The organism is Anaeromyxobacter oryzisoli (assembly GCF_022690765.1).
Lineage (GTDB): Bacteria > Myxococcota > Myxococcia > Myxococcales > Anaeromyxobacteraceae > Anaeromyxobacter > Anaeromyxobacter oryzisoli.
In genome coordinates this window covers 1-57671 of record NZ_JALCZA010000018.1, presented here as the reverse complement: position 1 = coordinate 57671, position 57671 = coordinate 1, and the positions used below count along the sequence as shown (strand labels likewise).

At 74.0% G+C, this 57671-nt stretch carries 39 protein-coding genes and 1 pseudogene (1 of these 40 running past the window's edge); 16 read left to right on the top strand and 24 right to left on the bottom strand.

The genetic code is table 11. The features are described from left to right. Positions 1-91: the end of an exodeoxyribonuclease III gene (locus tag MNZ27_RS08490; protein ID WP_242393613.1), read on the top strand. Its footprint begins 668 nt before the window's first position; 91 of the gene's 759 nt are visible here — the last part of the coding sequence; the start codon falls outside the window, past its left edge; its stop codon occupies positions 89-91. 221 nt (positions 92-312) lie between these two features. Here MNZ27_RS08490 and MNZ27_RS08485 read toward each other — a convergent pair whose 3' ends face one another. Continuing rightward, positions 313-1197 (bottom strand): DUF72 domain-containing protein, encoded by an 885-nt coding sequence (locus MNZ27_RS08485; RefSeq protein WP_242393612.1) that lies wholly within the window; start codon positions 1195-1197, stop codon positions 313-315. A gap of 445 nt (positions 1198-1642) precedes the next feature. Here MNZ27_RS08485 and MNZ27_RS08480 point away from each other — a divergent pair, with 445 nt between their 5' ends. Further along, a complete protein-coding gene (locus MNZ27_RS08480; RefSeq protein WP_242393611.1) occupies positions 1643-2932 on the top strand; it encodes a GAF domain-containing protein in 1290 nt (429 codons plus the stop codon). On the opposite strand, the gene MNZ27_RS08475 is transcribed toward MNZ27_RS08480, so the two are convergent. Both MNZ27_RS08475 and MNZ27_RS08470 read right to left on the bottom strand, forming a co-directional pair. Next, positions 2929-4311 (bottom strand): TolC family protein, encoded by a 1383-nt coding sequence (locus tag MNZ27_RS08475; RefSeq protein ID WP_242393610.1) that lies wholly within the window; start codon positions 4309-4311, stop codon positions 2929-2931. The genes MNZ27_RS08480 and MNZ27_RS08475 overlap by 4 nt on opposite strands. A gap of 104 nt (positions 4312-4415) precedes the next feature. Next, positions 4416-7901, bottom strand: a complete 3486-nt coding sequence (locus MNZ27_RS08470; protein ID WP_242393609.1) for a tetratricopeptide repeat protein — start codon at positions 7899-7901, stop codon at positions 4416-4418. A 184-nt stretch (positions 7902-8085) separates the two neighbouring features. Here MNZ27_RS08470 and MNZ27_RS08465 point away from each other — a divergent pair, with 184 nt between their 5' ends. The 9 genes from MNZ27_RS08465 to MNZ27_RS08425 all read left to right on the top strand — a co-directional run bounded on the left by MNZ27_RS08465 (position 8086) and on the right by MNZ27_RS08425 (position 20623). Beyond that, on the top strand, positions 8086-8940 hold the full coding sequence (locus MNZ27_RS08465; protein ID WP_242393608.1) for a lysophospholipid acyltransferase family protein: 855 nt from the start codon (positions 8086-8088) through the stop codon (positions 8938-8940). A gap of 47 nt (positions 8941-8987) precedes the next feature. Beyond that, positions 8988-9905: an SDR family oxidoreductase gene (locus MNZ27_RS08460; protein ID WP_242393620.1), complete on the top strand. Its 918-nt coding sequence runs from the start codon at positions 8988-8990 to the stop codon at positions 9903-9905. An 88-nt stretch (positions 9906-9993) separates the two neighbouring features. Next, positions 9994-10959: an Hsp33 family molecular chaperone HslO gene (locus MNZ27_RS08455; RefSeq protein ID WP_242393607.1), complete on the top strand. Its 966-nt coding sequence runs from the start codon at positions 9994-9996 to the stop codon at positions 10957-10959. 223 nt (positions 10960-11182) lie between these two features. Beyond that, positions 11183-11725, top strand: a complete 543-nt coding sequence (locus tag MNZ27_RS08450) for a phosphoribosyltransferase (protein ID WP_242393606.1) — start codon at positions 11183-11185, stop codon at positions 11723-11725. A 42-nt stretch (positions 11726-11767) separates the two neighbouring features. After that, entirely contained in the window at positions 11768-13747 is a 1980-nt protein-coding gene (selB, locus tag MNZ27_RS08445; RefSeq protein WP_242393605.1) for a selenocysteine-specific translation elongation factor, read from the top strand. After that, complete coding sequence (locus tag MNZ27_RS08440) at positions 13744-17055, top strand: GAF domain-containing protein (RefSeq protein ID WP_242393604.1); 3312 nt, start codon at positions 13744-13746, stop codon at positions 17053-17055. The genes selB and MNZ27_RS08440 overlap by 4 nt, the downstream gene beginning before the upstream one ends. After that, on the top strand, positions 17048-18487 hold the full coding sequence (locus MNZ27_RS08435; protein ID WP_242393603.1) for a sigma-54-dependent transcriptional regulator: 1440 nt from the start codon (positions 17048-17050) through the stop codon (positions 18485-18487). The genes MNZ27_RS08440 and MNZ27_RS08435 overlap by 8 nt, the downstream gene beginning before the upstream one ends. Before the next feature lie 385 nt (positions 18488-18872). Then, the gene (locus MNZ27_RS08430) at positions 18873-19574 is read left to right on the top strand and encodes an HNH endonuclease (protein ID WP_242393602.1); all 702 of its coding nucleotides are present in this window, start codon (positions 18873-18875) and stop codon (positions 19572-19574) included. Between the two features lie 668 nt (positions 19575-20242). Beyond that, entirely contained in the window at positions 20243-20623 is a 381-nt protein-coding gene (locus tag MNZ27_RS08425) for a response regulator (protein ID WP_242393601.1), read from the top strand. Positions 20624-20721: 98 nt separating this feature from the next. On the opposite strand, the gene MNZ27_RS08420 is transcribed toward MNZ27_RS08425, so the two are convergent. Genes MNZ27_RS08420 through nuoL form a run of 3 tightly spaced genes read right to left on the bottom strand, consistent with a single transcriptional unit; the run spans position 20722 to position 25861 of the window. After that, on the bottom strand, positions 20722-22194 hold the full coding sequence (locus tag MNZ27_RS08420) for an NADH-quinone oxidoreductase subunit N (protein ID WP_242393600.1): 1473 nt from the start codon (positions 22192-22194) through the stop codon (positions 20722-20724). Positions 22195-22198: 4 nt separating this feature from the next. Continuing rightward, entirely contained in the window at positions 22199-23830 is a 1632-nt protein-coding gene (locus MNZ27_RS08415) for a complex I subunit 4 family protein (protein WP_242393599.1), read from the bottom strand. Between the two features lie 3 nt (positions 23831-23833). Next, positions 23834-25861, bottom strand: coding sequence for an NADH-quinone oxidoreductase subunit L (gene nuoL / locus MNZ27_RS08410; protein ID WP_242393598.1), 2028 nt, complete (start codon positions 25859-25861; stop codon positions 23834-23836). An 80-nt stretch (positions 25862-25941) separates the two neighbouring features. Here nuoL and MNZ27_RS24250 point away from each other — a divergent pair. Both MNZ27_RS24250 and selA read left to right on the top strand, forming a co-directional pair. Beyond that, positions 25942-26082, top strand: a pseudogene (locus MNZ27_RS24250) (hypothetical protein); the annotation flags it as partial. Further along, positions 26068-27411 carry an L-seryl-tRNA(Sec) selenium transferase gene (gene selA, locus MNZ27_RS08405; RefSeq protein ID WP_408629686.1) on the top strand — a complete coding sequence of 448 codons (1344 nt, stop codon included), beginning with the start codon at positions 26068-26070 and terminating at the stop codon, positions 27409-27411. The pseudogene MNZ27_RS24250 and the gene selA, both read left to right, overlap by 15 nt. A 124-nt stretch (positions 27412-27535) precedes the next feature. Here the strand turns inward: selA and MNZ27_RS08400 are convergent, their stop codons facing one another. The 3 genes from MNZ27_RS08400 to MNZ27_RS08390 form a co-directional block, all read right to left on the bottom strand. Further along, positions 27536-28225 carry a response regulator transcription factor gene (locus MNZ27_RS08400; RefSeq protein ID WP_242393596.1) on the bottom strand — a complete coding sequence of 230 codons (690 nt, stop codon included), beginning with the start codon at positions 28223-28225 and terminating at the stop codon, positions 27536-27538. A 5-nt stretch (positions 28226-28230) separates the two neighbouring features. Next, positions 28231-29169, bottom strand: a complete 939-nt coding sequence (locus tag MNZ27_RS08395) for a sensor histidine kinase (protein WP_242393595.1) — start codon at positions 29167-29169, stop codon at positions 28231-28233. Positions 29170-29385: 216 nt separating this feature from the next. Then, positions 29386-31623: an OmcA/MtrC family decaheme c-type cytochrome gene (locus tag MNZ27_RS08390; RefSeq protein ID WP_242393594.1), complete on the bottom strand. Its 2238-nt coding sequence runs from the start codon at positions 31621-31623 to the stop codon at positions 29386-29388. A gap of 1263 nt (positions 31624-32886) precedes the next feature. Here MNZ27_RS08390 and MNZ27_RS08385 point away from each other — a divergent pair. Further along, a complete protein-coding gene (locus MNZ27_RS08385) occupies positions 32887-35337 on the top strand; it encodes a multiheme c-type cytochrome (protein ID WP_242393593.1) in 2451 nt (816 codons plus the stop codon). A gap of 196 nt (positions 35338-35533) precedes the next feature. Here MNZ27_RS08385 and fadJ read toward each other — a convergent pair whose 3' ends face one another. Together fadJ and fadI are read right to left on the bottom strand one after the other, a co-directional pair. Next, on the bottom strand, positions 35534-37705 hold the full coding sequence (fadJ, locus tag MNZ27_RS08380) for a fatty acid oxidation complex subunit alpha FadJ (RefSeq protein WP_242393592.1): 2172 nt from the start codon (positions 37703-37705) through the stop codon (positions 35534-35536). Between the two features lie 69 nt (positions 37706-37774). After that, complete coding sequence (gene fadI / locus MNZ27_RS08375) at positions 37775-39082, bottom strand: acetyl-CoA C-acyltransferase FadI (protein WP_242393591.1); 1308 nt, start codon at positions 39080-39082, stop codon at positions 37775-37777. A 316-nt stretch (positions 39083-39398) separates the two neighbouring features. Here fadI and MNZ27_RS08370 point away from each other — a divergent pair, with 316 nt between their 5' ends. Further along, entirely contained in the window at positions 39399-39875 is a 477-nt protein-coding gene (locus tag MNZ27_RS08370; RefSeq protein ID WP_242393590.1) for a hemerythrin domain-containing protein, read from the top strand. Between the two features lie 14 nt (positions 39876-39889). Here the strand turns inward: MNZ27_RS08370 and MNZ27_RS08365 are convergent, their stop codons facing one another. Further along, positions 39890-40864: a ParB N-terminal domain-containing protein gene (locus MNZ27_RS08365; protein ID WP_242393589.1), complete on the bottom strand. Its 975-nt coding sequence runs from the start codon at positions 40862-40864 to the stop codon at positions 39890-39892. 75 nt (positions 40865-40939) lie between these two features. On the opposite strand from MNZ27_RS08365, the gene MNZ27_RS08360 reads away from it, so the two are divergent. Next, entirely contained in the window at positions 40940-41938 is a 999-nt protein-coding gene (locus tag MNZ27_RS08360; protein ID WP_242393588.1) for an ABC transporter ATP-binding protein, read from the top strand. Between the two features lie 440 nt (positions 41939-42378). On the opposite strand, the gene MNZ27_RS08355 is transcribed toward MNZ27_RS08360, so the two are convergent. The 12 genes from MNZ27_RS08355 to MNZ27_RS08300 form a co-directional block, all read right to left on the bottom strand. Next, positions 42379-43593, bottom strand: a complete 1215-nt coding sequence (locus MNZ27_RS08355; protein WP_242393587.1) for a small ribosomal subunit Rsm22 family protein — start codon at positions 43591-43593, stop codon at positions 42379-42381. A 107-nt stretch (positions 43594-43700) separates the two neighbouring features. Beyond that, complete coding sequence (locus MNZ27_RS08350; protein WP_242393586.1) at positions 43701-44870, bottom strand: NAD(P)/FAD-dependent oxidoreductase; 1170 nt, start codon at positions 44868-44870, stop codon at positions 43701-43703. Between the two features lie 123 nt (positions 44871-44993). After that, positions 44994-45962, bottom strand: coding sequence for a ribonuclease Z (rnz, locus tag MNZ27_RS08345; RefSeq protein ID WP_242393585.1), 969 nt, complete (start codon positions 45960-45962; stop codon positions 44994-44996). A gap of 61 nt (positions 45963-46023) precedes the next feature. Beyond that, on the bottom strand, positions 46024-46812 hold the full coding sequence (locus MNZ27_RS08340; protein ID WP_242393584.1) for an ABC transporter permease: 789 nt from the start codon (positions 46810-46812) through the stop codon (positions 46024-46026). A gap of 2 nt (positions 46813-46814) precedes the next feature. Continuing rightward, positions 46815-47612, bottom strand: coding sequence for an ABC transporter permease (locus tag MNZ27_RS08335; protein WP_242393583.1), 798 nt, complete (start codon positions 47610-47612; stop codon positions 46815-46817). 283 nt (positions 47613-47895) lie between these two features. After that, positions 47896-48837, bottom strand: coding sequence for a ferredoxin reductase domain-containing protein (locus MNZ27_RS08330; RefSeq protein ID WP_242393582.1), 942 nt, complete (start codon positions 48835-48837; stop codon positions 47896-47898). A gap of 372 nt (positions 48838-49209) precedes the next feature. Further along, complete coding sequence (locus MNZ27_RS08325; protein WP_242393581.1) at positions 49210-51156, bottom strand: M3 family metallopeptidase; 1947 nt, start codon at positions 51154-51156, stop codon at positions 49210-49212. A gap of 109 nt (positions 51157-51265) precedes the next feature. After that, the gene (locus MNZ27_RS08320; RefSeq protein ID WP_242393580.1) at positions 51266-52264 is read right to left on the bottom strand and encodes an NAD(P)H-dependent glycerol-3-phosphate dehydrogenase; all 999 of its coding nucleotides are present in this window, start codon (positions 52262-52264) and stop codon (positions 51266-51268) included. A 193-nt stretch (positions 52265-52457) separates the two neighbouring features. Continuing rightward, complete coding sequence (locus tag MNZ27_RS08315; protein WP_242393579.1) at positions 52458-54341, bottom strand: tetratricopeptide repeat protein; 1884 nt, start codon at positions 54339-54341, stop codon at positions 52458-52460. Between the two features lie 408 nt (positions 54342-54749). Continuing rightward, on the bottom strand, positions 54750-55901 hold the full coding sequence (locus MNZ27_RS08310; RefSeq protein WP_242393578.1) for an HNH endonuclease signature motif containing protein: 1152 nt from the start codon (positions 55899-55901) through the stop codon (positions 54750-54752). 561 nt (positions 55902-56462) lie between these two features. Next, positions 56463-57257, bottom strand: a complete 795-nt coding sequence (locus MNZ27_RS08305; RefSeq protein WP_242393577.1) for a tetratricopeptide repeat protein — start codon at positions 57255-57257, stop codon at positions 56463-56465. Between the two features lie 97 nt (positions 57258-57354). After that, on the bottom strand, positions 57355-57671 hold a 317-nt coding region (locus tag MNZ27_RS08300; RefSeq protein WP_408629685.1), incomplete at its 5' end, for an NAD(P)/FAD-dependent oxidoreductase.

Genomic DNA, 57671 nt, shown 5'->3' with positions numbered 1-57671 from the left:
CCGGTCCGCCACGCGCTGCGCCGTCCTCGCCGACTTCGGCACGAGCGATCACGCGCCGGTCGTGGCGGAGCTGTCGCTTGACGGTGGGTGATGCGACATCGGCACGGCAGTGCCGAACCCGAACCCGTACCCGAACCCCCGAACCCCGTGCCCTGCCTCCCGTGTCCCCTGGACCGTGATCCGACGGCGCCGTCGGCCCACGGGAACCGGGCCACGGGCCACGGGACCCGGCTCACGGTTCACGGAGAAGCCGGTGACGGTGACGGGCACGGCCACGGACACCTACCGGCGCGCCCGAGAGGACCGGACCGGTCATGCCGGCGCACCGGCCGCGCCCTCGGCGGCCACGAACGGCCCGAGCACCTCGCCGTAGGCCGCGACCAGCTCCGGCGGGGCGGTGACCCGGTGCCCCTCCACCATGGCCTCGAGCATCTTCGCGTTCGCGGGCGCCTGGCCACGGAAGTGGTTGTTGGCGACCACGTACACGTCGGGCGCCCGGGACGCCTCCGCCATCTCGCGGATCCGGTCCGCCCAGGGGCGGAGCTCCTCCGCGGAGTAGAGGTAGTCGTACCGTGCGTCCCGCCCGGCGCCCGCGCGGAACCAGTCCCGGAAGTTCCGCCCGTGCACGCGCACGTAGGCGACGTCGGACGTGACGCGAGCCCTCGGCCCGAGGGAGTGCCGGAACCGCGGCTGGTCCACGTTCACCATCCCGACGCCCGCCTCGGCGAGCGCCTCGACGACCTCCGGGTGATCCCACGACGCGTGGCGCACCTCGACCACCCGCGGCAGCCCCTCGAACGCGCGGAGGACCCCGCGCAGCCACTCCTCCGACGCCTCGGTCCGCTTGAAGGACCACGGGAACTGGAGGAGCGCGGCCCCGAGCCGCCCGGCGGCGTGCAGCCGATCGAGCGCGGCGCGCGCGTCCCGCACCTCCTGCGTCCCGTACGCCTCGCGCTCGTGGGTGAAGCGGCGCCAGACCTTCGCCCCGAACTTGAAGGCGGGCGCGGCGGCGACCCGCTCGCACCAGCGCGCCGCGACGTCGGCGCCGAACGGCCGGTAGAACGTGGCGTTCACCTCGACCGTGGAGAACCAGCGCGCGAGGTAGGCGAGCCGGTCGAACCCCCTCCCCTCGGACCGCGGATAGACGATCCCCGCCCAGTCCGCGTACTCCCACCCGGCCGGTCCGTACCGGATCACGCCCGATCGCTAAGCGGCGACGGCCGGCGGCGCCCGCGCCGGCGTGAACGGCGAGGTGGGTCGTGCGGGGTGCGCCTGACAGCGCCGCTCAGTTGGGCTGATCCCTGCTGCGGCGCACGCTGCCTGCCTGCGCCGGGCAGACTCCTCCGTCCGCTGCTCGACGTGCCTTGCAGGCACGCCTCCGCTGCTCCGTCGTCGTGTGCCCCGGCTCGGCGACGGCATCGTGTGCCTCGCGACGGGCTCGACCCAACCGAGAGGCGCTATGGCAGGGGAGGGACGCCCTGCTCGCCGTCCCGACTCGCCCGGGCCGGCGGACCGCCGCGCCTTGACGCTGCGCGACACCGCTGCGATCCTAGAAAGAGATCCCCGTCGGCGGCGAGCCCGGACCCGCGCCCTCCGGCACCGGATCCGAGGGCTGTCGGGCGGGGGCGGAGGCGTCCCTGCCATGCCGTCTCGGCCCCACAAGCCGGCTTTGCGCGAAGGCACGGGCCGCGGCGGCGGCGTCGTGAACGTCCCCGCGGCGCAGGGCGGGTCGGTGCCGACGCCCGCGGAGCGTGCGAACCTGTCGCAGGCGGAGCGGGCCGCGCTGGCGCTCGCCGAGGGCCGCCCGGGGCAGGAGATCAGCCTCGAGCAGGCCTTCCTCGTGGCGGCCCTCGACTTCCGCCAGACGCTCCGGGTCCTCGTCGCCGCGGTCGTCCCCCGCTTCGCCGACTGGTGCTTCGTCGATCTCCTCGACGGCGACGGCATCCCCCGGCGCGTGGAGGTCGCGCACGCCGATCCCGCGAAGGCCTCGCTCGCCCAGGAGATGCGGTCGATCTCGTTCGGCCCGGGCTGGGCGACCCCCGCCGCGCAGGCGATCCGCGACCACGCCCCGCGCCTCTTCCGGGAGCTCTCCAACCAGCGCGAGCTCTCGAACGAGCTGATGCTCTGGGCGACCCACGACGAGCGCCACCTCGGCGTGCTGCGCGCGATCCACCCGAACTCGCTCCTCGCGGTGCCGCTCATCGCCCGCGACCGCGCCATCGGCGCCCTGACGCTGATCCGCTCGACGACGCTGCCGCCGTTCGCCGAGGGCGATCTCGCCTTCGCCGAGGCCGTCGGGGTCCCCGCGGCGCTCGCGCTCGACAACGCGCGCTGGTTCCAGGCGGAGAAGGCGGCGCGCAACGCCGCCGAGGAGCAGGCCGACCGCGAGCGCCACGGACGCATCGAGGCCGAGCGCGAGGCGCTGCACCTGCGCCGGCTCGAGTCGGTGGCGTCGAGCCTCTCCTCCATCCTCCCGCCGCACGGCATCGCCCGGGTCGCCGTGGAGAACGGCCTCTCCGCGCTCCAGCCCTCGAGCGCGACGGTGGTGTCCGTCACGCCCGGCGGCGACTACCTCGAGCTCCTCCACCAGGAGGGCTGGCCGGACGACCTCGTCCTCGAGCAGCGCCGGATGCGCTCCGACGCGCCCGCGCTGGTGGCGGAGGCCTGGCGGATCCAGACCGCGATCTGGCTCTCCCGCCCCGAGGCGCTCGCGCAGACCTACCCGAACGCCGTCGAGCACGCGCGGCGCGTCGGCGATCAGGCCTGGGCGGCGGTGCCGCTCCGGGTGGACGGCCGCACCGTCGGCGCCCTCGAGCTCGGGTTCCCGCACCCGCGCGAGCTCGACGCGGGCGAGCGGCGGTTCCTGCTCGCGGTCGCGCAGCAGATCGCCCAGGCGCTCGAGCGGGCGCGGCTGCGCGGCCAGGTTTCCTAGGGGGCCGGGTTGAAGGCGCCCGCGGCCTCGAGCACGCGCAGCGCGGCGAGCTGCGCGTTCAGCGCCTCGGTGATCGCGCCGATCTCCGCCGTCCGGAGCTGGGCGGTCGCGTCGGCCTGCTCGACCGCGGTGGCGGTGCCGGCCCGGAACGCGACGTCCACGAGGCGCTGGTTCTCCGCGGCGAGGTCCCGCTGCTCCTGCGCCTTGGCCGCGTTCGCGCGGGCGCTGTCGAGGTCGAGCCAGGCCTGACGCACCTCGAGGCGGGTCTTGAGCTCGACCGAGGAGACGGTCGCGGCGGCCTCGTCGATCCGGGCGTTCGCCTCGCGGATGTCCGACTCGCGACGGCCGCCGTCGAAGAGGTTCCACGAGAGGCCGAGGCCGACGGCCCACGCGTCCTTCTTGCCGGTGAAGCCCACCTGGTTCGAGTCCTGGTACAGGGCGAAGAAGCCGACGTCCGGGAGGTAGCCGGCCACGGCCATGTCGCGGCTGCCGCGCTGCACGTCCACGTTCAGCCGGTTCGCCCGCACCTCCGGGCGATCCTGCATCGCCCGCTCCTCGAGCGTCGAGACGTCGCCCCCGAGCTGCACCTCCGGCGGGTCGGTCACGTCGAAGTCCGGGCGGCGCACGAGGAGGGTCGCGAGGCCGAGGCGCGCGGACTCGAGCGCGTTCTGCGAGCGCTTCAGGTCCTGCTCGGCCCGCGCGCGGTCGATCTCCGCGCGGAGCAGCGCGACCTTCGCGACCGCCCCGGCCTGGTAGCGGACGCGCGCGTCCTTCTCCTGCCGCTGCGCGATCTCGAGGAGGCGCTGCGAGACCTCGAGCGCGCGCTTCAGCGCGGCGGTGCCGTAGTAGGTCTGCGCGACGCCGAAGAGGATCTGGCGCCGCACGGCGTCCGCGTTCAGGCGCGCGAGCTCCTCGGCGCGGTACGCGTTCGGGATCGCGAACAGGAGCCGGGGCGCGAAGACGGCCTGGTCGAGGCGCACCTGCCCCGCGAGCTGGTTCCGGGCCTGGACGGTGATCTCGGGCGAGCCCGGCCCGAAGAAGCCCGCCGGCAGCACGGCCTCGTCGCGGTTGTGCGTGAACTGACCCGACGCCGTGATCTGCGGCAGGTAGCCCGACCACGCCTTCCAGTGCAGCTCCTCCGCCTGGCGGAGCCGGGCCTGCAGCGCGCGCAGGTCGTGGTTCCGGGCGATCGCGATCCGGAGCGCGTCGTCCAGGGTGAGGACCTCCGCGGCGGGCGTGGCGGGCGACGGCGCCTGCGGCGCGGTCGCCGGCGCCTGCGCCTGCGGCGCGGGCGGGGGCGCGGGGACGGGTCCGGGAGCGGGTTGCCCGCGCGCCTGCGACAGGGCCAGCGCGAGGACCAGGTGCGTGAGTGAGGTCATGTGTTCGGCCCGGGGACGGCGAGGGCGGCGCGGCGAGTGCGGCTCCTGGGACGGGCGGAACCCTTCAACGAGCGCCCGCGACGGTCAAGCAGTTTCGAGGGCGTCTATCCCCCGAGGTCCTCGATCTCCGCCTCGATGTCCTTCTTCTCGGCCGCGTCCGGCTTGAGCGCGAGGAACGCCCGGAACTCCCGGATCGCCCGGCGCCGGTCGCCGCGCTCCTTGTAGGCGAAGCCCAGGTAATAGTGCGGCATGGCGTTCCCCTCGTCCGCGCGGGCCGCCCGCTCGTACCAGGGGAGCGCCGCCCTGGATCCCTGGAGCTCGCTCACCGCGCGCGCGAGCGGGTAGAGCACCTTCACCGCCCCCGGGTCGGTCTTCAGGACCTCGCGGTAGATCTTCACCGCGTCCTCGTTGCGACCGCGGCGCGCCTGGCACTCCCCGAGCGCGATCCGCAGCGCGGTGGGGCGGGCCGCGAGGGGGATCGCGCGCTGGTACTCGGCGGCGGCCTCCTCGAGGCGGCCCACCGAGGCGAGGAGCGCCGCGGCGCGCTCGTGCGGCTCGGCGCGCTTCGGGTCCGCGCCCGCGGCTGCGCCGTAGGCGGCGAGCGCCTCGGACACGTCGCCGGCGCGCTCGCGGGCGACGCCGAGCTGGAGGTGGTTCTCGGGGTCGGCCGGCGCGAGCTCGACCGCCTTCTGGAGCTGGGTCAGCGCGCCCGGGACCTCGCCCTTCGCGAGGAGGGCCTTCCCGAGCCAGAGCCGGGCCTCGGCGAGCCGCTCGTCCTCGTTCGAGGCGGCGCCGAGGAGCCGCAGCGCGCCGTCCACGTCGCCGCGCTCGAGCTTCACCGCGCCGAGCCGGACCAGCGCGACCGGGTTCTTCGGCTGCACGTCCACCGCCGCCTGGAACGCCTTCTCGGCGGCGGGCAGATCCCCCACCGACCGGTGGAGCGTCCCGAGCGCCACGTCGGCGTCCACGCTGCGCGGCGCGAGGGCGAGGGCGCGCTCGAGGCCGGCCTTCGCCGCCGCGACGTCGCCGCGGGCGAGCGCGAGCCGGGCGAGGCCGATCTCGGCGGGCGCGCAGTCCGGATCCGCCGCGAGCGCGCGCCGGTACTCGGCCGCGGCGCCGGACGCGTCGCCCCGCGCCTCGGCGAGGTCGCCGAGCACGGCGTGGGCCGACGGCTCCTCCGGGGCCTTCTCGAGCGCGGCCGAGAGGAGCTTCGCCGCGGCGTCGAGGTCCCGCCCCGCGAGGGCGATTCGCGCGAGGGCGACCCGGGGCTCGACCGCGTCCGGGGCGCGCTCGAGCGCGCTCGCGTAGATCTCCTTCGCCCGCCCGTCGTTCCCCGCCGCCACGAGGGCGGCCCCCTGCGCGAGGAGGAGGGCGGTGTCCCCGGGGTGGGCCGCGAGCGCGCGATCGGCGAGCTGGGACGCGTCGAGCGCGCGCCCCGCGAGCGCGAGGGCGCGGATCCGGACGGCGCCGAGCGCGGGATCCTGGGCCGCCTTCGCCGCGACGGGATCGGTCGCCTCGACGGCCCGGACCGGATCGCCCGCGCGCAGCCGATGCTCGGCGAGGGCCGCGCGCGCCGCGAGCAGGTCCGGGTCCGCGGCGACGGCCGCCTGGAACGCGCGATCCGCCTCGGCCGCGCTGGCGTGGCGTCGCCCGAGGAGGGCCCCCTCCACGAGCCGGACCCGCGCACGCTCGAGCGGCGCGAGGCGCGGCTGCATCGCCTCGTCGAGCAGGGGCGCGAGCCGCGCCCTCGCCGCCTCGGCGTCGCCGCCCACCTCGGCGAGGACGGCGAGCTCGAGCTGGGCCGGCAGGCACCCCGCGTCCCGGGCGAGCGCCGCCTCGAACGCCGTGCGCGCCTCGGCCCCCTTCCCCGCCGCGACCGCCGTCCGGCCGCGGCCGAGGTCGCCGCGAGGTCCCCGCTCCGCGGCCGACAGCTTCGCGAACCGCGCCGCCGCCCGCGCCACGTCGCCGCGGGCGAGCGCGGCCTCGCCGAGGAGCGCGAGCACGTCGGGATCCGGCCTCGCCTTCGCGCTCGCCGTCTCGAGCGCGGCCTCCGCCGCGGCGGTCCCGCCCGGCTCGTCCGCCAGACCCACCGCGAGCCGCGCCGCGAGCGTGGTGACCTCGCCCGGCTCGTCCTTCTCGAGCCGCGCCGCGCCGCTGCGCGCCTGGGCGAGGGCCGCGGGCGGCGCGCCGTGCCGGCGGGCGAGCGCCGCCGTCGCCATGGCGTGCAGCGCGACCGCCTGCGGCGCGTCCCGATCGGCCGCGACCGCCCGGGCGGCGAGCTCGAGCGCGGCCAGCTCGGACGGGTAATCCGCCCGCGCCAGCGCGGCGCGGGCCTGGGCGACGAGCTGCGACGACCGGCTGGCGTCGGCTCGCCGGAACGTCCGGGAGAAGAAGAACCCGTACCGAGTGAAGCCCGCGCCGACGCCCGCGCCGGCGAGCAGCAGGACCAGCACGGCCGGCACCGCGATCCTCCAGACCCACGCCGGGAGCGCGCTGCCCCTGCCCCTGCGCTCGCCGCTCACGATCTTCCCCGAGGCCATCCGATCACCGAACGGGGACGCGCCGGCGCCGGCCGGCCGGTCCGGGGCGAACGTGGCCGCAGGGGCCTGCTGGAGCGCGCGCGCGAACGCCGCGACCTCGGCGATCGGCGCGAACCCGGCGCCCTCTTGGGAGACGTCGGAGACGTCCTCGTTCCCGAGCAGCTCCCCCTTCGACAGCATCTCGACGATCTGCTCCTCGCCGAACGGGCCGAACACCTTCCCGGACCGGCGGCGGATCCGGTAGCCGCCCGCCGCGGGCGCGGCGGTCCGCGGCGCGGGCCTCGCCGGCGGCTCGCCCTCGTCGAAGAGCATCTCGAGCTCCTCGCCGCCGCCGCCCGCCCGGGGCGCGAACGGATCGGGAGCGGCGGGAGGCGCGGGCGGCGCCACCGCGAACGGATCGGCCGGCGGCGCGGCCGGGAGGGGATCGGCCGCGAAGGGCGCGCCGGGCTCGTCGTCGAACTCGATCCCGTCGTCGATCGGCGTCGGGAGCGGGTCCGGCTCCGCCGCCGGCTCCGCTCCGCCGAGATCCACCTCGCCGAAGCCGAGGGTCTCCACCGCGCCCGGCCCGGTGTCCGCGCCGGGCGGCGGCACCGCGAACGGGGAGTCGTCACCGGCCGGGAACGGGTCCGCGGCGAAGGGCGAGGAGACGTCCGCGGAGGGCGGGGGATCCCCGCCGGGCGGCGCGGCGTCCACGCCGAAGGGCGCGTCCGGCGCCGGGAGCGGGACGCCTCCGGAGGGCGCGAGGGGCGGCGGCAGCGAGAGGCTCGGCGCGGCCTTCGCCGACGGGGACGGCGGCGGGAGCGGCACGCCCGCCGCGGCGGGCGGCGCGAGCGGCGGCGGCAAGGGGACGCCCGCGGCGACGGCGCGTGGTGGGAGCGGCACGCCGCGACCCGGCGCTGCGCCCCCCAGCGTCACGGCGTCGCCGTCCGAGGCGCGGTGAACGGGGAACGTGCTCCCGCACCTCGGGCACTTCACCTTGATCCCCGCGGCCGGGATCTTGCGGTCGTCGATGCCGTACGCCGCGCTGCAATCCGGGCAGGCCACCCTCATCGTGCGTTCCTGGAGATCGCGGAGAAAACGCGAGACGTCCCGGCAGGCTACCATCCGGCCGGGAGGGCGACAACCGGCGCGCCGGGCGGGCGGTCCGACTCGCTTTCACACGCGCGGTGACGCGACGCGCGCCCTCCCCGCCTAGCACCGCTCGCGCCCCGGACCCGCGTGCTACCTTCCGGCCATGGCCGAGCTGTCGGACGCGGTGAAGGAGCGCCTGCGCGAGTGGACGTACGCGCTCGGCGGCCCCGGCACCCGCGCCCGCCTCGAGAAGCTCACCCCGCCCCGGAACGAGTACGGCGTCGATCCCTACGGCTTCGACGCCGAGTACGCGGTCGCCGCCATCGCGCCGCTGCTCTGGCTGTACCGGAAGTACTTCCGCGTCCAGCTCACCGGGATCGACCACGTGCCGTCCGAGGGGCGGGTGGTGCTCGTCTCGAACCACTCCGGCCAGCTCCCGTTCGACGCGGCGATGATCGAGGTCGCCTGCCTGATCGAGAAGGATCCTCCGCGGGCGCTCCGCGCGCTGGTGGAGCGGTGGGTGCCGACGCTCCCGTTCGTCTCCACCTTCATGGCCCGCTGCGGGCAGATCGTCGGGACGCCCGAGAACTGCCGCCGCCTCCTCGCCGCCGACGAGGCGATCCTCGTGTTCCCCGAGGGGGTCCGCGGCCTCAACAAGCCGTTCCGGGAGCGCTACCGCCTCCGGCCGTTCGGGCCGGGGTTCCTCCGGCTCGCGCTCGAGTCCTCCGCGCCGATCGTCCCGGTCGGCGTCGTCGGCGCCGAGGAGCAGGCGCCGGCGCTCTTCGACCTCAAGCCCCTCGCGCGGCTGCTCGCGTTCCCGGCCTTCCCCATCACCCCCACGATCCTCCCGTTCCCCCTCCCATCCCGCTACCACGTCCTCTTCGGCGAGCCGATCCGGCTGCAGGGCTCGCCGGACGAGGACGACCAGGAGCTCGAGCAGAAGGTCGCCGTGGTCCAGGGGGCGGTGAGGGAGCTCCTCGCCCGCGGCCTGGCCGAGCGCGAGCACGTGTTCTGGTGACCGGCGCCCCGCCCCGCATGCCCTCCGCCCCCATCACCTTCCCCGGAATGCCGGGCACCGTCATCGTGACCGGGATCTCCGGCAACCTCGGGCGCGCGCTCGCCAAGGAGCTCCACACGGAGACCCACGTCGTCGGGATCGACCGCCGGCCCTTCCCCGAGAAGCCGCGCGACGTCGATCACGTCCAGGTGGACCTGCGCAAGAACCGGGTCGAGGAGGCCTTCCGGCACCGCCGCGTGGACGCGCTCATCCACCTGGGGATCATGCACGATCCGCGGATGCCGTTCTCCGAGACGCACAGCTTCAACGTCCTCGGCACGAGCAAGATCCTCGACCTGTGCGTCCGCCACGGGGTGCGGAAGGTGGTCGTCCTCTCGTCGGCCAACGTCTACGGCCCGCGCCCGGAGAACTCGAGCTTCCTCCCGGAGGAGACGCCGCTCATGGCGGCGGACCGCTTCAGCGACGTGCGCGACCTCATCGAGGTCGACATGTACGCGCAGTCGTTCCTGTGGAGGCACCCCGAGATCGAGACGGTGATCCTCCGCCCGGTGAACATCGTCGGCCCGACGGTGCGGAACGCGCCCTCGAACTACCTCCGCCTCGAGTCGCCGCTCACGGTCCTGGGCTTCGACCCGATGCTCCAGCTCATCCACGAGGAGGACGTGGCGCGCGCCCTGGCGCTCGCCCTGAAGCCCGGCCTCCGCGGCGTCTTCAACGTGACCGGCCCCGGCGAGGTGCCGCTCTCCGCGGTGCTCCGCGAGCTCGGCCGCCACCCCGTCCCGGTCCCGCACCTCCTCGTCCGCGGCCTCGTCCGGCGCGCCTTCGAGGCGCGGCTCACCAGCTTCCCCCCGGAGGAGGTCGATCACATCCAGTACCTGTGCATCGTGGACGGCTCCCGGTTCGCGCGGGAGGCGGGCTGGAGCCCGAAGTACACGCTCCGCGACACCATCCGCAGCGTGTCGTGAAGGCGGGCATGCCGCCGACCGCGCCCGCGTCGCGTCGGCGGCGCGATCCTCCTGGCGCGCGGGCGGCGTCCCGAACAGAATCACCCGGATGACCGAACGAACCCCTGGCGACCGCGCCCCCGAAACCGCCGCCGGAGAGCGGTCCCCCGCGCCGCGGCGTCACGGCGAGCGCGGCGATCGCGTCTGCCGCGGCCTCGTCCCGAACCTCGGCCTGCGGGTCGTGTTCGCCCGCGTCGGCGACACGGCGCGGATGTCGCGGGTCCTCCACGGCCTCTACCCGACGAGCGCCCGCCTGTTCGCGGAGGCACTCGCGGCCGGCGCGCTCCTCGGGGCGCTGCAGAAGGACGAGAACCGGGTGAACCTCCAGCTCGAGTGCGACGGCCCGCTCGGCGGGCTGTTCGTGGACGCCGACGTCGCGGGGAACGTCCGCGGCTACGTCCGCCACCCGCGGGTGAGCTTCCCGGGCGACGCCGCCCTGGGCGCCCGGGCCGCGCTGGGCGGCCGCGGGTTCCTCTCGGTGGTCCGGGAGGTCGGCGCGGGCAACTTCTACCGGAGCGCGGTGGAGCTGGAGGCGCTGGACCTCGCGGGCGACCTCCGGCGCTGGTTCGCCGCGAGCGAGCAGGTCGCGACCGCCCTCGACCTCGCCGTCGTCCCGCGGGGCGACGAGCCCCTCGGCGACGTCGCCGGCCTCCTGGTGCAGCGGCTGCCGGACGGGGACGGCGCCGCCGTCGAGGAGGTGCGCGCCCGCCTCGCCGCGGGCGCGCTCGCCCGGGCGGTCGCCGCCGGCGCCTCGGCGCAGGACGCGATCCGCGCGGTGGTCGGGGACGGGTTCGAGCTCCTCGGCGACCTCGAGCTCGCCTACCGCTGCGGCTGCAGCCAGGAGCGGGCCCGCGTGGCGGTCTCGGCGCTCGGGCGCGAGGGGATCGCGGACGTGCTCGCGAAGGAGCGGCAGGCGGTCATCACCTGCGAGTTCTGCCGGTCGCGCTACGTCGTCCCCGAGGCCGAGCTCCGCGATCTCGCCCGGAGGCTCGCCGAGCGCGACGGCGACGCGTGATCGCGCCGGCGTGGTAGATTCGGGCTTTCCGCCCGCCGCGCGAGCGGCCTTTTCAGGAGGCAGGGCCATCCCGACCGCGAAGAAGAGGAAGACCGTCCGCCGCGCCCCTCGCCCTCCGCGAAGCGGTCGCCGCCCGAAGTCCGCGACGTCTCGCGGCCGGGCGCCAGCCCGCGCGCGGAAGGCCGCGCACGCCTCTCGCGCCGGCGCCGAGCACCCGCTCGGCATGGGCGTCGCGGACGGCTTCGCGATGGATCGCCTCGCCGCGCCGGCGCGGTTGAAGCGCGCGCCGAAGCGGGCGATGCGCGAGATCGGCTGGGCGGCGTTCGGCGAGGTGGCCCGGGCGCTCGGCGCACGCATCGCGGAGCGGTTCCGCCCCGACGTCGTGGTCGGGATCGCGAAGGGCGGCGTGTTCGCGGGGGGCGCGCTCGCCAGCGTCCTCGGGGCCGACTTCCTGTCGGTGCGGATCGAGCGGCGCAGGCGCGACGGCGCCGGGACCGCGCCCATCGCCGAGCTGCCGGACCTCACGAAGAAGAAGGTGCTGGTGGTGGACGACGTGGCCTCGACCGGGGCGACGCTCGCGAAGGCGCGCGCCCTCGCCAGGAAGGCTGGCGCGCGCGAGGTCAAGACCGCCGTCCTCGTCGTGCGGCCCCACGGCGCGCGGCCGGACTTCGCCGCGCTGGAGACCGACGAGCTGATCCTGTTCGGCTGGGACTACCAGCTCGACGCGGGCGCCGGCCCGGAGGATCCCGGCGAGGTCGGGGTGTAGCGCCGGCGCGGGTCGGCGCGCGAAGGGGCGGGGGGATCGTCGGTGAACGTCAGCGAAGGATCCGCGCGCGCCCGGCGCGTCGTCATCGGCACCGCCGGCCACATCGACCACGGGAAGACCTCCCTCGTCCGCGCCCTGACCGGCATCGACACCGATCGACTCCGCGAGGAGAAGCGGCGCGGCATCACCATCGAGCTCGGGTTCGCGCACCTCCCGCTCGCCGACGGCACGGTGGCGGGAGTGGTGGACGTGCCCGGCCACGAGCGCTTCGTCCGCGCCATGGCGGCGGGCGCCGGCGGGATCGACCTCGTCGTCCTCGTCATCGCCGCGGACGAGGGCGTCATGCCGCAGACCCGCGAGCACCTCGACATCTGCCGCCTCCTCGGGGTGCCGCGCGGGCTCGTCGCGGTGACCAAGGCCGACCTCCTGCCCGATCTCGGCTCGGACTGGTACCCGCTCCTCGAGGCCGACGTCCGCGAGGTGACGCGGGGGACCTTCCTCGAGGGCGCGCCCATCGTCCCGGTCTCGGCGACGACGGGCGCGGGGCTCGACCGGCTCGTCGCCGCGCTCACCGCCCTCGCCGCCGAGGTGCCGGAGCGCCCCGCCGACGGTCCCCTGCTCCTCCCGATCGACCGCGCCTTCTCGCTCAAGGGCTTCGGCACCGTGGTCACCGGCACGATCCTCTCCGGCCAGCTCGCCGAGGGGGACGCGGTCGCGCTCCTCCCCGCGGCGCCGGGCAGCGACGCGCTCCGCGTGCGCACGGTGCAGGTGCACGGCGAGCCGACGCCGCGGGCGCTCGCCGGGCAGCGCACGGCCGTGAACCTGCCGGGCGTCGAGGCCGCCGCCGTCCGGCGCGGCCAGGCGCTGGTCCACCCCGGCGCCGTGCCCGCCTCCTCGGTCCTCGACGTCGAGGTCACCCTGCTCGCGGCGGCGCCGAAGCCGCTGCGCCACCGGGCGAAGCTCCTCCTCCACGTCGGCACCGCCCAGGTCCCCGCCGCGGTCGCGCTCCTCGATCGCGCCGAGCTCCGCCCCGGCGACACCGCGCTCGCCCAGCTCCGGCTGGGCGAGCCCGCCGCCGCCCTCCCCGGGCAGCGCTTCATCCTGCGCGGCTTCACCGTGCTCGAGGGACGAGGGAAGACCGTGGGCGGCGGCCGGGTGCTGGCCGTGGCCGCGCCGAAGCGGCGGCGCGGCCGCCCCGAGGCGCTCGCGCAGCTCGAGGTGCTCGCCGGGGGGGACGCCGACGCCCGCGTCGGCGCGGTGCTCGCCATGGCCGGGCCGGCGGGGCTCGACGCCGCGGCCCTCTCCGGCCGGACCGCCCTCGCCCCGAAGGCGGTCCAGGCCTCGCTCGACCGGCTCGGCGCGCGCGGCGAGGCGCTCCTCTTCGACCGCGAACGGCGCGCGTACGTGGCCGGCCCGGTCGCCGCCGACCTGTCGCGGCGCCTCGCCGAGGCGGTGGCGGCGTTCCACCGCGAGCACCCCCTCGCCGCGGGCATGGGGCGCGAGGAGCTGCGGGGCCGGCTCCCGCCCGTCACCGACCCGCGCCTCTTCCAGCGGCTGCTCGCGCAGGCGACGGAGAAGGGCGCGCTCGTGGTGGACGGCGATCACGTCCGGGAGCGCGGGCACCAGGCGGCCGCGAGCGGCGCCGCCGGGGGCGCGCTCAAGGAGAAGGTCGCGCAGGCGCTGGCGCGCGGCGGGCTCACGCCGCCCTGGCTCGCGGACCTGCCGGCCGCGGTCGGCGGCAGCGCGGCGGACGTGCAGGCGGTGCTGAAGCTCCTCGCCGCGGAGGGGCGCGCCGTCCGGGTCTCCGCCGAGCTCCACTTCGACGCCGCCGCCGTCCAGGCCCTCCGGGAGCGGCTCGTCGCCTTCCTCCGCGAGCGGAAGGCCATCACGACCCAGGAGTTCAAGGATCTCGTCGGCGCCACCCGCAAGCACGTGATCCCGCTCGCCGAGTACTTCGACCGCGAGAAGGTGACGCTCCGGGTGGGCGAGAAGCGCGTGCTGCGCGGCGAGGGACGCGGATGACCGCCGCCACCGCGGACGTGGAGCGGCCGCCGCGCCTCGAGGACCCCGAGGAGGCGGCCCGGCTCGTCGCGGAGCTCACCCGCCGCAACGCCGACCTGGCCGCCCTGAACCAGCTCGCCGGCCTCGCGGTCGGCGCCGCCGACCTCCCGAGCCTCTTCGCCCGGGCCGAGGCGATCCTCCGGGAGGCGGCGGGCTGCGCCGGGCTCGCGTTCTTCGTCCTCGACGAGGCCGAGCGCGTCCTCCTCCGGGTCCACGCCCCCGCGGGCGCGCCGGACGACCCGCGCGCAGCCCGCGTGCCGCTCGCGTCGCCGCTGGGCGCGGTCCTCCGCGAGGCCGCCCCGCGGCTGGTCACGGCGGACGACGGCGACGCGCTCGCGCTGCCCCCGTGTCGGACCGCGGTCTGGGTCCCCCTCGTCGCCCGCTCGAAGGTGGTCGGGGTGATGGGGGCGGGGTTCCCCGCGGCGCCCGAGGCGGTGCGCCCGCGCCTCGACCTGCTCGGCGCGGCCGGCGCGCACCTCGCCGGCGCCGTCGAGTCACACGGGCTGCTCGCCGACCTGCGCCGGCGCGTCGCGGAGCTCACGCTCCTGAACGACGTCGCGCTCGCGACCGGGCAGCTCGACCCGGTCCTGCTCCTCGACAACGCACTCCGGCGCATCCGCGAGACGTTCCAGGCGGACACCGCGGCGGCCTACCTGCGCGAGGGGGACCGGCTCGTCCTCGTCGCCGCCTCCGGCGTCGCGTCGGAGACCGCCGCCCGGTGCGCCCAGCTCGAGGTCGGCGAGGGGCTGGCGGGGCTCGCCGTGCAGCGGCTCGGCCCGGTGCAGTGGGACGAGGCGAGCCTCCGCCTCGACGCCTCCGTCTCGGCGGCCATGGGCGTGGCGGAGGGGCTCCAGTCCGCCATCGCGGTGCCGCTCCTCGCGAAGGGCCAGGCGGCGGTCGGCGCCGTGGTGTTCGGGCGCCGCCGGCCGCACGCGACCTCGGACGGCGAGGTGACCCTCCTCTCGGCGGTCGGGGTCCAGCTCGGCGTCGCCGTGGAGAACGCGAGGCTGTTCGCCGACGTCCGGCGCCGGCTCTCGGACCTCGAGGCGGTCCACGCGCTCGCGCTCCGGATCTTCGGGAACGCGCCGGGCGACGTGCAGGGGCTGCTCGACGACGGCTGCCGCGAGGCCGCCCGGGCGCTGCGTTGCCGGGCGGCCGCCGTCCTCCTCGCGGCGGACGACACGCCCGGCGCGCGCCTGCGCGGCGTGGCCGGCTGGGGCGTCCCGTTCGACTCGTCGCGCGTCGATCTCCTCGCGCACGACCAGCTCGCCGCGGAGGCGATCAAGCGCCGCGCCCCGGCGTGGTGCGAGGACGTGACGAAGGACCCCCGCAGCGCGATGCACGGCGACGCGCAGGTCCCGCCGCTCGCGCTGCTCGTGGTCCCCCTCACCTCCCGCGCCGCGACGCGCGGGGTGCTCTGCCTCGCGGACGACGCGGGGCGCGCCTTCACGGAGGCGGAGCTGGCCCTCGCGAACGCCCTCGCGGGCGAGCTGGCGGTGGGGCTCGAGAACGCGGAGCTCTACGCCGAGGCGCGGCAGCGCCTGTCCGAGCTCTCCACCGTCATCGACGTCGCCCGGGTGGTGTCGTCGTCCCTCGAGCTCGAGGAGGTGCTCGCGCTCGGCGCGCAGCACCTCAGGCGGACCCTCGCCGGCTCGGCCTGCACCATCCTCCTCGACGACGTCCGTCACGCCGAGCTGCGCCGCGCCGCCTCGTCCGGCCCGCCCATCGGGCCGGCCGCGATCGCGCTCTCGGAGGGCTCGCTCGCCCGCGAGGCGCTCCACGCCCGCGCCCCCGTCGCCGGGCGCGCCCCGGCGGTGGACGCTCCCGGCGCCCCTGCGTCGCCCGCCTCGCTCGCGATCCCGCTCCACGTGCGCGACCAGCCGGTCGGCGTCGCGCTCGTGACGGCGGCGGAGGCGGAGCGCACCTTCACGCCCGCCGAGCTCTCCCGCGCCATGGCCATCGCGAGCCAGCTCGCCGTGGCCGTGGACAACGCGCGGCTCTACTCCGAGACGCGCCGGCGTGCCGAGGAGCTCGGCCTGCTGCACGAGGTGGGGCGCTCCCTCGTCGCGACGCTCGACATCGAGCGCGTGCTCGACGCGGGCGTCCGGAACCTCGCGCGCATCGTGGACGCCCCGGTCGCGCTGCTGGCGCTGCTCGGCGAGGACGGGGCGCAGCTCGAGATCCGCGCGGTGTGGGGGATGACCGCGGAGCGCGTCGGGCAACGTCAGCCGCTCCACTCCACCGGCGCGCGCCTCGCGTCGCTCGTCCACGACCGGCGCGAGCCGATCGTCATCGAGGACGCGGCGACGGACCCGCGCGTCCGGGACGACCGCGTGGACGACGGGGGCGCCCGCGCGCTGCTGGGGCTGCCGCTCCTCGTCCGCGACCGCTACATCGGGACGGCGGTGATCGTCGAGACCCGCGGGCCGCGCCGGTTCAGCCCCGCCGAGGTGGAGCGCGCCGCGGCGATCGCGAACCAGCTCGCCGTCGCCGCCGAGAACGCGCGGCTCTACGAGGATCTCCGGCGGAGCTACGCCGAGCTCGCGCAAGCGCAGCGGCAGCTCATCCAGCAGGAGCGGCTCGCCGCCCTCGGCGAGCTCGCCGCCGTGGTCGCCCACGAGGTGCGGAACCCGCTGGGCGTGATCTTCAACTCGCTCGGCTCGCTGCGGCGCCTCCTCCGGCCGCACGGCGACGCGAAGATGCTGCTCGACATCCTCGGCGAGGAGGCCGATCGGCTGAACCGCATCGTGGGCGATCTCCTCGACTTCGCCCGGCCGTCCACGCCGCTCGTCCGCGCCGAGTCGCTCGAGCGCGTGGTGGACGAGGCGGTCGCCGCGGCGCTGGCCCAGCACTCGACGGCGATCGAGCTGCACCGCGAGACCGGCGACCTGCCCCTCGTGTCGCTCGACGCCCGCCTCGTGCGCCAGGCCGTGCTGAACGTCGCCGTCAACGCCGTCCAGGCGATGCCGCGCGGCGGGGTCCTCACGGTCCGCACCCGCCGCGAGGAGCGGAGCGCGCTCGTCGAGATCGAGGACAGCGGCGCGGGCATCCCGGACGAGGTCCGGAGCCGGATCTTCGAGCCCTTCTTCACCACGAAGGCGAGCGGCACCGGGCTCGGGCTCGCGGTGGTGAAGCGCATCGTCGAGGGGCACGGCGGCGAGATCTCGGTGCGGAGCCGCCCGGGGGCGGGCACGACGATCTCGCTGCGCTTCCCCCTCGCGCCGGGCGGCGCCCGCGGGGCGATTGAAATCGAGGACGGGAATGGCTGAGATCCCCACCGACATGAGCGCCGCCCCCGAGCTGGAGGTCCGGCCGGAGCCCTCCGGCGGCAAGATCCTGGTCGTCGACGACCAGAAGAACATGCGCGCGACGACCGCGATCCTGCTGCGGCAGGCGGGTCACACCGTGCAGGAGGCGGAGGACGGCGCGACCGCGATCCAGCGGCTCCAGCACGAGACGTTCGACGTGATCCTCACCGACCTCCGGATGCCGACCATCGACGGGATGGAGGTCCTGAAGAGCGCGCACCAGCTCGCCCCGGACACGCAGGTCATCGTCATGACCGCGTACGGGACCATCGAGTCGGCGGTCGAGGCGATCCGGCGCGGCGCGTACGACTTCCTCGCGAAGCCCTTCAAGGAGGACGAGGTCCTCCTCCGCGTGGGCAAGGCGCTCGAGAAGCGCCGCCTGCTCGGCGAGGTCTCGCTGTTCGCGGAGGACTTCCGCAAGCGCTACGGGCTCGAGCACGTCGTCGGCCGCTCCGCCGCGATGCGCGAGGTGCTCGATCGCGTGCTCCGCATCGCGCCCACGGACGCGACGGTCCTCATCACCGGCGAGTCCGGCGTCGGGAAGGAGCTCGTCGCGCGGGCGCTCCACGTCACGAGCCGGCGCGGCGACCGGCCGTTCGTCCCGGTGAACTGCGCCGCGATCACCGAGACCCTCCTCGAGTCCGAGCTGTTCGGGCACGCGAAGGGCGCCTTCACCGGCGCGACCCGCGCCCGCCGCGGCATGTTCGAGGAGGCGAACGGCGGGACGCTGTTCATCGACGAGATCGGCGAGACCGCCCCCGGGTTCCAGGCCAAGCTGCTCCGCGCCCTGCAGGAGGGGGAGATCCGGCGCGTCGGCGAGTCCACCCCCGTCCAGGTGAACGTCCGGGTGGTCGCCGCGACCAACCAGGATCTCCGCAAGGCGATCGCGGAGAAGCGGTTCCGGGAGGATCTCTTCTATCGCCTGAACGTCGTCCCCATCCGGATCCCGCCGCTCCGGGAGCGGCGCGAGGACATCCCGCTCCTCGCGGCGCACTTCCTCCGGCGCTTCAACCAGCGCACGGGGGGCGACAAGGTGCTCACCCCCGAGGCGACCGCCCGCCTCCTCGAGCACGACTGGCCGGGGAACGTCCGCGAGCTCGAGAACATGATCGAGCAGGCCGCGGCGCTCTCCCCGTCGCGCGAGATCCGCGCGGCCGACGTCGCCTTCGAGCAGCCCGTGGCGGGGGCGCCCGTCGGCGAGGGGATCGAGGGCGGCGCCACGCTCGCGCAGGCGGTGGAGGACGCCGAGCGCCGGACGATCACGGCCGCCCTGACGCGCTGCAGCGGCGACCTCGGCCGCGTCGCGCGCGAGCTCGGGATCTCGGGAACGACGCTCTGGCGCAAGATGAAGCGGCTCGGCCTCGAGGGCCGCGGCGCTGCCCCCGGCGAATGATCGGGGGGGCGTGGCGACACCCACTCGCATTGCTGCGGCGCACGCTGACTGCCTGCGCGGCGCACTCCTCCCTGCGCTCCTCGACGCGCGTTCCAGGCCTTCGGATTCATCACGTCCTCGCGCGAGGCGCGCCGGTCGAGGAGGGTGCTTTGCAGTCGAACGGTCCCGAATGACGAGCGGTCTGGGCTCGGGAAGATGGAAAGGCCGGGGCGCCGCAGTGCGTGGGAACCGCCTGCGCAAGATCGGCCCCGAAGAGGCCTGCGTTTCACCGATAGCATTACGAGCCGAGCCTCCGCTGGCGGAGCTGAAGCCGGTCGAGGCACCGCCGCGCCGTGAGGTCGTCACCGCGGTGCGCGGTCCGGCTCCTTCGGCGGCGGCGGCCGTGGTGAAGCTTCCGATCGCGGCGGCCGACGCGACCGCGCCGGCGAAGCCGCCCGAGGCCGCCGCGCCGTTCGGTTGGCCAGCAGAACACCTCGATGCCAACTCTCCGCGCGTCGCGGCGCAGGCCCCATCTTCCCGCGAGGCCCGCGGCGAATCGGTCGAGCCGCTCAGCGCCGACCCCCGGCGGCTTCACTTCAACGTCTCGCGCCGCTTCATCGAAAAGCTCGAGGCGGCGCGGGATGCGCTCTCCCACGCCCACCCCGGCGCCGGCACCGAGGAGATCCTCGAGGCCGGTCTCGATCTCCTCCTCGCCCGGCACGCGAAGCGGAAGGGGCTCGTGCAGAAGCCGCTCGCGGAGCGCCGGCCCTCGAAGCCGGATCACATACCTGCCGAGGTGAAGCGCGCCGTCTGGATTCGCGACGGCGGCCGCTGCCAGTACCCCCTCGACTCCGGCGGCATCTGCGGCTCGACCTACCAGCTCGAGTTCGATCACCGCAAAGCCCAGGCCCTCGGCGGTCGGCCGACGATCAAGAACATTCGCCTCCTTTGCCGGGCTCACAACCAGCGCGCCGCTCGCGAGGTCTTCGGGGACGCCTTGATGGACCGCTATACGCGCCGGTCGAACGGCGAGATCTTCGACCCCGCATCCGTCGAGCCACCGGGAACGCAGCCGCCGCGCGCAGCGAAGAAGAAGCGCTCGGGGTGAGCGAGTGCCGGTCCGGCTCTCGAGGGACGGTCACGGGGGCGACGTGCGGGCATCGTGCCTGCTCAGCTCCCCCTGCGACCGGCGGTCGACAGCCGTGGCGAGCGGCTCATCATGCCTTTGCAGCGCGGGCTTCTTCGGGGCCGATCTCGTCACTCCGGTTCCCGCCCACGGGCGGCGCCCCGGCCTCCACCTCCTTCCCGAGCCAGTCCAGGCCTGCCGTGCAGGTGCGCTCCTCCCCATGCCCCCCCAGCACGAACCGCCTCGGAGCGGAGGCGGGGTCGGGACGATCTGATGAATGCTCAGGCCTTCCAGGCACGCCTGCGCAGCTCGGATCGTCGTGTTCCCACGCTCGGCGACGACATCGGTGTGCCTCGCGACCCTCGACGCAAGCGGGTGGCGCGACCCCTCGTTTCACGGCTGCAACCCGCATTTCACTTCTGCAATGCAGGACCGCACGACGCCACATCGGCGCCGCAAGGTTTCGTGGAGATCGGCGCGCAACCTATCGAAACGATTAGGGGCCGGCGAGGGCGACCCCGCTGGCACTCGCCTTGCTCATGGAGGCAGGCAGAAGTGCAAAGCAGCCTGTTGAAGTAGGTCCCCCCCCGCCACTTCAGCTGCGCTTTGCACTTCTTTTTTTTCTTCCTCCAGCCCGCAGCAGGCCGCGGATGCCGTGCTCCTTCCTGATCGTGGACGCCGACCGGAACTTCCGGGAAGCGCTCGCGATCTCGCTCCGGCTCGACGGCTACGTCGTCGCGGTGGCGGAGAGCGCCGAGGAGGGGTTCTCCGCGCTCGCCCGCGGAGGCTTCCGCTGCTGTCTGGTGGACGTCCACCTCCCCGGCGCCGAGGCGCTCCTGGACGCCGCGTCCCGCGCCGGGATCCGCGTGGTCATGACCGGACCGTACGCAGACCTGCTGACGCAGTTCGCGCTGCGGCACCCCGGCGTGCAGCTCCTCGCGAAGCCGTTCCGGGTCGCCGAGCTCACCTGCGGTTGCGGCCGGGCGGCGGCGGCGCCGTGCCCGGGCGAGCGCCCCGCAGCTTCGCGTTAGCCGCGCTTCACGATCGGGCGACCGCCCATCGGGCCTCGAAACAAAAAGAACGGGGCCCCGCAGGGCCCCGTCTCGTCACGGCGACGCGTCGAGATCGGCTACAGCAAGAGCGCGCTCGCCGCCTGCGCGAGGCGGACCACCGGATCGGCGAAGACGCCGAACACCAGCACCACCGCGACCGCGGCCGCGAGGGCGACCGACAGCGCGGGCGACACCAGGCCCGCCTCGACCTCACCCTCGGCCGGGCGCATGTACATATAGAGCACCACGCGCAGGTAGTAGAACGCGCCGAGCACGCTCGTGAGCAGGCCGAGGATGGCGAGCCCGTAGAGTTGGGCGCCGAGCGCGGCCTGGAAGATGTAGAGCTTCCCGATGAAGCCCGCGGTGGGGGGAACGCCGGCCAGGGAGAAGAGGCAGACGGCCATCGCGAACGCGAGCGCCGGCCGGCGGCGGGCCAGCCCGGCGAACCGCTCGAGGTCCCACGCGTCCACCGGCTCGTTGTCGCCGCGCGACCGCCGCTCGAGGGCGCCCACCACCGCGAAGGCGCCGATGACCGTGGCGCTGTAGGCCGCGAGGTAGAAGAGCAGGCCCGAGATGGCCTTCTCCCGGGTGCCCACGACGGCCGCCGCGACCACGCCGACGAGCAGGTAGCCCGCGTGCGCGATCGAGGAGTAGGCCAGCATCCGCTTCACGCTGCGCTGGGGCAGCGCGAGGAGGTTGCCGAACACCATCGTGAGGACCGCGAGGACGTAGAGGATCTTCGCGAAGGAGCCCACGGAGGCGGTCGCCCCACCCTCGGCGGCGATGAAGAGGCGCACCAGGAGGGCGAAGGCGGCGGTCTTCACGCCCGCGGCCATGAAGGCGGTGACCGGGGTGGGCGCGCCCTCGTAGACGTCCGGGGTCCAGGCGTGGAACGGGACCGCCGCGACCTTGAAGGCGATGCCGGCGGCGATGAGGCCGAGGCCGGCGACGTACAGCGGCGAGCCGTGCCCGCTCGGCAGGCTCGAGAAGAGCGTCGAGCCGGTCGCCCCGTAGAGCAGCGCCGTGCCGTAGAGCAGGAGCGCGGACGAGATCGCGCCGAGGATGAAGTACTTGAAGGCCGCCTCGGCGGGCCGCTGGCCGCGGCGGACGTAGGCCGCGAGCGTGTAGGTGCCGAGGCTCATCACCTCGATGGCGATGAAGGTGACGAGGAGGTCGCTCGCCATCCCGAGGAGGACCATGCCGGCCGACGAGAACATCGCGAGCGCGTAGAACTCGCCGCGCTCGGCGTTCCGGGCGTGGAGCCAGCCCGCGCCGACGAGGGCGGAGAGGGCCAGCCCGCCGCAGACGATGACGGTGATGAACGCGGAGAAGCCGTCCACCGCCCCCTGCCCGCCGAAGATGCTGCCAGCGGGCGTGGTGAGGGCGGCGGAGAGCGCGGCCACGGCCGAGAAGATCACCGTGACGAGGGCCTGGTAGCCCCGCTTGCCGGAGACGAGGAAGACCTCGGAGAGCAGCAGGACGAGCGCGCCGAGGGTGAGGATCGCCACAGGGGCGAGGGCGAGGAAGTCCTGGGTCGGGAAGCCGGACATGTCTTTAGATCCCTCCGGACGGCTGCTGCTGCGGAGCGGGCGCGGGCTCCGCCGCGGGGGCGGGCGCGGCCGGCGCCGGGGCGGGGACGCGCGCGGTCACGGCGACGGCGGGCTCGGCGGTGCCGACCTGGGGGCCGGTCCCGAGCCGCACCTCGGCCGCCTGGAAGCGCTGGATGAGCCGATCCACCGCGGGCCGCGCGGGCGCGAGGAACGGCCCGGGCATGACGCCCATGACGACGATGAGGACGATCATCGGCGCGACGACGAAGCCCTCGCGCACGGTGAGGTCCGGGAGCCGACGGTTCTCGTCCTTGCGGATGGGGCCGAAGAAGACCTTCTCCACGAGGAGGAGCATGTACACCGCGCCGAGGATGACGCCGAGCGAGGCGACCGTGGTGAACACCGCGGAGGAGCCGAGGCGCGAGAGCCAGGTCCCGGACAGGATCAGGAACTCGCCGACGAAGCCGTTCGTGCCGGGGAGCCCGATGGACGAGAGCGTCACGATCACGAAGGCGGCGGCGATGACCGGCACCTGCTTCGCGATGCCGCCGTACTCGGAGATGAGCCGAGTGTGGCGCCGCTCGTACAGGACGCCGACGAGGAGGAAGAGCGCGCCCGTCGAGACGCCGTGGTTCAGCATCTGGTAGACGCCGCCGGTGAGCCCCTCGGCGGAGAGCGCCATCAGGCCGAGCATCACGAACCCGAGGTGCGAGACCGACGAGTACGCCACGAGCCGCTTCATGTCCGTCTGCACGAGCGACATGAGCGCGCCGTAGATGATGCCCGTCACCGCGAGCCCCGCGATGATCGCCCGGAAGTAGAGCGCCGCCTCCGGGAAGAGCGGCAGCGCGTACCGGAAGAAGCCGAAGGTGCCCATCTTGAGGAGCACGCCGGCCAGGATCACCGACCCCGCGGTGGGCGCCTCGGTGTGCGCGTCGGGCAGCCAGGTGTGGAGCGGGAACATCGGGACCTTCACCGCGAAGGCGAGGGCGAAGGCGAGGAAGAGCCAGCGCGCCGCCGCGGGCGTGACCGTCAGCGCGTTGCGCGCCGCCACGTAGTCGAAGGTGCCGCCGTCGTGGAAGTACACGTACAGGATGGCGAACAGCATCAGCACGCTCGCCGCGAACGTGTACACGAAGAACTTCACCGTGGCGTAGAGGCGGTTCTGCGAGCCCCAGATCCCGATGAGCAGGTACATCGGGATGAGCATCGTCTCCCAGAACACGTAGAAGAGCACGAGGTCGAGCGCCGCGAAGGTGCCGATCATCGCCGTCTCGAGGACGAGCAGCGCGATCATGAACTCCTTGACGCGATCGGTGACCGCCTTCCACGTGGACAGGACCACGATCGGCATCAGCACCGTCGTGAGCATGACGAGCAGCAGCGCCACGCCGTCGATGCCGACGTGGTAGCCGATGCCGATCGCCGGCATCCAGGGCACGAGCTGCTCGAACTGGAACTCGGGCGCGGAGGGCGAGGCGTCGAAGCCGAGCCACAGCCCGAGCGACAGGGCGAAGGTGAGGAGCGTGGTGATGAACGCGATCACCCGGTGCTGGCCCGCCTCGTCCCGCGGGAGGAGGACGAGGCCGAGCGCGCCGAGGAGCGGGACGAAGGTGACGACGGTGAGCAGGTTCACGGGCTAGTGCCCTCCCACGCCGAGGACGGTCCAGAGGATCACCGCGGCGGCGACCGCCATGATCGCGGCGTAGCGCTGGACGTCGCCGTTCTGCACGATCCGGAAGAGCGACCCGGCGAACCCGACCAGCCGGGCGATCCCGTTCACGAGCAGCCCGTCGATGGCGAAGACGTCGACGATGCGCCAGATGATGTACGCGCCGAACCGGAGCGGCTCGATGACGATGGCCTGGTACAGCTCGTCCACGCGGAACTTGTCCACCGCGAACGCGTAGGCGCCGGGGAACCCCCGGGCGAGCTTCGTGGGCGTCTCGGTCGCCGGCCCGACGTAGAAGAGGATGGCGACGAGCGTCCCGGCGGCGGCGATGATCCACGCGACCACGAAGGGCCCGAGCCCCTCGTGCGCCTCGCGGGCGAGGTGACCCATCGCCTGGAGGTGCTCGGTGCCGACGGCGAAGACCGGCTCGGTGAACTTCTTGAACGGCTCGATCCCGGGGAGGCCGAGCCAGGCGCCGACGATGGCGAGGAGGGCGAGGACGGCGAGCGGGATCCACATCACCGGCGAGGACTCGTGCGCGTGCTCGGCGGTGTGCGAGCGGGGCTTCCCGACGAAGGTCAGGAAGAAGACCCGCGACATGTAGAAGGCAGTCCCGAGGGCGGCGAGCGAGCCGATGACGTAGGCGGCGGGGCCGACCCAGGGGGCGGCGAGGTTGTGGCTCCCGTGCGCGCCCGCGAGGATCGAGTCCTTCGAGAAGAAGCCGGACAGCGGGACGAAGCCGGTGATGGCGAGGGTCGAGATCCCGAAGGTGAGCGCGGTCCAGGGCATCTTCCGCGCGAGGCCGCCCATCCTGCGGACGTCGGTCTCCTCGTTCATCCCGTGCATCACCGAGCCGGCGCCGAGGAAGAGGCAGGCCTTGAAGAACGCGTGCGTGACGAGGTGGAGGATGCCCGCCCACCAGAGGCCCGTCCCGACGCCGATGAACATGAAGCCGAGCTGGCTCACGGTCGAGTAGGCGAGGACCTTCTTGATGTCGTTCTGCACGAAGGCGATGAGCGCCGCGAACAGGGCGGTCGCCGCGCCGACGAGCGTGACGGTGGCCATCGCCACCGGGGCGAGGCTGAAGAGGTAGGCGTTGCGGGCGACGAGGTACACGCCCGCGGTCACCATGGTCGCGGCGTGGATGAGGGCGGAGACCGGCGTCGGGCCGGCCATCGCGTCCGGCAGCCACACGTACAGCGGGAGCTGGGCGCTCTTCCCGCACGCGCCGACGAAGAGGCCGAGCAGCGCGACGGTGAGGGCCGTCTGGTAGGTGTGCCCCGCGAACACCCCGCTCGCGATGATCGTCGTGGCCGGGTTCGCGATCGCCTGGGCGAGGTTCTGCATCTCGCCGTAGCTCACCGTGCCGAAGATCGAGAAGAGCGCGAAGACGCCGATCAGGAACCCGAAGTCGCCGACGCGGTTCGTGACGAACGCCTTGCGGCCGGCGAACGCCTTCTGCGGATCGGTGTACCAGAACCCGATGAGCAGGTAGCTGCAGAGCCCCACGCCCTCCCAGCCCACGAACGTGAGGACGAGCGAGTCGCCGAGGACGAGCGTCAGCATCGCCGCGACGAAGAGGTTCAGGTACGTGAAGAACCGGGCGTACCCCGCGTCGTCCTCATGGGACATGTAACCCACGGAGTAGATGTGGATCAGCGTACCGACGCCGGTGACGACGAGGATCATCGTCCCGGAGAGCTGATCCACCGTGAGTCCCCACGGGATCGAGATCAGCGCGCGCCCGTCCGGGCCCGCCACCTGGATCCACGGGAATCCGTGGAACCGCAGGATGTTGCCGTGGAGCACGTGGTAGAACGCGATCGAGGAGAGACCGAACGCGCAGACCATCACCGCGACCGCGAGGAACGTGACGTTCCCCCGTCCGATGCGTCGCCCGAACAGACCGTTGACCAGGGCGCCCGCGAGCGGGAACAGGATGATGGCCCAGAGATAGGACTCTGCCGCTGCCGTCGACAGTTCGAACCAGGGCATAGGGTGGGGCGAAGGATTACCTTCTTGGGACGGTTTGGACAAGCCTCTTGTCTGCTGAAATCGCCCGGGAGCATGCGGACATGACCGCTCCAAAATTACCTGCCGCCGAGGCGTCGGGGGCCCTCCGCAGCCTGCCGCGCACCGATCGGCTGCTCGACGCGGCGGAGCGCGCCGGGCTGGTCGGGCGGCTGGGGCACGGCCCGGCCGTGGAGGGCATCCGCGAGGTGCTGGAGGGCCATCGCCAGGCGATCCTCGCCGGCGCGCCCTGCCCTGCCCCGGAGGCCATCGAGGCGGACGTGCTGGCGCGGCTCGGGGAGGCGGCCAGGGGTTCGCTGCGGGCCGTCGTCAACGCGACCGGGGTGGTGATCCACACGAACCTCGGCCGGGCCCCGCTCTCGGCGGCCACCCTCGACGCGATGCGGCACGCGGCGGGCTACACCAACCTCGAGTACGACCTCGAGGCCGGCGAGCGCGGCGATCGGTACGGCCACGCCGAGGCGCCGCTCTGCCGGCTCACCGGCGCCGAGGCGGCGGTGGTGGTGAACAACAACGCGGCAGCGGTGATGCTGGCCCTCGCCGCGCTGATGGACGCTCCCCCGGCGCGCGCGTCCGGACCGGCCGGGCCGGCGACGCCGCTGGCCGGCCCGCCGGAGGTGATCGTCTCGCGCGGCCAGCTCGTGGAGATCGGCGGCGGGTTCCGGATCCCCGACGTGCTCCGCCGCTCCGGCGCCGCGCTCGTCGAGGTCGGGACGACCAACCGGACCTACCTCCGCGACTACGAGGCGGCCGTCGGGCCGCGGACGCGGATCCTGCTCACCGTCCACCGCTCCAACTTCCGGCTCTCCGGCTTCGTCCACGACACGCCGCTCGAGGAGCTGGTCGAGCTCGGCCGGCAGCGCGGCCTGTGGGTGGTGGACGATCTCGGCTCCGGCACGCTCCTCGCGACCCGGCCGTTCGGCCTCGGCGACGAGCCGACCGTGCAGGAGCGGATCCGGGCCGGCGCCGACCTCGTCTGCTTCTCGGGGGACAAGCTCCTCGGCGGTCCGCAGGCCGGCATCCTGGCCGGGCGCCGCGAGGCGGTGCTCCGCGTGAAGCGCCACCCGCTCATGCGGGCGCTCCGCGTGGACAAGGTCACCCTCGCCGGCCTCCTCGCCACCCTCGCCCACTACGAGCGCGGCGAGGCCACGGCGGAGGTCCCGGTGTGGCGCGCCATCGCCGCCGCGCCCGACGCCTCGAGGGCCCGCGCGGAGGCGTGGCGCGGCGCGCTCGGCGACCTCGGCGCCGGCTGCGCGGTGCGGCCGAGCCGGTCGGCGGTGGGCGGCGGCTCGCTCCCCGAGGTGACCGTGCCGACCTTCGTCCTCGCCCTCCCCGGCGGCGCGCCGGACGCGCTCCTCGCGCGGCTGCGGCGCGCGGATCCGCCGGTGATCGGCCGCATCGAGGACGACCGGGTGGTGCTCGACCCGCGCACGGTGCTGCCGGACGAGGACGAGGCGCTCCTGCGCGGCGTGCGCGAGGCGCTCAAGGCCCGTCGAACAACCGACGGGCCTTGACCATCCAGGAGGGGCGGGCCGTCGCCCGCCCCTCGCGCCCGAAGTAAATTCGGGCGCTTCACCCCACCCGCCGCCCCGCTCACGCGGGTCGGCCTGAGAGCTCGTCGAATTCTTCGACAAGCTCTCAGGGGTTGAACCGGTACCCGATCCCGCGCACCGTCTCGAAGTGGCGCGGGTCCTCGGCGTCGTCGCCGATGTGCGCCCGGAGCCGCGCGATGAAGTTGTCCACGGTGCGCGCGGTGCCGAAGTACCGCGAGCCCCAGACCGCCTCCATGAGCTGCTCCCGGGAGAAGACCCGGTCCGGGTGGGTGACGAACCAGGCGAGGAGGTCGAACTCGCGGCTGGTGAGCTCGAGCGGGCGGCCCTGCACCGTCGCCCGGCGCGCGTCCAGGTCGAGCTCGATGATCCCCGCCCGCCGGACCGCCTTGGCGGCGGCCTCCCCGTGGGCCCGCCGCCGGCGGAGGAGGGCCTCGATCCGGGCGAGCAGCTCCTTCAGCCCGAAGGGCTTCACCATGTAGTCGTCGGCGCCGAGCTGCAGCCCGGCCACCTTGTCGGACTCCTGCCCCTTCGCCGAGAGGATCAGGATCGGGAGGTCCGGATCGTCCTTCCGGATCTCGCGCACCACGTCGAGCCCGCCGAGCCGCGGCAGCATCACGTCCACCACCACGAGGTCCGGGTGCTCGCTGCGCGCGAGCGCGAGGCCGCCCTCTCCGTCCACCGCGGAGCGGACCGTGTACCCCTCCATGCCGAGGTTGAGCTGCAGCCCCCGGAGGATCGACGGGTCGTCCTCGATGACGAGGATCCGATCGGCCATGCGCTCTACCCCTCCTCCGTCTTCGGCGCCGGGCGCGGCGCGGCGGCGGGCTCGGGCGTGGCCGCGGGCAGCATGATGGTGAACGTCGCGCCCGCGCCGACCTCGCTCGAAACCCCCACGCGCCCGCCGTGGGCGCTCACGATGTGCTTCACCATCGCGAGGCCGAGCCCGGTGCCCTCGATCGTCCGCGCGAGCGGATCGCGCGCCCGGTAGAACTTGTCGAAGATCCGCTTCTGGTCCCGCTGCGGGATCCCCGGGCCGTTGTCGGAGACGGTGATCGTGACGGCCGGCCCGTGCGCGACGGCCCGGATCGCGATCTTCTTCTGCGCCCCCGTGTACTTGTAGGCGTTGTTGAGCAGGTTGAGCAGCGCCTCGGAGAGCGCGTCGGGGTCGGCCATCACCTGCGGGAGCCGCGGGGCGACCTCGCGGGTCACGTCGGCGGGGGCGTGCAGGAGCTGGGGCTCGAACGCCTGGAGCGCCCGGTCCACGATCGGCTCGACGCGCTGGAGCGAGAGCTGGTAGGTGCGCCGGCCGGACTCCATCCGCGCCCAGTCGAGGAGCCGGTTGATGAGGCGCGAGAGCCGGGCGGTCTCGTCCGCGACGATCTCGAGGGCCTCGCGCTGGCGCACCGGGTCGGCGATGCGCCCGAGCTGGAGGGTCTCGACGAACATCCGGATCGAGGTGAGCGGGGTCCGGAGCTCGTGCGAGACCTTGTTCACGAAGTCGGTCTGGAGCTTCGCGACCCGCACCTCGCGGTAGAGGACCGCGATGGTCGCGGCGGTGCCGGCGATGGTGGTCGCGACCAGGGAGACGATCAGGATGCCGAACAGGTAGTCCCGCGCCACCGACCCGTACACCAGGATCAGGATGCCCACCGTCAGCATGAGCGCGGCGGGGACGAAGATGAACCCGATGATGAGCGGCAGGACGTGGCGGAGCTTCATCTGGGGCCGATTGTAACGGACCTCGGGGCCGGACGCCCGGCCGCCCGGAAGAGGGTGCCGGGGCGGCCGCGTGGTCGAGCGGGTCGAGGCGCCCGGCGCCGCCGGAGCCGGCGCGGTGCGCGCCGGCCCGGTGCCCGCGCGCCTCGAGCGCGGCACAAAGAAGAGGAGGGCGGGCCGAAGCCCGCCCTCCCGGGGACTACCGCTGACGGATCGGCGCTACTGGACGTGCACCAGCTTCACGTCGAACTCCGTGCCCGACGCGTGGCACACGTTGCAGCTCTCGACCTTGTTGCCCGCGCCGTCGTCCCAGGTGTTGAGCGCGGTGTGGGCGATCGTGTAGGTCGCGTCGTGGCACGAGGTGCAGATCGCCGTCGTGGCCGGCGTCTTCACCGGCGCGCTGGCGACGAGCGGGACCGAGCAGGCCGTGCTCTTGCCGGCGACCGGATCGACGTTCGTGTCGGGGCACGTGAACGTCTGGCTCTGGCTCGTCGCGGCCACGCTCGAGGCGAGCGGCAGCGCGTAGGTGACCTTCCCCTTCGGGTCCGTCACGTGGCACTGATCGCAGTGCATCCGGTTGCCCGGGAACGTCGCGCGCTCGAGCGGCGCGCCGCCCAGCGGGTTCGTCCCCCCGTAGCCGTAGTACGACCACGTCGCGTCCTGCGACGCCTCGCCGGTGTGGATCTTGTGGATCATCACGCTGAGCTCGATGCTCTGGCCGACGCGCGCCGCCTGACCCGAGGTCGGGTCGAGCTGCGTCTTCGCCACGTTCCGCGACTGGTTCGTCGCGGCGTTGTGGCACACCGAGCAGTACTGGACGTTCGTGCGGTTCCCTGCGTGGTGCGCGCCGAGCGAGAAGTGGCAGCCGTTGCACTTCGCGTCGTCGACGACGACGCGGCGTGCGGTGCCGGCCGAGCCGTCGAGCTTCACGAAGGCGAGCGGGTTGCCGGTGGCGGCGAGCCCGGTGTCGTTCCCCTCCAGCGTGAACAGGAACGACGTCGCCGGGTCGAGCGCTGGGAGCGCGCCGGCCGCCGGGAACGTGAACGTGAACTTTCCGTCCGAGCCGTCGGTCACCGCCGCGAGCGTGCCGGGGGTCGTCGGCTGGATCTTCACGTTGTAGTACTGGCTGTACTCGGTCGTCGGACCCGCCCAGGTCGCGCCGAAGCTCTCGAACCCGCTGGTGAGGATGTTCCGCGGGGTGGTGCCGGTCGTCACGGTGAAGGCGATCGTCGGGACGCGCGTCGTCGGGTCGATCGTGACGGCGTCGATCGTGAACGTCGCGGGGGTCGTGGCCGGCGCGAGCGAGTGATAGCCGGCGATGGACGTGGCCGGGTGGCACCCCGCGCAGGAGGCGTCGTCCGCCTGGACACCGCCGGTGTGCTTGCACGCGGCGAGCTTGCCGGTCGTCGAGTCCAGGCTCTTGGCGCTGCAGGTCGGCAGCGCCGTGCCGTCGGCCGCCGTCGTGCTCGCGAAGTTCACCTGGTCGTGGCAGGAGCCGCAGGCCGAGCTGTTCGGCCGGCTCTTCCACTGGGCGCCCTGGAGCGCGCCGTCGTGGCAGGCGCCGCAGTTGCGGACGTCCTGGGGATAGGTCACCTCGGCGATGCCGTGGAAGATCGACGTCGCGAGGTTCAGGTTCTTCGCGTCGTGGATCCGGTGCACGAAGATCTGCGCGTCGGAGCCGCCCGTGACCGCGTTGCCGCGGGCCGGGTTGTGACAGACGCCGCAGTAGCCGGCGTCGATGCGGCCGCTGCCGTGGAACGCCGCGGCGGAGAAGCCGTCGTGGCACTTGGAGCAGCCGTCCGTCGAGGCGACCTGGCGCCGCGCGGCGGTGCCGTTGCCGGACGGGACGAAGTTGTACTCGAGGTTCACGGTCTTCCGCGTGCGGACGTCGTTCGAATCGGTCTGGCGCTGAGCCTGGATCCAGAGGGTGTGGGTCGCGGTCCCCTGCGCGGGGTCGAACGCCACGGTCGCCGGGAACGTGTAGGTGTAGTCACCCTGGCCGTTCGCGGTGAGCGTGCCGTCGGTCGTGCTCGGCGTCCCGTTCGTCGGCGGGGTGAAGGCGGTCGGGCTGCCGCTCTTCTTCGTGAGGACCGTGTAAGGGAGGACGTTCCCCTTCGCGTCGAACGTGAAGTACGAGAGCGAGAACCGGGGGGAGACGGTGCCGAGCGAGTAGCCGCCGAGCACGTCGATCGGGTAGCCCTTGTCGTCCTTCAGCGTGAAGCGGACGGAGACGGAGCCGTTCGTGTTCGCCGTGGGAGCGCTGGCGACGGCGACGACGAGGCCGGTGCTCACCGCGGAGATGCCGTCGGTGCCGTTGGTCCCGTTCGTCCCGTTCGTGCCGTTGGTCCCGTTCGTGCCGTTGGCGCCGGCGGGGCCCTTCGAGCCCGAGCAGCCCGCGAGGGCGACGGCGCCCGCGAGCAGCAGCGTTCCCGTCTTCTTCCAAGAGATGATCTGCATCGTGATTGTGAGCTCCGATGATTGAGAGACGAAGCGTTGCGGCGCGCACAGTAGGAGAATCGCGCGGCTCGCCTCAACTGCCTCGAGCAAACCCGCTTGATTGCGCCCGGTCCCGCGCTTCAGACGTCGCGCAATGATTCGGCCCTCGACGCTGGCACACCGAGCCAAGAACCGCTTTACTTACGTGCCGTTGGCGGCCGGCGCGCGCGGCGCGCAGCCCGCGCTGCGCCAAATGACGCACTTTTCAGGCGCAGGCGTCCGCAGGATATTTTGACGCGCAACCATGCGAAACGACTGGCGGCCACCGCATGCACCATGGGTCATCGATGCGTCACCCTGCGTCACGTTGTCGCATACGCGGGCAATTCACCGACACGCCTCATGATCGGGGGGATTGACGCGCGCGGGAGCTCGATCGCTCTCCGCCGGCCGACACCGTGCGGCCGGCCCGTCCCGCACCCCGAAACGAACCGGGCGGACCGGCGCGCAGGCCTGGGAGCTGGGCGCGCGCGAACGTCACGCCGTCGTGGCACGGCGTGGCCTCCAGCGCACATCACCCGAGCATCAGCGAGATGTATGCGTGGTTCACCCGCGCTCGAGCCGTCCTCGACCAGCCAGCCCGGAGTCGGCCTGGTCCGGAATCGAACAAGGCGACCCGGGTGGGCCTCGCTCGGAATCGACGTGATCCGACGGCGCCGCTGCTCACGCCCGGCCCTGCGCCAAATGACACACCCGGAAGGCGTGGACCTCGCCCGACCCTTTGACATGCAACCATGCGTAACAACGGAACCGACCGTCACGCACTCCGGGTCGTCCGGACACCACCGTGCGTCATTTGCCCCAATTCGCGGCGCGCTCGGCGTACCTCGAGATCCGTACAGCGGCAATGACGCATCATTTGCGGCTCTCACGTTCCGCGAATGTATCCAAGAACTGAGCGTTGATCATGAACCCCGAAAAGCACCCTGGCTACGGGGTGTTGCCCGGCACGTTCTGGACGCGAGCGGCGCGGCCGACCTGGAAGGATTTGCGCACGCGATCAAACCGTTGATTTTGGCTCACTGCACGCATCCGGGCTGCGACAAGTTGACGGACCGGCACCCCCTTGGTTTAACTACCAAGTAGTTCGAAGTGTTGTCCCGCAACGGTTGTTGCGGATCAACCGTCGGCAGGAAGTCGTGAAGTGCGGCGCTCCGGGTCAGGTCGCGTCGCGAAAACAGGCTGTGCGTTAGTGCTCAGCCCTCATTGGGAGGTTTTCACCGAATGCAAAGGCGGATGAAGAAGTACGGCGGCGCGCTGGTCATGGCCGGCGTGCTCGCGCTCACGGGCTGCTCGGGCTCGAAGGGCGCCAACGGGGCCAACGGCACCAACGGCACGGACGGCACCAACGGCATCAACGGCGTCACGGGCAAGCTGTCGCTCAAGATCGACGGCGTCGCGACCACCACCAGCAACGGCGTGACCACGTCGACGCTGACCTTCACGATCTACCCGGCGGCCGCGGTCTGCCCGGGCGGAGTCTGCAAAGACCCGCTGTTGACCCAGAAGGACGACCCCAGCTCCCCCCTGGGGCAGATGTCCTTCACCGCCCAGGAGCTCAACGCGACGAACGGCTTCGACACGAAGAAGAACTTCAGCTTCAGCGGGTACCACTTCAAGGGGTTCACGGCTGACGGCAACGGCGCCCAGTACACGGCCACGAAGGCGAGCGCGCCGTTCGCTCCCGAGGCCTCGGCGAGCGCGTATGTCTACGGGTACGTCACCTCCACGTCGGCGGTGCCGGCCCCGACGTCGGGCCACTACTACCTGCCCGGCAGCGTCGCGAGCGCGTCCAAGGTGTTCGGCACGGTCGCCTACACCTCGACCGCGAACGTGTCCGGCTGCGAGAAGTGCCACGGCAAGCCGTACTCGAAGCACGGCTATCGCCAGGCGACGGTCGCCGGCCTGAACGACTTCGTGTCCTGCAAGGTGTGCCACACCGACCAGCGGGTCGGCTCGGACGGCCAGTGGTACGTGCTCGCCGATGACCCGGCGACGCTCGCCAACCTGAACGCGACCAACGGCGGCAAGCTCACCCCCGACCTGGTGACGAAGTACGCCTACACCGCGAACATCATGAACGACGTGCACAACTCGCACGCGTTCGAGTTCAACTACCCGCAGTCGATGTCGAACTGCGTGACCTGCCACGAGGGCAAGCTCGACAAGGTCCTCACCGACGCGAACTTCCAGCCGACGGTCTGCAAGAGCTGCCACCCGGTCACGGGCGTGAACGGCACCCCGGCGGGTCGCGCGCCTGCGATGAAGACGATCTGGGCGAACAAGGGCGTCTCCTCGTACCACTCGTTCGACCTGTACACCCAGATCGATCCCGGCCTGTGCAACAGCTGCCACAAGGCCGGCAACAGCATGAACGCGAAGACGTTCGCCCAGCTCCACTCCGGCTACAACGCGGCGATCTACGACAGCACGGGCGCGAAGTACTCGGCGTCCATCAAGGCGCAGGTCGATGGCGCGACCTTCGACGCGTCCACGAACCAGGTCACCGTCAACTTCAGCATGACCGGGCTCGCCGCCCAGGCCGCCGTCAAGCCCACCGTGGTGGTGAGCCTCTACGGCTACGCCACGAAGGACTTCGTCGTCAGCGGCCATGGCAGCCAGTCGGACGGCACCAGCAACCTCGAGTACACCTACGGCGCGGTGCAGCGGAGCAACCCGTCGCTGTCGTCCAACAGCGCTCGCCTGACGCTGAACCCCGCGGCGCCCACCGCTGGCACCACCTCGTGGACCGCCACGGCCGACCTGTCCCTGTGGTCCCAGATGATCGCCGCCGGGACGGTCAAGCGGATCGAGGTCGCTTTCCTGCCGGCCCTCGGCGTCGACCAGACGCAGGCCGTGTCGGCCACCAACCCCGCCATCGCCGTCGCCGGCGTGACCCAGACGGTCGACGTCTCCAAGACCGCCACGGACGCGCGCATCGCCGCGGGTAGCTCCTACGGCAAGGCGATCGTCGACGCGGCGAAGTGCAACCAGTGCCACGACGCGCTCGGGACGACGTTCCACACCCCGGCGTACGGCAGCGCGGGCGTGGTGGCCTGCCGCCTCTGCCACTTCGTCGGCGCCGGCGCGTCGCACCTCGAGATGCAGTCGCGGTCGATCGACTCCTACCTCCACGCGATCCACTCGATGCAGGAGTTCGACATCAAGAACATCGACATGACGGATCCGGTCCAGGCGCTCGAGTACAACGACCACGTCGAGGGCAACTACCCGAACTTCGCCGGGCCGCTGAACTGCGAGTCCTGCCACGCCTCGGGCACGTACGACGTGCCTGACCAGGCCAAGTCGCTGCCGGGCCTCGTCTCGGCCTCGTCGAAGTTCCTGGCCGGGACGCGCAACATCGGCACGGTCGCCGCCGAGATCGCCGGTCCGGGCGCGCGCGCCTGCGGCTCCTGCCACCGCGCGCAGCTCATCAACGAGGACAACGCGACCTCGCTCGCCGCGTTCTACGCGCACTTCAACATGTACAGCTCGGACGTGGCCGACACGACCCTGTTCCTCGACACGGCCGCGTTCGTCGAGTCGCAGATCGGCGGCCCGGCGTTCACGGGGACGGTGCCCGCTGGCGCGGCGGTCGAGCAGTGCGTGATCTGCCACGCGACCTCGGGCAGCTATCACCAGACGCTGTTCAACACCTGGAAGAACGGCCTCTAATCGGGCCGGTGAGGTGGGCTCCGGCCCACCTCACCCTTCCAGCAGTACAGATTGAGCAGGGGATGAGGCGAGCAGGGTTCTGCTCGCCTCATCCATTTCTGGGGCGCAGAAACGCGCGGACCGCTGCGAAGAGCGACGCCTCCCCGCGAGGCAGGCCGCGTCGCGACGCGGACGCTCGAGGCGAGCGGGGGCTCGGTCAGCCGTGAAACGGCGCGTTGGTCGCGCCCCGCTCCACGAGCAGCGGCGCCGGCGCGAAGCGCTCGCCGTGGCGCGCGCGGAGGGTCTCCAGCTTCTCGAGCAGCGCCTTGGTGCCGAGCGAATCGGCCCACCGGAACGGGCCGCCGCGGAACGGCGGGAAGCCGAGCCCGAACACGGCGCCGACGTCGCCGTCGCGCGCGCTCCGGAGGATGCCCTCGCCGAGGCAGCGGATGGCCTCGTTCACCATCTGGAGCACCACCCGCTCCTGGATGTCACCGGGGGAGAAGGGCTTGCGGGAGCGCCCGCCGGGCAGGAGGTCGTAGACGGTCTCGTCCACGCGCTTCTCCTTGCCGCCGTAGGTGTAGAAGCCCTTCCCGTTCTTCCGGCCCAGGCGGCCCGCGGCGACCACGTCGTGCAGGGCGGCGGGGGACGCCATCCGCTCGCCGAAGGCCTCGTGCAGGATCTTCCCGACCTTGTCGCCGACGTCGATCCCGACCTCGTCGAGCAGCGTGATCGGCCCGACCGGGAACCCGAAGGACACCAGCGCGTGATCGAGGTCCTCGACGGACGCGCCCTCCACCAGGAGCTGCGCCGCCTCGTTCATGTACGGCGCGAGGATCCGGCTCGTGTAGAAGCCGGGGCCGTCGCGCACGACGATGACGGTCTTCCCCTGCCGCTTGCCGAGGGCGACGGCGGTGGCGATCGCCTCCGGCGCGGTCCGCCCGGTGGCGATCACCTCGAGGAGCGGCATCCGGTGGACCGGCGAGAAGTAGTGCATCCCGAGCACGGTCTCCGGGTGCGCCGACGCCTCGGCGATCCTCGTGATCGGGATCGAGGAGGTGTTGGAGGCGAAGAAGCCGCGCGGGTTCACCGCCTCGAACGCCCGCACCATCTCCTGCTTCAGGGCGAGGTCCTCGAACACGGCCTCGATGACGAGGTCCACGGCGCCGAAGCCGCTCCAGTCGGTCGTCGCGGTGAGGAGGCGCAGCTTCTCGAGCCGCTCGAGCCGGTCGATGGAGCGCCGCCGCACGCGCTCGTCGAGCACCGCGGCGACGGCGGAGAGCCCCTTCGCCGCGGCGGCGTCGTCGCGCTCCCGGAGCCGGACCGGCAGCCCCGCGTTCACCGTCACGTAGGCGATGCCGCTCCCCATCAGGCCGCCGCCGAGCACGCCGACCCGCTCCACCGGGCGCGGCTTCACCGCGGGATCGTCCACGCCGCTGTCCTTCTTCAGCGCGGTGCTCGCGAAGAAGACCTCGATGAGCTGCTTCGCCACGGGGCCGGCCGCGAGCTGCCCGAGGAGCTGCGCCTCGCGCTCGAGCCCCTTCGCGAAGCCGAACCGGTACCCGTGCTCGATCGCCTCCAGGGCGCGGAGCGGCGCCGGGTAGTGTCCCTTCGTGCGCGCGAGCACCTGCTTCCGGGCCTGGCGGAAGAGGACCTCCCGGCCGAGGCGGTTCTCCTCGAGCGCGAGCCGCGTCACGCGCTCGACGGCGGGGCGCCGGGCCGGGCGCCGCCGGAGCTCGCCGGCGGCGAGGGCCCGCGCCCGCTCCCGGGCCACGGCCAGGAGCACGGCGGGGGGGACCGCCTCGTCCACCAGCCCGAGCCGGAGCGCCTTGCGCGCGTTCACCGTCTTTCCGGCCAAGATGAGGTCGAGCGCCGCCTGGATCCCGACGAGGCGCGGGAGCCGCTGGGTGCCGCCCATGCCGGGGATGATCCCGAGCTGCACCTCGACCAGGCCGAGGCTCGTCCGCGGGTGGTTCGTCGCGACGCGGTACCGGCACGCGAGCGCCAGCTCGAGGCCGCCGCCCAGGCAGGCGCCGTGGATCGCGGCGACGACGGGCTTGCGGAACCGCGCGACCCGCTCGAAGACGGCCTGCCCGTCCCGGGAGAGGCGCTCCATCGCGCCCGCGTCGGTCGCGCCGCGCATCAGGTCGATCTTCGCCCCCGCCACGAACCCGTCCTCCTTGCCGCTCCCGAGGACGACCGCCCGCACCGCCTCGTCCCGGTCGAGCCGCTCGAGCACGGTCACGAGCTCCGCGGTGAGCGCGGGGTGGATCGTGTTCACCTTCTCGCCGGGGTCGTCCACCAGCACCGTCGCGACCCCCTCCGCGACCTCCACGCGGAAGTGCCGGAGGGCCGCCTGCGTCGAAGCCATCGCCTCAGCCGAGATCATGGGTACCTCCCGAGTCCGTCCGGGCGCGCCGCCCGGAGCCGCCGCCTCGCTCCGCCCGTGCTCCGCCCATCACTCCCGCTCGAGGACGACCGCGGCGCCGAGCCCGCCGGCGGCGCACACCGTGAGCAGCGCGTGCTGCCCGCCGCGCCGCCCGAGCTCCCGGAGGGTCTGCACGATCATCCGGGCGCCGGTGGCGGCGAAGGGGTGGCCGAGGGCGATCGACCCGCCGTTCACGTTGAGCCGCGCGGGGTCGATCTCGCCGAGCGGCCGGGGGCGCCCGAGCTCCTTCTCGGCGAACGTCTTCGACGCGAACGCCTGGAGGTTCGAGAGCACCTGGGCCGCGAACGCCTCGTGCATGTCCACGAGGTCCATGTCGGAGAGGCCGAGCCCGGCGCGGTCGAGCGCGACGGGGGCGGCGTACGCCGGCCCCTGCAGGAGCTGGTCGCGCGGGTCGAGGGCGGCGTAGGCGTACGCCTTGACGAACCCGAGGGGGCGCAGCCCGAGGGCGCGCGCCCTCTCCTCGCTCATCATCACGAGCGCCGCGGCGCCGTCGGTGAGCGGCGAGGAGTTGCCGGCGGTGATGGTCCCGTAGCGGCGGTCGAAGACCGGGCGGAGCGCCGCGAGCGCCTCGAGGGTCGTGTCCTTGCGGACGACGTTGTCCCGCGTCACGACGCGGTCGAAGCGCGGCGGCACGGCGACGTGCATCACCTCGCCCTCGAGCTTGCCCTCGTCCCAGGCGAGCGCGGCGCGCCGGTGGCTCTCCAGCGCGAGCCGGTCCTGCGCCTCGCGGGAGATGCCGTTCTTCTGGGCCATCCGCTCGGCGCTCTCGCCCATGGTGAGGCCGGTGGTGGGCTCCTTGAGCGCAGGCGGCGTGGGGGTGAAGTCCTTCGGCCGGAGGCGCGAGAGGAGCCGCACCCGGTCGCCGAGCGTCCTCGCCCGCGAGAGCTCGACGAGCGTCTGCGCGAGGGCGCGGGACGCGAAGATCGGCGCGTCGGAGATCGACTCGGCGCCGCCGGCGATGGCGCAGTCGGAGTGGCCGAGGGCGATCTGGTCGGCGGCGTCGGTGGCGGCCTGGATCGACGTGGCGCAGGCCCGCGAGACGGTGTGCGCCTGCACGCTCCGCGGGAGCTGGGTGCGCAGCACCATCTCGCGGCCGACGAGGGTCACCGTCGGCGACGGGATCACCTGGCCGAAGATCACCGAGTCGAACTCCTTCGGCGACAGCCCGCTCCGGGCGACGAGCTCGTTCACGACGAGCGCGCCGAGGTCGGTCGCGGAGAGCTCCTTGAAGTCGGTCCCCGCCTTCACGAACGGGGTGCGCAGGCCCGCGATCACGGCGGCCCGGCGACCGGGGGCGAGGGTTCCGCTCTGGGTCATGGCGTCTCTCCCGTTGACTTCCGAATCGATCGGCAGCTGGATCTCATGTAGTGGCCTTGGCGCGAGGCGTCAACGTTTCGACCCCCTTCGACCGGGCGCCTGGCCGGCGGGCGCTACCCTCACCGCCGTCAGTGGGCGAGGGAGCGCGCGCGCGCCGGGAGCGTGGCATAGCGAAGCGGGGAGCCTGCCTCCAGAGCGGCCCGCGGACCGGGCGCACCTCGGCGGGGCGGTGGCGCAGCGGGGCGGTCGCGCGGCGCCCCACCCACCGGACCGACCGCCGCTTGCCCGCGGATGGCATCCAGGGGACGATCAGGACATGAAGCGCTCCCGGCAGCTCAAGCCCCTCTCCAGCGAGCACCACCAGGCGCTCCTCGTCGCGTTCCAGCTCCGGAACGCGCTCGACGGGCACCCCGACAGCGCGGGCGCGCCGAAGGACCTCCCCGGCCAGGTCGCGCTGGCGCGGCGCTTCGAGGAGCAGGTGCTCCGCTCGCACGTCCGCGCGGAGGAGGACCTGCTCGGGCGCTGGCTGGCCCAGCGGGACACCCGCCGCCTCGCGAGCGAGCACGCGGAGCTGCTGCGGCTCGTCGGGATCGCGCGGGACGGCGCCGCGCCGGACCAGCGCGCCGCGCTGCACGCGTTCGCGGAGCTCCTCGAGCGGCACGTCCACTGGGAGGAGCGCGAGCTCTTCCCTTACGCGGAGGGGCACGTGGACGAGGCGACCCTCGCCACCATCGGCGGCGAGCTCGAGCGCCGGCTCGTGCTCGCGCGGAGCGACGCGAAGTCCGCGAGCTGATTCGCCCGCGGCCGTCACTCCGCCTCCGCGGCCGCCCCGCCGCTCCGCGCCACGTCCTCGCCGCGGATCTTGCCGGCGTCCAGGCCGCGCGCCCGCTTCGTCATCTGCTCGAGGAGCTCGTCGAACGGCGGCGCGCCGCCCTTCATGAAGCGGAGCGGGTTCACCCGCGCGACCACGAACGCCTTGAGGTAGGGCGACTCGAAGCCCCGCGCCTTGAGCCGCTCCACCGCCTCCGAGACGGCGTCGTCGAGGGCGAGGAGCGCCTGGGCGCGCCGCTCGCGCCCGGGGAGCGCCTCGGAGAGCCGCCGGTCCTCGAACGCGTCCACCTTCCGGAGGATGGGGGAGTAGGCGCTCCCGGAGAGCCGCGCCCGCGCCTCGTAGGCGAAGCCGAGCGTGACGAGCGCGGGCTCCTCGAGCTCGAGGGCCATCTCGGTCTCCTTCGGGTTCACGGAGCCGGCGAGGTCGCGGTACATCCGGACGACCTCGAGCGACTTCTCCCGGAGGTTGTGCGCCTTCTCGATGTTGAGGGCGAGGATCTGGTAGGCGACCTCGCGCTCCGGGACGAGCAACGCGAGCACGCTCTTCGCGCCGAGCTCCTGGAGCGCGGTGAGCCGGTGCCCGCCGTTCGGGGTCCAGTACTTCCCGTCCTCGCGCACCGCGATGATGGGGTCGAGGTAGCGCTTGGTCTTGTCCATCGCCACGGTGAGCCGCCGCACGTGGGGGTCGGAGACGTCGCGCTGGAACGGCGTGCGCTCCACCTTCCCGGTGGGGAGCGCCACGAAGAGGAGCGGGTGCCCGCCGAGCGGCTCGCGGTAGGCCGCGAGCACCGCCCCGCCGTCCGCCTCCACGGCCTTCGCGAGCGCGTCGAGCTCGGGCGGGCGCTCGGCGAGGGCGAGCTGCGGCGGCGTCAGCTCGGTCGGCGTGAGCTTCACGCCCTTGCGAGCGCGCGGCCGCCCGCTCTTCGTCACCGGACGCTTCTTCTGGGCCATGAACGCATGGTAACGCGCCGGCCGGGGCGCGGGGGTTGCCCCGGGCAGGGCCCCGCCGCAATAATCTTCGCCCCCGTGATCGAGGTCCGCGCCCTCTCCAAGCACTACCGGGTCCACCGCCGCCCGCCCGGGCTCGCCGCCGCCGTCCGCGCCCTCTTCGACCGGAGGTACGAGACGATCAGGGCGGTGGACGGCATCGACTTCTCGGTTCGTGAAGGCGAGCGGGTCGGCTTCCTCGGGCCGAACGGCGCCGGGAAGACCACCACCCTCAAGATGCTCTCCGGGCTGCTCCACCCCACCGCGGGGGAGCTCCGGGTCGGCGGGTTCGTGCCGCAGCGGCGCGAGCCGGCGTTCCTCCGGAGCATCACGCTCGTCATGGGGCAGAAGCAGCAGCTCCTCTGGGATCTGCCCCCCGCGGACACCTTCGAGCTGAACCGCGCGGTGTTCGACGTCCCGCGCGGCGCGTTCCAGGAGACCGTGCGGGAGCTCGTGGACCTCCTCGAGATCGGCGACGTGATCCAGAAGCCGACGCGGCAGCTCTCGCTCGGCGAGCGGATGAAGTGCGAGCTCGCCGCGGCGCTGCTCCACCGGCCGAAGGTGCTCTTCCTGGACGAGCCGACGATCGGCCTCGACGTGGCGATGCAGGCGACGGTGCGCGGGTTCGTGAAGGCCTACAACGAGCGGCACGGCGCGACGGTGCTCCTCACCAGCCACTACATGGAGGACGTGGTCCAGCTCTGCCCGCGCGTCATCGTCATCGACCGCGGCCGGCTGATCTACGACGGAGACCTCCGGGCCCTCTCCCACCGGATCCGGCCCGACAAGCGGATCGTGGTCCGGTTCGCCGCCGCGAACGGCGCGCCCGCCGCGGCCGACCTCGACCGCTTCGGCAAGGTGATCACGACGGAGCCCGGCCAGGCGACGATCCAGGTCGCGGCGGACGACGTCTCCGCCGCCGTCGCGCGGATCCTCGCCGCGCTGCCGGTCGCGGATCTCACGGTGGAGGACCCTCCGCTCGAGGAGGTCTTCTCGGAGCTGTTCCGGTCGAACCGCGAGGCCGCGGAGGGGATGTAGGGCGTCCGGGCCGGGCCACGGGCCACGGGAGCCGGGAGGCGGGCACGGGAGGCGGGTACGGTGACGGGCACGGGGACGGGCGGGACCCGCCCTACCGATGCCTCGCCACGAAGATCAGCAGCGCCCCGATCAGCACCACGATCGTGATCGCCGCGAGGACGCCCACGGCGATGAGCGCCCGCCCCGCGCCCTCCTTCGGCGGCTCCGTCACCGCTCGACCCTCGGCGGAGGGCTCGGCGGCTCATGTCCGGCGGCGATCTCGAGGGGCTCGGCGCGACGCACGAGGCGATGATACGCGGCGGACGGGGTGCTCGCCAAGCCGAGGCCCGCGAACCCGTGCGCGCATCGGCAGAGCTCGGCTCCATGCAGAGGGGGCGGCGAGCGCGGGGCTCTCCCGATCTGGCGGAAGCGTTGGGCTCCGCCCCGCACCGACCCCGCCTCTACTCCCCCGCCGTCGTCGGCGCCGGCGTCCCGGGCGGCCCCGCCGGCACCGGACGCCCGGCGGGCGCCACGACCTTCACGGACGAGGCCTCGCCGAGCGCGATGCCGTCGCCGCGCGGCTCGACGCCGGTCACCTCGATCACGTCCCCGCGCAGCAGGGATTCGAACCGGCGGTTCGCGTCCGTGACGTGCTTCTCCTGGAGCGCGAGCCCCATCCGCCCCTCGGGCCCGCACCCCATGTAGCGTAGGCGGCCCTTGGAGGGGAGCGGCTCGGAGACGATCCGGAACACTCGGCCGGCGGGCGGCGCAGCCCACCCCTCCCCGGGCGCGGCGACGACGAGGTAGCTCATCTTCACCGCCTCCTTCCGGAGCCCGGCGGCCTTCCCGAGCTGGGTCACGAGCGGCGGCGGATCGATGGGCCGCTCGGCGTGGCACCAGTCGGACTCGCGCAGGAGCGCCGGGCACGGGCCGCGGAACAGGCAGGGGGCGCGGACGGCGTGGCCGCGCGCGACGAGGAGGTCCCGGACGCGGAGGAGCGCGCGCGAGGTGTCGCGGAGGGCGGGCTCGACGACGAGCAGCGAGCCGCCCGGGGCGAGGAGCCGGAGCGCCTCCTCGAGCAGGTCGGCGCGGCGAGCGTCCTCGTCCTGCCCCTTCCACAGCTCGTTCACCACGTGACCCATCGTCACGAGATCGAAGCGCCGCCCCGGCGCGAGCGCCTCGAGCGGCGTCCGCCGGGCCGGGTTCCACTCGCGCGCCCCGAGGGGCTCCCCGGCGGCGCGGGCGAGGGCGCGCGCCGCGGAGAGGGCGCGGGCGGAGCGATCCGCGGCCAGCGCCTCGGCCGCGCCGGCGTCGAGCGCGGCGAACGCCATGGGCCCGGGGCCGCTCCCGAGGTCGAGCACGGCGCGCGGGCGGCGCGGCAGCTCCGAGATCGTCCCGCGCGCCTGGAGGTAGGAGACGGGCCAGTAGAAGAGCAGGTACGCCCCGAGGAGCCGCTCCTCGTCGAGGTAGCGCGCCCCGGCGAGCTCGCGCTCCCGGGTAAGCCCCCGCGACAGCCGGGCGACCGCGGCGCCGACCTCGCGCAGCTCGTCCGGGAGGAGCGCGTCCGGCGGCGGGCGGCGGCCCCCGCGCGAGCCCCTCCGCCCCTCGCGCCAGACGGCGAGCAGCCTCGGGATCCAGCGCGCGAGGTCGTGGGCGGGGTCGTTCGGCGTCGGCACCCGCACGTTCTAACCCGGGCGGCGGCGGGCCGCGAGGGCCCCGGGGCGGATCCGACTCCGCCCTCCCCCCCCGGCGCTCCGCGCCTGACCGAGAGAGGTTCGGACCTTCAGCGGATCGCGTCGGCGAGCGCGCCGCGCGCGATCGGGCGGCGCCCCTCGACGAGCCCCCGGGCGGCGTCCACCTGCCCGAACAGCCCCCAGAGCAGCACGCCGCGGACCGCGTCGCCCTCGAGGTAGTAGACGACGCCCTCCCGGAACGGCTTCTTCCACGAGGAGACCGTCTCGAGCCGTGCGTCGAGGACGCCGACCGCCTCGTAGCCGAGGTCGAACAGGTCCGAGTAGAAGAACGGCAGGTGCGTGTAGCGCTCCTCCGAGCCGGTCATGATCCGCCCGGCCGCGGCGCCCATCGAGAGCGCCGCGTCCTCGTGCTCGACGCGGATCGGCCGGCCGAGCGCCGGCGAGGGGAAGCGCGCGACGTCGCCGGCGGCGAACACGTCCGGCGCGCTCGTCTCGAGCCGCGCGTCCACCTCGATCCCGTCCGAGCACCGGATCCCGGCCTCCTCCGCGAGGGACATGTCCGGCGTGATCCCGAGCCCCGCGACCACCGCGTCCCCGACGAGCTCCTCGCCCGTCGAGGTCCGCACCGCGGTCCCGCCCGCGCGCGCCTCGACGGCCGTGACCTGCCGGCCGGAGAGGACGCGGACCCCGCGCTGCTCGAAGTACCGCGTGACGAACGCGGCGAGCTCGGCGGGGTAGCTCCGCGCCCCGACCTGCGCCTCGGGGAAGATCATCGTGACCTGCCTGCCGTCCTGCGCGAGCGAGGCGGCGAGCTCGGAGCCGATGAACCCGGCGCCGATCACCACGACGCGCCGCCCGGCCACGTCGCGGAGCCGGCGGTAGTCGGCGAGGGTCCGGTAGTAGATGACCTCGTCGCCGCCGAACGGCAGCCGGCGCGGCCGCCCGCCGGTGGCGAGGAGGAGGCGATCGTACCGGTGGACGTCGCCCCGGTCGTCGTGGACCTGGTGCTCGCGCGTCTCGAGGGAGACGGCCCGGCGGCCGGCGAGCCACTCCACGCGCTCGAGCGGCGCGAGCCGGACGCTCGCCTCGTCGGCCTTGCCCAGCCAGATGCTCTTCGTGAGCGGCGGACGGGCGTACGCCGCCTCCGGCTCCTCCCCGATGACCGTCACGCGCGCGACGGGATCGCGCGCCCGGATCGTGGCGGCGGCCGCGTGGCCGGTCATCCCCCCACCGACTACGACGTAACGGCGGCTCTCCATGGCGCCTCCCCGCGCCCCGCGGCGCTCGTGATTGGGATGCGCACCCCCGCGCGCGGTGGCTCGTCCCGTCGGGGCGGTCGAGCCTCGGCGACCCCGTGGGCGGCTCGAGCGGGATGGCCCGGTCTAGGCCGGGGGCCGGGAGCCCGAGGCCTCGAGCCCCACGTCCGAGGCGCGCTCCTCGGGCAGCGGCACCTCGAGCACCCAGCCGTCCTGCGCCACGTCCAGGGGGCCGGCCCATTCGGCGCGCGCCTGGTCGGCGAGGACCTGCCAGGCGTGGTCGTAGCGGGTGGAGAGGTGCGTCAGCACCAGGCGCCCCACCGCCGCCTCCCGGGCGATCCGCCCGGCCTCGCGGGCGGTGGAGTGCAGCGTCTCCAGCGCGCGGTCCACCTCGTCGTCGCCGAAGGTCGCCTCGTGGACCAGGACGTCCGCGCCCCGCGCCGCGACCGCCGTGGCCTCGCACGGGCGGGTGTCGCCGGTGATCGAGACCTTCCGGCCGCGCCGCGGCGGGTCCATGACCTCCTCCGGCCGCACCACGCGGCCGTCGGGGAGCGTCACCGCCTCGCCGTGCTGGAGCGCGCCGTAGAGGGGTCCCTTCGGGATCCCGAGCGCGACCGCCTTCTCCAGGTGGAACCGCCCGGGGCGCGCGTCCTCCTCGAGGGTCCAGCCGCAGGAGGGCATCCGGTGGACCGTCGCGAACGGCACGAGCGTGCAGCCGTCGCGGCGGATCCGGTCGCCGGGCTTCACCTCGTGGAGCCGCACCTCGAAGCTGAACCGATCGGTGCCGCTGAACAGCATCGTCTGGAGGAGCCGCCGCCCGGGCCGCGGTCCGTACACGTCGAGGGGCGCCGTCCGCCCCTGCATCGAGAGCGTGCGGAGGAAGCCGATCGCGCCGAGGTAGTGATCGGCGTGGAAGTGGGTGAAGAAGATCGCCGCGACGTCGAAGCCCGCGCCGAAGGTGATGAGCTGGCGCTGCGTCCCCTCCCCGCAGTCCACGAGGAAGAGCTCGCGGTCGCGACGCACGGCGAGGCCGGACAGGTTCCGGCGGATGGTCGGTTGGGCGGCGGAGGTGCCGAGGAAGGTGAGGCGCAGCATCGGAGGGGAATGTAGCCGACCGCCCGCTCCTCGCGCGCGCGGAATGGTGCGACGGCGCCGTCTAGCTGCTCGCCGAGGTGTACCGCGCGATCGAGCGGAGCCAGACCACCCGCGCCAGCACCGAGAACGCCAGCGCGCCCGCCGCGATGAGGGCGGCGCGGGCGGGTCCGAGGCGCCCGAGCAGCGCCTCCGCGGGGAAGGTGGTCATCACCGCGAGCGGGACCACGAACGTGAAGACGAACCGCAGCCCGCCGCGGAACACGTCGGCGGGCCAGCGGGCGGCGTCGTAGATGGAGACGAAGAGGAACGACAGGTTGTCCACCTTCACCACCACGAACGCCGCCGAGATCACGAGGATCCACAGCGAGTACAGGATCGCGACGGCGCAGGCGAGGAGGACCGCCGCGAGCAGGAGCCCCTCCGGCGTCGGGGCGCGCCCCATCCGGTGGAACGCGACCGCGAAGACGGCGGCGGCGCCGGCGAGGTCGGCCACCCGCGCCGGCTCGAACTTCGCGGTGGAGACGAGGAACTGCGCGTCGGCGGGCTTGAGCAGCACGAAGTCGAGCGTGCCCTTGCGGATGTGCTCGACGACCGCCGTGAGCGACGGGTTCACCGCCCCCTCGAGGACCCCCTTGAGCAGGGTGAACCAGCCCACGACCACGAGGGCCTCGTCGAAGCTCCACCCGGCGACCGCGGTGCGCGCGCCGTAGACCACCAGGAGCGGGACGAGCGTCCACCCGGTCCAGAAGAGCGCGAGGCCGGCCCGTACCAGGAACTCGACCCGGTACTGGACGGCGATCGCCGCCGAGGCGCGGAACTGGACGCCGAGCAGCCGGAGGTAGCGGAGCACCCCTACCCTCCCACCGCCGAGAAGCGGCGCAGCCCGAGCCGCCAGGCGGCGCTCGCGCCGAGCCCGAGGAGCGCGACGAACCCCCACTGGATCCCGAGCTCCGCGAGGGCGCGCGCCCGTGGCGTCATCCCGATCACCAGCTCGACCGGGAACGCGAGCATGTAGCGGAACGGCAGCGCGCGGGCGAGCGTCTCGACCCAGCGCGGGAACAGCTCGAGCGGCACGAGGTACCCGGAGAAGACGCCGAAGAGCCCGAGCCAGACCTCGAACACCGAGCCGGCCTGCTCCAGGCGGAACGCCAGCGAGCCTATGATCGCCATGGCGAGGAAGGTGATGAGCCACGCGCCCGCGACGGTCACCGGGAACAGCGCGAGGAGCAGCGGGTCGTGGGTGACGCGCTCGCGGCCGACCACGAGGAGCGCCCCCACCGCGACCGGGAGCGTGACGAGGGCGCGCAGCGGCAGCGCCGCCAGGTTCTCGGCGGCGTAGGCGACCAGCGGGTGGATCGGGCGGAGCAGCCTGAGCGCGAGCGTCCCCTCCCGGATCTCGAAGTTCAGCTCCCAGATCACCCACGCCCCGGTCATCATCCGGACCACCAGCGCCGCGAGGAAGTAGGCGACGAAGTCACGCTGTCCGAAGCGCCCCACCGGCGCGTCGCGGGCCACCGCCGTCCAGAGCGCCAGCATGACGAGCGGCATGTTGGTCGAGAGGAGCCAGACCAGGAACTCGGCCCGGTAGGCGACCGCCTCGGCGAAGCCGACCTCGAGCAGGGTGGGGAGGGCCTTCAGGGTCCGGCGCACGAGGGAAAGGGTAACAGGGTTCGGACGTGAAACAGGTGCAGGCTGTTCGCGCTTCGGTCACTTCCGTGTTCCGTGCCCGTTCCCGTCACCGACCCTCCGTTCGCCGCGACCCGGCTCCCGTGGCCCATGGCCCGATCTCTCGCGTCGGATCGCCGGGCCAGGGGATACGGGAAGCGGGAGGCGGGCACGGGGATCGGTCACGGGCACACGGTCACGGGTACGGGTACGGGTACGGGTACGGGGGACTTCATCGGCTCGCCGCTCTCCCGCTGACCCCCGCCCCCTACCCGTAGGACTCGCGCTTCACCCGATCCCTCGGCACCCCGATCTCCTGGAGCGCCGCGAGGGCCGCCTCGAGGAAGCGCGGCCCGGGGATTTCGCCCCGCTCGCGCGCGGCCTGCCGCTCGAAGGGGCCGATGGCCGGGCCGCAGGCGTACACGAGCACCGCGCGGGGATCCGGCACGAGCGGCCGGAGGAGCTCCGCGGAGATCCGGCCGGCGCGCACGTCCGGCCCGTGGCGCTCCGGCTCGGCCTCGCGGGTGAGCGTGTGCAGCACGCGGAGCTGGCGCGGGTGCGCCGCCGCGAGGGCGGCGAGGGCGTCGCGGTAGATGACGTCGCCCCAGGTCCTGTTCGAGTAGACGAAGGTGTGCCGGAGCCGCGGGTGCTCGCGGAGCGCGTGCTTCAGGATGGACCAGTTCGGCACCACCCCCGAGCCGGCCACGAGGTGCAGGAGGTGATCGGTCCGGGCCTCGACGTCCGGCGGCAGGACGTACGGGCCGGTGAAGCCGGTGAGCACGAGCCGGCTCCCCCGCCCGGTCCGCTTCGCCAGCAGCGGCGAGAGGAGGGGCGGGTACCGGGTCACGCCGCGCTGGTACCGCTCCTCCTTCACGGTGATGGCGAGGTGGCGCTCGTGCGGCGCGGACGCGAGCGAGTACGCGCGCGGCGCCTCCGCCTTCCCCTTCAGGTCCTCGAGGTACTGGACCCACCGCTCGAGGGGCTCGAACTGGTGCGGGTCGATCGTGCAGAAGTGGCCGGGCTGGTACTCGAGCCGGTCATTCCCGGTGAAGAGGACGAGGGTGGTCGTGTCCGGCGTCTCGACGACGACGTCGGCGACCATCGCCTCGAGCTCGCGGATCCGGCGGCGGGGCGCCTCGGCCCGCACCGCCTCGCCCTCGTGCGGGACGGACGTGCGCACCACGCGGAGCTCGGGATCGGGCGCGGCCATGGCAGAGTTGTTACCGCCGGCGTGGCGCCCGGCCACAGCCCGGATCGTGAGCCCGCGGCGCCCTGACGACGAGCGCCGCCGCGGGCGCCGGCCGCCGGGCGGCCGCACGTCCGACGCCGGGCGGGCGGGCGCTAGCTAAACGGCCGGTCATGATTCGAGACGGTCAGCAGGGAGGGGCCCCACCGCAGGTGGGGAGGGGCAGCGCCCCTCCCCGCGGGACAGCGCGCGACAGCGCGCGTGGGCCCCGCGTAGCCAGGGGTGGGGCCCAGGCGAGCTTCGCTCGACGGGGCGGGGGCGCAGCCCCCGTGTAACATGACTAAACGAGGGCGCGAGGCGCGACACCGAAGGTGTTCGCGAATCGCGAACCCTCGTTCAGGCGTTCAGCCAGGCCTCGTACGCGTCGAACGTCTGCGGCCGACCGAGGAAGGCGCGCACCAGCTCGGCGGCGGGCCTCGAGCCGCCCGGCTCGAGGATCGTCTCGCGGTAGCGGCGCGCCGGCGCCGGGTCGAGCAGGCCGGCGGCGCGGAACGGGCCGAAGAGGTCCTTCGCGATGACCAGGGACCACATGTACGTGTAGTAGATGGCCGAGTAGCCGTCGAGGTGACCGAAGGACTCCTGGAAGTACGTCCCGGGCACGTGGCGGAACGGCGTGTAGCGCTCCTGCAGCTCCGCGACCACGGCCGTGGTGTCCACCGCGCCGGGATCCCGGCGGTGCAGCTCGAGGCTCGTCGCCGCGTAGAACATCTGCTGGCGGACCATGAGCCCCTTCCCGTACTCGTCCGCGGCCTTCATCCGGCGCACGAGGTCGGCCGGGATGGGGGCGCCGGTCTCCACGTGGCGCGCGAAGCGCGCGAGCACCTCCGGGTCCCAGACCCACTCCTCGAGCATCTGCGAGGGCGCCTCGACGAAGTCCCACTCGGTCGCGACGCCGGACTGGCTGGCCCAGCGCGTGCGGCCGCCGAGGACGTGGTGGAGGAGGTGGCCGAACTCGTGGAAGAAGGTCCGGACGTCCCCGTGCTCCATCAGGGCGGGCACCCCCGGCGCCGGCCGCGGGAAGTTGCAGACGAGGACGCCCTCGGGCAGCCGCCGCCCGCGCTGCCCCGAGGCGAGGGTGAACTGGGCGTAGTGCTTGTACTTGCCCTCGCGGGGATGCATGTCGAGGTAGATCCGGCCGAGCAGCGCGTCGCCCTCGACGACGTCGTACGCCTCGACGTCGGGGTGCCAGACCGGCGCGCCCGGGACCGGGCGATAGGACAGCCCGAACAGCCGGGCGGTGACGTCGAGCACGCCCTCCTTCACCCGACCGTACTCGAAGTAGGGGCGCACCGACTGGGAGTCGAACCCGTACCGCTCCGCCTTCACCCGCTCCTGGAGGAACGCCGAGTCCCACGGCTCGACCCGCTCGGCGCCGGGCACGTCCTGGCGCTTGCGCTCGAGGAGCTGCGCGTGGTCGCGCCGCATGCGCGCCTCGGCGGCGCGGGCGATCCGCTCGACGAACTCGGCCGCCGCCGCCTCGCTCCCGATCATCTTGTCCTCGGTGACGTAAGCGGCCCAGGTCGGGTAGCCGAGGAGCCGCGCCAGCTCGGCGCGGCGCGCGAGCATGCGGGAGAGGACGTCGAGGTTCCGCGGGTGGCCGCGGAGCCGGTAGAGGCGCCAGAGCTCCTCGCGCGCCCGCGCGCTCCGCGCGTACGTCATGAACGGCACGTAGTCGGTGTTGTCCGTCGTCACCACCACGCGGCCGTCCGGCCGGGACGGGTGGGCGCGTCGCCAGTCCTCGGGGAGCCCCTCCAGCTCCTCGGGGGCGAGCTCGACCGCGCGGACGTCGTCCTTGATGTTCCGGCCGAACTCCTGGCCGATGCGGACCAGCTCCTCGCGGAGCGCCTTCACGCGGGCGCGGGTCGCGTCGTCGCGATCCACGCCCGCGCGCCGGAAGTCGCGCAGGCTCTTCGCGACGAGGTAGCGGGTCGCGCCGTCCTCGCCGGAGACGTCCAGGCCGGACAGGGCTTCGAACAGGCCGCGGTCCAGGGACAGCTCGGTCGAGAGCGCGTCGACCGCCTGCTCCGCGGCCTCGGCGGCCTCGCGGAGCGCCGCGTCGGGGTGGACGTTGCGGGCGAGCGAGGCGCGGGCCGCCGCCTCCCCGAGCGCCGCGAACGCCGCGTCGAAGGCGTCGAGGGTGGCGAGGCCGCCGCGCGCCCCGAGCCGGCGCGCCCGGTCCGCCTCGGCGCGGGCGCGGTCCATGTCGCGCCGGCAACCGGCGGTGAAGGTGGCCGGGGTGCCGGTCAGCTCGCGAGAGGCGTCGGGGGTGAGGGCGTCGGGCATTCGGGCTCCTGGATGAGCCCTGTCTCTACCCCGCGGCCGGGGCGCTTGCACGCGGCGGGTCACGGGGCGCCGGGGCGGAGGCGAGGCGGACGGGCCGGCCTCGTGGCCATCACAGCTCCGGCTTGGTCTCCCGCATCATGAGCTGGGTGACCGCCTCGCGCGGCGACACGTTCTCGTAGAGCACCCGGTACACCGCGTCGGTGATCGGCATCTCGACCCCGAGCCGGCGGGCGAGATCGCGGACGCTCTTCGCGTTCCGGACGCCCTCCGCCACCTGCCCGAGCTCGCGCTGGATCTCGTCGGCCGTCTTGCCCTGCGCCAGGCCGCGGCCGACGGTCCGGTTGCGCGAGAGATCGGAGGAGCAGGTGAGGACGAGGTCGCCGAGGCCGGCGAGGCCGGAGAGGGTGAGCGGGTTCGCGCCCTTGCGCACCGCGAGCCGGCTGATCTCGGCGAGGCCGCGGGTGATGAGCGCGGCGAGGGAGTTCGCGCCGAAGCCGAAGCCGTCCGAGATGCCGGCGGCGATGGCGACGACGTTCTTCACGCAGCCGCCGATCTCCACGCCCATGACGTCGCTCGAGGTGTAGGGGCGGAAGGACGCGGTGTGGAACGCGTCCTGGACGTGCTTCGCGATCCGCTCCCAGCGCGCCGCGACGGTGACCGCGGTGGGCAGCCCCTTCGCGACCTCCTTCGCGAACGACGGGCCGGAGAGGACCGCGACGTAGGGGTGGAGCGGGACCGGCAGGACGTCCTCGAGCACCTCGCTCATGGTCATGAGCGTGTCGAGCTCGATCCCCTTCGCCACGCACACCACCGGCGTCCCGGCGTGGATCCGCCGCTTCGCCTCGATGATCACCGGGCGCACCGCGTGCGACGGCACCGCGACGACGACGAGCTCGGCGCCCTCGAGCGCCTTCACCGGATCCGGGGTCGCGTGGAGTGTCGCGGGCAGCGTGATGCCCGGCAGGTATCGCTCGTTGCGGTGGTTCCGCGCGATGTCGTCGAGGACGGCCTGGTCCTTGTCCCAGGAGGTGACGGTGTAGCCCTTGCCGGCGAGGAGCGACGCGAGCGCGGTTCCCCACGACCCGGCGCCGAGGACGGTGCAACGCATGGAAGATCTCCTTTTCGGCGGGGATCCTATCCCGGCTCCCGCCGCGAAGCGCGCGGGATCTCCGGGATTGCCGCACCGGCGGCGACGCTCCGTGCCCGGCCGGGCGCGGCGCTCCCGATCCGTGCCGCACCGCGTCACCGCGCCGGGGGCCTCCGCTCGACGGGGCGCGGAGCGGAAGGTCGTGCGCCGCCCTTCACGGAGCGGCGGTCCCTGCCTGGCGGGGCGCGGCGGCGAGCAGCGCCTTCGCCTCGTCGTCGGCGGGATCGAGCGCCAGGGCCCGGGTGAGCGCCGCCCGCCCCCCCGCGATCTCGCCGAGGCGGAGCAGCAGGTCCCCCTCGAGGCGCGCGAGCCGGGCCTCCTCCGGGCCCAGCCGGCGCGCGTCCCGGATCACCGCGAGGGCCGCGCCGAGCTGGTCCTGGTCCCTGAAGAGAAGCGCGAGGTGGTAGAGCGGGTCCGTCGCCGACGGCGCGAGCTGGGCGGCCGCCAGGTACTCGGCCCGGGCGCGCTCGGGATCCGCGAGCCCCTGGTACGCGACGCCGAGGTCCACGTGGGCGCGCCAGTAGTCCGGCTGGACCGCGAGGGCGACCTTGAGCCGCTCCACCGCCCGCGCGTGGTCGCCGCGCGCGACGTACTCGACCGCGACGTTGTCGTTCACCACCGGCTCCGCGGGCGCCTTCGCGAGCTCCGACTCCCAGAAGGCGAGGCTCGAGCGCCAGTCGAGCGCCCGGGCGAAGGACCGGCCGGCGAGCAGCGCGAGCGCTCCGAGCGCGATCGCGGCGGCGACGGCCGGCCGACGCGCCTGCGCCCACGCGAGCGGGCTCTCCTCGTCGCCGTCCACGACGGGGGCGGACGGCGCCGGGCCGAGCGCCGCGAGGGCGGCGCCGGCGGCGAGGCAGAAGCCGACCGAGGGGAGGTAGAGGAGGCGCTCGGCGAGGAGGACGCCGATCGGGACGAGGTGCATCGCCGGCAGGAGCGCGACGAAGGTCCAGAGCAGCCCGAGGGCGACGAGCGGCGCGCGCCGGCGGACGAGGAGCGCGACGGCGCCGGCGAAGGTGAAGACCCAGGCGAGCGTGGCCGCCGAGAACCCGGGGTTGGGCGCGGTGAGCGTCCCGATCCGCGCCGCGTACGCGTAGTCGCCGCCGAGGAACGACGGGAACGCGAGGATTCGCAGATACTCGCCCAGGACGCGGCTCATGGTGAGCGCGACGTGCGCGGCGGGGGTCCCGACCGGGAACCAGCGGGCGGCCGACGCGGGGGCGAGGGCGGCCGCGTGGCGCCCGACGAGATACGGGATCACCGCGAGGCAGAGGACGGCGCCGACCAGGGCGGCCTCGCGGAGCGCGCGCCGCTGGGCGTCGCCGCGCAGCCCGGGGCGCGCCGCGAGCCCGGCGGCGCCCGGGACGGCGATCGCCACGAGGCCGAACAGCGCGGGGGTGAGGAGCGCGACCTCGTCGGAGAGGACGCCGGGGACGAGCACGCCCACCGCGGCGGGGAGGGCGAGGCGCGCCTCGCGCCAGCGCAGCGCCAGGAGCAGCGCGCCGATCGCGAAGCAGGCCGCGAGCGGCCCGGACCGGCCGAAGATCGTCGCGACGGCCTCGACGTGGGCGGGGTGGAGCGCGAAGAGGAGCGCGGCCAGGACCGCGATCCGCTCGGCCCGCGCCGAGGCCGCGGCGCGGGCGAGCCGGCGCGCGAGGGCGAGGACGAGCAGGCTCGCCGCCGCGTGCAGCGCGAGGTTCACGGCGTGGTAGCCGGGCGTCCACCGACCGTGGACGGCCCAGCCGAGGGCGTAGGTGAGGGTGGTGAGCGGGCGGTAGGGGCCGCGCACCGACGGATCGCCGGCGTACCCGGAGAGCTCGTGGAAGATCCGGCCGGCGGCGCGGAGCGAATGGGTGAGCGGGTCGTCGAGCGCGACCCAGCCGTCGTGGAGGACCGGCGGGTCGTCCAGCGTGAGCAGGAAGGGGAGCACCGCCGCGATCACCACCGCCAGGCGCGGGCGGGCGGCGAGGAGGTCGAGGGCGCGGGCGGCCCAGGCGAGGCGCGGCGGCGAGCGGTCCGGGGATGCGGCTGCGTCGATCAAGGCGCGCGCATCTTACAGCGCCGCTCGATTGGGCTGAACCCCGCTGCGGCGCACGCTGCCTGCCTGCGCCGGGCAGACTCCTCCGTCCTCTGCTCGACATGCCTTCCGTTCATCACATGGTCCCGGCCCAGCCTCCGCTCCGCGAGGCGTTTCGCGCCCGGGGCCGCGGGTACGAGCGCGCCTGCACGGCGAGCGTGGGGTTGGCTCGGGAAGGAGGTGGAGGCCGGGGCGCCGCCCGTGGGCGGGAACCGGAGTGACGAGATCGGCCCCGAAGAAGCCCGCGCTGCAAAGGCATGATGAGCCGCTCGCCACGGCTAGTTGACCGCCGGTCGCAGGGGGGAGCTGAGCAGGCACGATGCACGCACGTCGCCCCCGTCACCGTCGCCCCAGAGCCGGGCCGCCATCCGCTCACCCGGAGCGCTTCTTCTTCGCTGCGCGCGGCGGCTGCGTTCCCGGTGGCTCGACGGATGCGGGGTCGAAGATCTCGCCGTTCGACCGGCGCGTATAGCGGTCCATCAAGGCGTCCCCGAAGACCTCCCGAGCGGCGCGCTGGTTGTGAGCCCGGCAAAGGAGGCGAATGTTCTTGATCGTCGGCCGACCGCCGAGGGCCTGGGCTTTGCGGTGATCGAACTCGAGCTGGTAGGTCGAGCCGCAGATGCCGCCGGAGTCGAGGGGGTACTGGCAGCGGCCGCCGTCGCGAATCCAGACGGCGCGCTTCACCGCGGCAGGTATGTGATCCGGCTGCGAGGGCCGGCGCTCCGCGAGCGGCTTCTGCACGAGCCCCTTCCGCTTGGCGCTCCGGGCGAGGAGGAGATCGAGGCCGGCCTCCAGGATCTCCTCGGTGCCGGCGCCGGGATGCGAATGGGAGAGCGCATCCCGCGCGGCGTCGAGCTTCTCGAGGAAGCGGCGGGAGACGTTGAAGTGAAGCCGCCGGAGGTCGGCGCTGAGCGGCTCGACCGATTCGCCGCGGACCTCGCGGGAAGATGGGGCGTGCGCCGCAGGGCGCGGAGAGTTGGCATCGAGGTGTTCTGCTGGCCAACCGCACGGCGCGGCGGACTCGGGCGGCTTCGCCGGCATGGTCGTGTCGGTCGCCGCGACCGGAAGCTCCACCACGGCCGCCGCCGTCGAAGGAGCCGGACCGCGCACCGCCGTGACGACCTCGCGGCGCGGCGGAGACTCGACCGGCTTCAGCTCCGCCACGACCTCCCGCGCTTCGCGCTTCGAGCGGTGGAAGAATCGGGGCAGCACCTCGCCGCGGTTCTCCGGGGTGAGGACCTTCGCGAGCTCGACCACGCTGGTGAAGCAGAGCCGGCCATCCCTGAGCGGCTCGATCACCTCGGGGCAGCGCCGCACGAGCTCGGCGGCGGTCTTCCGGTAGAACGCGGCGCCCTTCGAGAGGCCGAGGTCCCGGTGGAGGAAGGAGAAGAGGTTCGCGTGGCCCAGGTCGCGCCAGAGGTGGCGGCGATCGAAGTCGGCGAGCGCGATCAGGAAATCGGCCATGGACTCGTGCTCGCGGCGGAGGAGCTCGGAGAGGCGGGCGGAGAGATCGTAAGCGTTCATGAGCGGATCGTCTCACGGGAATTCGCGGCCTCCCCAGGCGCACGCATTCGGCGCCAGGCGCGAGAACGGGAACGGGCCCTCGCGCCTCGGCTCCGTGCGGACTCGCGACGCCCGGCGTCCGCGCGGCGCTGCGAGAGAGGCCTTCTCGGACGAGCCGGGCTCGCGAACCGTCACCAACCGGAAAACGCGTCAACCGCCGAATGGTGAAACTGGGGTTCCCACGAAAGTGCTGCGGCTCAGCGCTCACCGTGAAGCCGCCACCTCGCGAACGGGCGGCAGCTCGACAGCGATTCAGCGCCGCCCGTGCCGCCGAAGGCTCGTAGCGCTATCGGTGAAACACGGGTCTCTTCGGAGCCGATCTTGCGCAGACGGTCCCCACGCACTGCGGCGCCCCGGCCTATTCATCTTCCCGAGCCCAGACCGCTCGTCCTTCAAGGCCGTTCGTCTGCAAGGTTGCGCCGTGATGAATCCCAGGCACGCCTGCGCTGCTCCGCGTTCGTGTGCCCCGGCTCGGCGACGGCATCGTGTGCCTCGCGACGGGCTCGACCCGAGCGAGAGGCGCTACGAGCGGATCGACGAGGAGGATGCGTCCGCGTCCGGGTCCGCGTCCGGCGCGGGCGACGCGGCGGCTCCGAGCACGAGCCCGGCGAGGAGCGCGGCGACGAGCACGGCCGCGAGGACGAGCGCGGGGCGCGCCGGCCGGAGGCGCCACGCGAACGGCCGCTCCTGGCGGCGGTGGAACCGGGGGAGCGCCGCGTACTCGCGCCAGGCCTCGTCGCGGACCCGCCGCGCGTCGACCGCCCGGCCGAGGCCGGCGAGCGCGCGGGCGAGCCAGTAGCGCCCCTCGACCGAGCCGGGCCGGGCCACGAGGAGCCGCTCGAGCGGCTCGAGCGCGCCGGCGAGGTCGCCGCGGCGGACCCGGAGCCGGCCGAGCTCGAGATCGATCTCCCCCGCCCGGAAGTCCGGCGCCGCGTCGCGCGCGACGGCGAGGACCCGCTCTGCGGTGTCGCCCTCGCCGCTCCGCGCGAGCGCCGCGCCGAGCGTGAAGGCGGTGTGGACGTCCTCGTCGCCGGCGTCCACGTTCGGGCGGAGCGCCCGCGCCGCCTCGGCCGGCCGGTGGACGTCGAGGAGCAGCTGCGCGAGCTCGAGCCGCGCGCGACGGTCGTGCGGGTTCACCGAGAGCGTCCGCCGGAGCTGGCTGATGCGGCGCCAGCGGCCGAGGAGCCGGAACGGATCCGGCATGACGCGGAACGTGAACCGGTCCCCGAGCCACCAGACGACCGCGAGGGCGAGGAGCGCGCCGAGCGGGCTGCCGGTCAGCCAGGAGAGGAGGTACCACTGCCAAAGCTGGGACATGGCGGCATTTGAACCACGAGCGGGGAGAGCGGTCGAGCCCGGGGCGAACGCTGCTCGCCCTCGACTCGGGGCGCCCCCCCGCGGCGGCGCCTCGTCATCACCCCACCGCCGCCGCCACGACGCGTTCGAGGGCGCGCGGCCGGGCGGCGGCGAGCGCGAGCACGCGCCGCCGGAGGGCCGGGTGGCGCGACAGGCCCAGGACGAGCCGGGTCCACGCGGCGTACGGCAGGAAGCGCCGGCGCCAGCGGCGCTCGTAGCCGGCGAGGGCGCGGGCCGAGGCGCCGCGCGCGAGCGCGGCGGGGAGCAGGTCCGCGAGCTCGAGGGCGCAGCCGAAGGCGAGCGAGAGCCCCTCGCCCGTCACCGCGTCCACGTAGCCGGCCGCGTCGCCGAGGAGGACCAGCCGGTCGGCGACGC

What these genes read in the sequence shown, in the direction of transcription:
- MNZ27_RS08480 (WP_242393611.1), top strand. Translation starts at nt 1,643, where the DNA reads ATGCCGTCTCGGCCCCACAAGCCGGCTTTGCGCGAAGGCACGGGCCGC.
- MNZ27_RS08475 (WP_242393610.1), bottom strand. Translation starts at nt 4,311, where the DNA reads ATGACCTCACTCACGCACCTGGTCCTCGCGCTGGCCCTGTCGCAGGCG.
- MNZ27_RS08470 (WP_242393609.1), bottom strand. Translation starts at nt 7,901, where the DNA reads ATGAGGGTGGCCTGCCCGGATTGCAGCGCGGCGTACGGCATCGACGAC.
- MNZ27_RS08465 (WP_242393608.1), top strand. Translation starts at nt 8,086, where the DNA reads ATGGCCGAGCTGTCGGACGCGGTGAAGGAGCGCCTGCGCGAGTGGACG.
- MNZ27_RS08460 (WP_242393620.1), top strand. Translation starts at nt 8,988, where the DNA reads ATGCCGGGCACCGTCATCGTGACCGGGATCTCCGGCAACCTCGGGCGC.
- MNZ27_RS08455 (WP_242393607.1), top strand. Translation starts at nt 9,994, where the DNA reads ATGACCGAACGAACCCCTGGCGACCGCGCCCCCGAAACCGCCGCCGGA.
- MNZ27_RS08450 (WP_242393606.1), top strand. Translation starts at nt 11,183, where the DNA reads ATGGGCGTCGCGGACGGCTTCGCGATGGATCGCCTCGCCGCGCCGGCG.
- MNZ27_RS08440 (WP_242393604.1), top strand. Translation starts at nt 13,744, where the DNA reads ATGACCGCCGCCACCGCGGACGTGGAGCGGCCGCCGCGCCTCGAGGAC.
- MNZ27_RS08435 (WP_242393603.1), top strand. Translation starts at nt 17,048, where the DNA reads ATGGCTGAGATCCCCACCGACATGAGCGCCGCCCCCGAGCTGGAGGTC.
- MNZ27_RS08425 (WP_242393601.1), top strand. Translation starts at nt 20,243, where the DNA reads ATGCCGTGCTCCTTCCTGATCGTGGACGCCGACCGGAACTTCCGGGAA.
- MNZ27_RS08420 (WP_242393600.1), bottom strand. Translation starts at nt 22,194, where the DNA reads ATGTCCGGCTTCCCGACCCAGGACTTCCTCGCCCTCGCCCCTGTGGCG.
- nuoL (WP_242393598.1), bottom strand. Translation starts at nt 25,861, where the DNA reads ATGCCCTGGTTCGAACTGTCGACGGCAGCGGCAGAGTCCTATCTCTGG.
- MNZ27_RS08400 (WP_242393596.1), bottom strand. Translation starts at nt 28,225, where the DNA reads ATGGCCGATCGGATCCTCGTCATCGAGGACGACCCGTCGATCCTCCGG.
- MNZ27_RS08395 (WP_242393595.1), bottom strand. Translation starts at nt 29,169, where the DNA reads ATGAAGCTCCGCCACGTCCTGCCGCTCATCATCGGGTTCATCTTCGTC.
- MNZ27_RS08390 (WP_242393594.1), bottom strand. Translation starts at nt 31,623, where the DNA reads ATGCAGATCATCTCTTGGAAGAAGACGGGAACGCTGCTGCTCGCGGGC.
- MNZ27_RS08385 (WP_242393593.1), top strand. Translation starts at nt 32,887, where the DNA reads ATGCAAAGGCGGATGAAGAAGTACGGCGGCGCGCTGGTCATGGCCGGC.
- fadJ (WP_242393592.1), bottom strand. Translation starts at nt 37,705, where the DNA reads ATGATCTCGGCTGAGGCGATGGCTTCGACGCAGGCGGCCCTCCGGCAC.
- fadI (WP_242393591.1), bottom strand. Translation starts at nt 39,082, where the DNA reads ATGACCCAGAGCGGAACCCTCGCCCCCGGTCGCCGGGCCGCCGTGATC.
- MNZ27_RS08370 (WP_242393590.1), top strand. Translation starts at nt 39,399, where the DNA reads ATGAAGCGCTCCCGGCAGCTCAAGCCCCTCTCCAGCGAGCACCACCAG.
- MNZ27_RS08365 (WP_242393589.1), bottom strand. Translation starts at nt 40,864, where the DNA reads ATGGCCCAGAAGAAGCGTCCGGTGACGAAGAGCGGGCGGCCGCGCGCT.
- MNZ27_RS08350 (WP_242393586.1), bottom strand. Translation starts at nt 44,870, where the DNA reads ATGGAGAGCCGCCGTTACGTCGTAGTCGGTGGGGGGATGACCGGCCAC.
- rnz (WP_242393585.1), bottom strand. Translation starts at nt 45,962, where the DNA reads ATGCTGCGCCTCACCTTCCTCGGCACCTCCGCCGCCCAACCGACCATC.
- MNZ27_RS08330 (WP_242393582.1), bottom strand. Translation starts at nt 48,837, where the DNA reads ATGGCCGCGCCCGATCCCGAGCTCCGCGTGGTGCGCACGTCCGTCCCG.
- MNZ27_RS08325 (WP_242393581.1), bottom strand. Translation starts at nt 51,156, where the DNA reads ATGCCCGACGCCCTCACCCCCGACGCCTCTCGCGAGCTGACCGGCACC.
- MNZ27_RS08320 (WP_242393580.1), bottom strand. Translation starts at nt 52,264, where the DNA reads ATGCGTTGCACCGTCCTCGGCGCCGGGTCGTGGGGAACCGCGCTCGCG.
- MNZ27_RS08310 (WP_242393578.1), bottom strand. Translation starts at nt 55,901, where the DNA reads ATGAACGCTTACGATCTCTCCGCCCGCCTCTCCGAGCTCCTCCGCCGC.
- MNZ27_RS08305 (WP_242393577.1), bottom strand. Translation starts at nt 57,257, where the DNA reads ATGTCCCAGCTTTGGCAGTGGTACCTCCTCTCCTGGCTGACCGGCAGC.